This is a genomic window from Duganella sp. P38, from assembly GCF_050859475.1.
Lineage (GTDB): Bacteria > Pseudomonadota > Gammaproteobacteria > Burkholderiales > Burkholderiaceae_D > Rugamonas.
Window position 1 is genome coordinate 2102546 of the sequence record NZ_CP193936.1, and the last position, 55799, is coordinate 2158344.

At 63.2% G+C, this 55799-nt stretch carries 51 protein-coding genes, 3 tRNA genes, 4 pseudogenes and 1 riboswitch (2 of these 59 running past the window's edge); of the genes and pseudogenes, 29 read left to right on the plus strand and 29 right to left on the minus strand.

Annotation, left to right across the window (positions count from 1 at the left end; all coding sequences use genetic code 11):
- Both ACRQ5J_RS09625 and ACRQ5J_RS09630 read left to right on the plus strand, forming a co-directional pair.
- Positions 1–2220, plus strand: the 3' portion of a protein-coding gene (locus tag ACRQ5J_RS09625; protein WP_432382918.1) for an efflux RND transporter permease subunit. Its footprint begins 1017 nt before the window's first position; the window shows 2220 of its 3237 coding nt (coding positions 1018–3237); its start codon lies off the left edge, out of view; its stop codon occupies positions 2218–2220.
- A 193-nt stretch (positions 2221–2413) separates the two neighbouring features.
- Complete coding sequence (locus ACRQ5J_RS09630; protein ID WP_432382920.1) at positions 2414–3835, plus strand: OmpP1/FadL family transporter; 1422 nt, start codon at positions 2414–2416, stop codon at positions 3833–3835.
- 131 nt (positions 3836–3966) lie between these two features.
- On the opposite strand, the gene ACRQ5J_RS09635 is transcribed toward ACRQ5J_RS09630, so the two are convergent.
- Together ACRQ5J_RS09635 and ACRQ5J_RS09640 are read right to left on the minus strand one after the other, a co-directional pair.
- A complete protein-coding gene (locus ACRQ5J_RS09635; protein ID WP_432382921.1) occupies positions 3967–4278 on the minus strand; it encodes a hypothetical protein in 312 nt (103 codons plus the stop codon).
- 62 nt (positions 4279–4340) lie between these two features.
- Positions 4341–5741, minus strand: coding sequence for an L-cystine transporter (locus ACRQ5J_RS09640; protein WP_432382923.1), 1401 nt, complete (start codon positions 5739–5741; stop codon positions 4341–4343).
- Positions 5742–5943: 202 nt separating this feature from the next.
- Between ACRQ5J_RS09640 and ACRQ5J_RS09645 the strand changes: the two genes are divergently transcribed.
- Complete coding sequence (locus tag ACRQ5J_RS09645) at positions 5944–7665, plus strand: methyl-accepting chemotaxis protein (RefSeq protein WP_432382925.1); 1722 nt, start codon at positions 5944–5946, stop codon at positions 7663–7665.
- Here ACRQ5J_RS09645 and ACRQ5J_RS09650 read toward each other — a convergent pair.
- Genes ACRQ5J_RS09650 through ACRQ5J_RS09680 form a run of 7 tightly spaced genes read right to left on the minus strand, consistent with a single transcriptional unit; the run spans position 7662 to position 14937 of the window.
- Positions 7662–8984 carry a sensor histidine kinase gene (locus ACRQ5J_RS09650; protein ID WP_432382926.1) on the minus strand — a complete coding sequence of 441 codons (1323 nt, stop codon included), beginning with the start codon at positions 8982–8984 and terminating at the stop codon, positions 7662–7664. The genes ACRQ5J_RS09645 and ACRQ5J_RS09650 overlap by 4 nt on opposite strands.
- Positions 8981–10573, minus strand: a complete 1593-nt coding sequence (locus ACRQ5J_RS09655; protein WP_432382927.1) for a sigma-54-dependent transcriptional regulator — start codon at positions 10571–10573, stop codon at positions 8981–8983. The genes ACRQ5J_RS09650 and ACRQ5J_RS09655 overlap by 4 nt, the downstream gene beginning before the upstream one ends.
- 3 nt (positions 10574–10576) lie before the next feature.
- Positions 10577–11770 carry an ABC transporter permease gene (locus ACRQ5J_RS09660; RefSeq protein WP_432382929.1) on the minus strand — a complete coding sequence of 398 codons (1194 nt, stop codon included), beginning with the start codon at positions 11768–11770 and terminating at the stop codon, positions 10577–10579.
- Positions 11770–13008, minus strand: coding sequence for an ABC transporter permease (locus tag ACRQ5J_RS09665; protein ID WP_432382931.1), 1239 nt, complete (start codon positions 13006–13008; stop codon positions 11770–11772). Before ACRQ5J_RS09665 ends, ACRQ5J_RS09660 begins: the two co-directional genes overlap by 1 nt.
- A gap of 9 nt (positions 13009–13017) precedes the next feature.
- Positions 13018–13680, minus strand: a complete 663-nt coding sequence (locus tag ACRQ5J_RS09670; protein ID WP_432382933.1) for an ABC transporter ATP-binding protein — start codon at positions 13678–13680, stop codon at positions 13018–13020.
- A 10-nt stretch (positions 13681–13690) separates the two neighbouring features.
- Positions 13691–14275 (minus strand): efflux RND transporter periplasmic adaptor subunit, encoded by a 585-nt coding sequence (locus ACRQ5J_RS09675; protein WP_432382935.1) that lies wholly within the window; start codon positions 14273–14275, stop codon positions 13691–13693.
- Positions 14212–14937 carry a biotin/lipoyl-binding protein gene (locus ACRQ5J_RS09680; protein ID WP_432382936.1) on the minus strand — a complete coding sequence of 242 codons (726 nt, stop codon included), beginning with the start codon at positions 14935–14937 and terminating at the stop codon, positions 14212–14214. The genes ACRQ5J_RS09675 and ACRQ5J_RS09680 overlap by 64 nt, the downstream gene beginning before the upstream one ends.
- 191 nt (positions 14938–15128) lie before the next feature.
- Here ACRQ5J_RS09680 and ACRQ5J_RS09685 point away from each other — a divergent pair, with 191 nt between their 5' ends.
- The 5 genes from ACRQ5J_RS09685 to ACRQ5J_RS09705 all read left to right on the plus strand — a co-directional run bounded on the left by ACRQ5J_RS09685 (position 15129) and on the right by ACRQ5J_RS09705 (position 19963).
- Positions 15129–15917: a transporter gene (locus ACRQ5J_RS09685; RefSeq protein ID WP_432382938.1), complete on the plus strand. Its 789-nt coding sequence runs from the start codon at positions 15129–15131 to the stop codon at positions 15915–15917.
- A gap of 12 nt (positions 15918–15929) precedes the next feature.
- Positions 15930–16418 carry an MCP four helix bundle domain-containing protein gene (locus ACRQ5J_RS09690; RefSeq protein WP_432382940.1) on the plus strand — a complete coding sequence of 163 codons (489 nt, stop codon included), beginning with the start codon at positions 15930–15932 and terminating at the stop codon, positions 16416–16418.
- Positions 16406–17467: a methyl-accepting chemotaxis protein gene (locus ACRQ5J_RS09695; protein ID WP_432382942.1), complete on the plus strand. Its 1062-nt coding sequence runs from the start codon at positions 16406–16408 to the stop codon at positions 17465–17467. Before ACRQ5J_RS09690 ends, ACRQ5J_RS09695 begins: the two co-directional genes overlap by 13 nt.
- A gap of 264 nt (positions 17468–17731) precedes the next feature.
- Positions 17732–18742, plus strand: a complete 1011-nt coding sequence (locus ACRQ5J_RS09700; protein ID WP_432378393.1) for an IS110 family transposase — start codon at positions 17732–17734, stop codon at positions 18740–18742.
- A gap of 81 nt (positions 18743–18823) precedes the next feature.
- Complete coding sequence (locus tag ACRQ5J_RS09705; protein WP_432383616.1) at positions 18824–19963, plus strand: DUF418 domain-containing protein; 1140 nt, start codon at positions 18824–18826, stop codon at positions 19961–19963.
- 17 nt (positions 19964–19980) lie between these two features.
- Here the strand turns inward: ACRQ5J_RS09705 and ACRQ5J_RS09710 are convergent.
- Positions 19981–20588: pseudogene (locus tag ACRQ5J_RS09710) on the minus strand (IMPACT family protein).
- A gap of 110 nt (positions 20589–20698) precedes the next feature.
- Here ACRQ5J_RS09710 and ACRQ5J_RS09715 point away from each other — a divergent pair.
- Positions 20699–22681: a helicase-related protein gene (locus ACRQ5J_RS09715; RefSeq protein WP_432382943.1), complete on the plus strand. Its 1983-nt coding sequence runs from the start codon at positions 20699–20701 to the stop codon at positions 22679–22681.
- A 59-nt stretch (positions 22682–22740) separates the two neighbouring features.
- Here the strand turns inward: ACRQ5J_RS09715 and ACRQ5J_RS09720 are convergent.
- Positions 22741–22816: transfer RNA gene (locus ACRQ5J_RS09720), tRNA-Lys, on the minus strand.
- Between the two features lie 126 nt (positions 22817–22942).
- Between ACRQ5J_RS09720 and ACRQ5J_RS09725 the strand changes: the two genes are divergently transcribed.
- The 4 genes from ACRQ5J_RS09725 to ACRQ5J_RS09740 all read left to right on the plus strand — a co-directional run bounded on the left by ACRQ5J_RS09725 (position 22943) and on the right by ACRQ5J_RS09740 (position 29412).
- Positions 22943–24088 (plus strand): acyltransferase family protein, encoded by a 1146-nt coding sequence (locus ACRQ5J_RS09725; RefSeq protein WP_432382945.1) that lies wholly within the window; start codon positions 22943–22945, stop codon positions 24086–24088.
- Positions 24089–24231: 143 nt separating this feature from the next.
- Complete coding sequence (locus tag ACRQ5J_RS09730) at positions 24232–27003, plus strand: TonB-dependent receptor (protein WP_432382947.1); 2772 nt, start codon at positions 24232–24234, stop codon at positions 27001–27003.
- Between the two features lie 191 nt (positions 27004–27194).
- Positions 27195–27806, plus strand: coding sequence for a PEP-CTERM sorting domain-containing protein (locus ACRQ5J_RS09735; protein WP_432382949.1), 612 nt, complete (start codon positions 27195–27197; stop codon positions 27804–27806).
- Positions 27807–27888: 82 nt separating this feature from the next.
- Positions 27889–29412 (plus strand): EAL domain-containing protein, encoded by a 1524-nt coding sequence (locus ACRQ5J_RS09740; protein WP_432382951.1) that lies wholly within the window; start codon positions 27889–27891, stop codon positions 29410–29412.
- A 15-nt stretch (positions 29413–29427) separates the two neighbouring features.
- Here the strand turns inward: ACRQ5J_RS09740 and ACRQ5J_RS09745 are convergent, their stop codons facing one another.
- The 6 genes from ACRQ5J_RS09745 to ACRQ5J_RS09770 form a co-directional block, all read right to left on the minus strand.
- Positions 29428–31821 carry a TonB-dependent siderophore receptor gene (locus ACRQ5J_RS09745; protein WP_432382953.1) on the minus strand — a complete coding sequence of 798 codons (2394 nt, stop codon included), beginning with the start codon at positions 31819–31821 and terminating at the stop codon, positions 29428–29430.
- Positions 31822–31905: 84 nt separating this feature from the next.
- A complete protein-coding gene (locus ACRQ5J_RS09750) occupies positions 31906–32874 on the minus strand; it encodes a FecR domain-containing protein (protein ID WP_432382955.1) in 969 nt (322 codons plus the stop codon).
- Positions 32875–32877: 3 nt separating this feature from the next.
- A complete protein-coding gene (locus ACRQ5J_RS09755; RefSeq protein WP_432382957.1) occupies positions 32878–33339 on the minus strand; it encodes a sigma-70 family RNA polymerase sigma factor in 462 nt (153 codons plus the stop codon).
- A 197-nt stretch (positions 33340–33536) separates the two neighbouring features.
- On the minus strand, positions 33537–33890 hold the full coding sequence (locus ACRQ5J_RS09760) for a hypothetical protein (RefSeq protein ID WP_432382958.1): 354 nt from the start codon (positions 33888–33890) through the stop codon (positions 33537–33539).
- 647 nt (positions 33891–34537) lie between these two features.
- A complete protein-coding gene (locus ACRQ5J_RS09765) occupies positions 34538–35032 on the minus strand; it encodes a hypothetical protein (protein ID WP_432382959.1) in 495 nt (164 codons plus the stop codon).
- 7 nt (positions 35033–35039) lie between these two features.
- Positions 35040–35747, minus strand: a complete 708-nt coding sequence (locus tag ACRQ5J_RS09770; protein WP_432382960.1) for a hypothetical protein — start codon at positions 35745–35747, stop codon at positions 35040–35042.
- Between the two features lie 405 nt (positions 35748–36152).
- On the opposite strand from ACRQ5J_RS09770, the gene ACRQ5J_RS09775 reads away from it, so the two are divergent.
- Together ACRQ5J_RS09775 and ACRQ5J_RS09780 are read left to right on the plus strand one after the other, a co-directional pair.
- A complete protein-coding gene (locus ACRQ5J_RS09775; protein WP_432382962.1) occupies positions 36153–37226 on the plus strand; it encodes a hypothetical protein in 1074 nt (357 codons plus the stop codon).
- Positions 37127–37711, plus strand: a complete 585-nt coding sequence (locus tag ACRQ5J_RS09780; protein WP_432382963.1) for a P-loop ATPase, Sll1717 family — start codon at positions 37127–37129, stop codon at positions 37709–37711. Before ACRQ5J_RS09775 ends, ACRQ5J_RS09780 begins: the two co-directional genes overlap by 100 nt.
- A gap of 122 nt (positions 37712–37833) precedes the next feature.
- Here the strand turns inward: ACRQ5J_RS09780 and ACRQ5J_RS09785 are convergent.
- The 11 genes and pseudogenes from ACRQ5J_RS09785 to ACRQ5J_RS09835 all read right to left on the minus strand — a co-directional run bounded on the left by ACRQ5J_RS09785 (position 37834) and on the right by ACRQ5J_RS09835 (position 44260).
- Positions 37834–37909: transfer RNA gene (locus tag ACRQ5J_RS09785), tRNA-Lys, on the minus strand.
- A gap of 29 nt (positions 37910–37938) precedes the next feature.
- Positions 37939–38014: transfer RNA gene (locus tag ACRQ5J_RS09790), tRNA-Lys, on the minus strand.
- Positions 38015–38072: 58 nt separating this feature from the next.
- On the minus strand, positions 38073–38828 hold the full coding sequence (gene ybgF / locus ACRQ5J_RS09795) for a tol-pal system protein YbgF (protein ID WP_432382965.1): 756 nt from the start codon (positions 38826–38828) through the stop codon (positions 38073–38075).
- A 110-nt stretch (positions 38829–38938) separates the two neighbouring features.
- The gene (gene pal / locus ACRQ5J_RS09800) at positions 38939–39373 is read right to left on the minus strand and encodes a peptidoglycan-associated lipoprotein Pal (RefSeq protein WP_432382967.1); all 435 of its coding nucleotides are present in this window, start codon (positions 39371–39373) and stop codon (positions 38939–38941) included.
- Positions 39374–39498: 125 nt separating this feature from the next.
- Positions 39499–40764, minus strand: a complete 1266-nt coding sequence (gene tolB / locus ACRQ5J_RS09805) for a Tol-Pal system beta propeller repeat protein TolB (protein ID WP_432382969.1) — start codon at positions 40762–40764, stop codon at positions 39499–39501.
- A gap of 1 nt (position 40765) precedes the next feature.
- Positions 40766–41212, minus strand: a pseudogene (gene tolA, locus ACRQ5J_RS09810) (cell envelope integrity protein TolA); the annotation flags it as partial.
- The gene (locus ACRQ5J_RS09815; RefSeq protein WP_432382971.1) at positions 41104–41685 is read right to left on the minus strand and encodes a hypothetical protein; all 582 of its coding nucleotides are present in this window, start codon (positions 41683–41685) and stop codon (positions 41104–41106) included. The pseudogene tolA and the gene ACRQ5J_RS09815, both read right to left, overlap by 109 nt.
- Positions 41686–41694: 9 nt before the next feature.
- Positions 41695–42132 (minus strand): ExbD/TolR family protein, encoded by a 438-nt coding sequence (locus ACRQ5J_RS09820; protein WP_432382973.1) that lies wholly within the window; start codon positions 42130–42132, stop codon positions 41695–41697.
- A 5-nt stretch (positions 42133–42137) separates the two neighbouring features.
- Positions 42138–42830: a protein TolQ gene (gene tolQ / locus ACRQ5J_RS09825; protein ID WP_432382975.1), complete on the minus strand. Its 693-nt coding sequence runs from the start codon at positions 42828–42830 to the stop codon at positions 42138–42140.
- A 6-nt stretch (positions 42831–42836) separates the two neighbouring features.
- Positions 42837–43259 carry a tol-pal system-associated acyl-CoA thioesterase gene (ybgC, locus tag ACRQ5J_RS09830; RefSeq protein ID WP_432383617.1) on the minus strand — a complete coding sequence of 141 codons (423 nt, stop codon included), beginning with the start codon at positions 43257–43259 and terminating at the stop codon, positions 42837–42839.
- Positions 43260–43513: 254 nt separating this feature from the next.
- Positions 43514–44260, minus strand: a complete 747-nt coding sequence (locus ACRQ5J_RS09835; protein WP_432382977.1) for an SDR family NAD(P)-dependent oxidoreductase — start codon at positions 44258–44260, stop codon at positions 43514–43516.
- Between the two features lie 129 nt (positions 44261–44389).
- Positions 44390–44502, plus strand: a riboswitch (ZMP/ZTP riboswitch).
- 94 nt (positions 44503–44596) lie between these two features.
- Between ACRQ5J_RS09835 and glyA the strand changes: the two are divergent.
- The 11 genes and pseudogenes from glyA to ACRQ5J_RS09890 all read left to right on the plus strand — a co-directional run bounded on the left by glyA (position 44597) and on the right by ACRQ5J_RS09890 (position 53324).
- Positions 44597–45843, plus strand: a pseudogene (glyA, locus tag ACRQ5J_RS09840) (serine hydroxymethyltransferase).
- A gap of 99 nt (positions 45844–45942) precedes the next feature.
- Positions 45943–46397: pseudogene (gene nrdR, locus ACRQ5J_RS09845) on the plus strand (transcriptional regulator NrdR).
- A gap of 93 nt (positions 46398–46490) precedes the next feature.
- Entirely contained in the window at positions 46491–47027 is a 537-nt protein-coding gene (gene pilV / locus ACRQ5J_RS09850; RefSeq protein ID WP_432382979.1) for a type IV pilus modification protein PilV, read from the plus strand.
- On the plus strand, positions 47024–47875 hold the full coding sequence (locus tag ACRQ5J_RS09855; protein ID WP_432382981.1) for a PilW family protein: 852 nt from the start codon (positions 47024–47026) through the stop codon (positions 47873–47875). The genes pilV and ACRQ5J_RS09855 overlap by 4 nt, the downstream gene beginning before the upstream one ends.
- A gap of 30 nt (positions 47876–47905) precedes the next feature.
- Positions 47906–48466, plus strand: coding sequence for a pilus assembly PilX family protein (locus ACRQ5J_RS09860; RefSeq protein WP_432382982.1), 561 nt, complete (start codon positions 47906–47908; stop codon positions 48464–48466).
- Complete coding sequence (locus ACRQ5J_RS09865; RefSeq protein WP_432382984.1) at positions 48463–48621, plus strand: hypothetical protein; 159 nt, start codon at positions 48463–48465, stop codon at positions 48619–48621. The genes ACRQ5J_RS09860 and ACRQ5J_RS09865 overlap by 4 nt, the downstream gene beginning before the upstream one ends.
- Entirely contained in the window at positions 48605–50386 is a 1782-nt protein-coding gene (locus ACRQ5J_RS09870) for a pilus assembly protein (protein WP_432382986.1), read from the plus strand. The genes ACRQ5J_RS09865 and ACRQ5J_RS09870 overlap by 17 nt, the downstream gene beginning before the upstream one ends.
- On the plus strand, positions 50383–50829 hold the full coding sequence (locus ACRQ5J_RS09875; RefSeq protein WP_432382988.1) for a type IV pilin protein: 447 nt from the start codon (positions 50383–50385) through the stop codon (positions 50827–50829). Before ACRQ5J_RS09870 ends, ACRQ5J_RS09875 begins: the two co-directional genes overlap by 4 nt.
- Positions 50826–51542: a GspH/FimT family pseudopilin gene (locus ACRQ5J_RS09880; protein ID WP_432382990.1), complete on the plus strand. Its 717-nt coding sequence runs from the start codon at positions 50826–50828 to the stop codon at positions 51540–51542. Before ACRQ5J_RS09875 ends, ACRQ5J_RS09880 begins: the two co-directional genes overlap by 4 nt.
- 43 nt (positions 51543–51585) lie before the next feature.
- A complete protein-coding gene (gene ribD / locus ACRQ5J_RS09885; protein ID WP_432382992.1) occupies positions 51586–52680 on the plus strand; it encodes a bifunctional diaminohydroxyphosphoribosylaminopyrimidine deaminase/5-amino-6-(5-phosphoribosylamino)uracil reductase RibD in 1095 nt (364 codons plus the stop codon).
- An 8-nt stretch (positions 52681–52688) separates the two neighbouring features.
- The gene (locus ACRQ5J_RS09890; protein ID WP_432382994.1) at positions 52689–53324 is read left to right on the plus strand and encodes a riboflavin synthase; all 636 of its coding nucleotides are present in this window, start codon (positions 52689–52691) and stop codon (positions 53322–53324) included.
- Here ACRQ5J_RS09890 and ACRQ5J_RS09895 read toward each other — a convergent pair whose 3' ends face one another.
- Positions 53325–53708: a c-type cytochrome gene (locus ACRQ5J_RS09895; RefSeq protein ID WP_432382996.1), complete on the minus strand. Its 384-nt coding sequence runs from the start codon at positions 53706–53708 to the stop codon at positions 53325–53327.
- A 161-nt stretch (positions 53709–53869) separates the two neighbouring features.
- Here ACRQ5J_RS09895 and ribBA point away from each other — a divergent pair, with 161 nt between their 5' ends.
- The 3 genes in view from ribBA to nusB are tightly spaced (at most 24 nt apart) and all read left to right on the plus strand, a layout consistent with a single transcriptional unit that may run on beyond the window.
- Positions 53870–54982 carry a bifunctional 3,4-dihydroxy-2-butanone-4-phosphate synthase/GTP cyclohydrolase II gene (ribBA, locus tag ACRQ5J_RS09900; protein WP_432382997.1) on the plus strand — a complete coding sequence of 371 codons (1113 nt, stop codon included), beginning with the start codon at positions 53870–53872 and terminating at the stop codon, positions 54980–54982.
- A gap of 24 nt (positions 54983–55006) precedes the next feature.
- A complete protein-coding gene (gene ribH / locus ACRQ5J_RS09905; RefSeq protein WP_432382999.1) occupies positions 55007–55495 on the plus strand; it encodes a 6,7-dimethyl-8-ribityllumazine synthase in 489 nt (162 codons plus the stop codon).
- A gap of 18 nt (positions 55496–55513) precedes the next feature.
- Positions 55514–55799: the 5' portion of a transcription antitermination factor NusB gene (nusB, locus tag ACRQ5J_RS09910; RefSeq protein WP_432383001.1), read on the plus strand. 185 nt of this gene lie beyond the right edge of the window; 286 of the gene's 471 nt are visible here — the first part of the coding sequence; it begins with the start codon at positions 55514–55516; its stop codon lies off the right edge, out of view.

Sequence of the window (55799 nt, forward strand, 5' to 3'; positions counted from 1 at the left end):
GGCGCCGGCCTGACCATTTTTGTGGTGTACGCCTTCCTGAATTCGTGGCGCTCGACGCTGATTACCGCGCTGTCGCTGCCGACCTCGGTGCTGGCGGCCTTCATCGGCGTCTGGCTGTGCGGCTTCACGCTGAACTTCATGACGCTGCTCGGCCTGTCGTTGGCGATCGGCGTGCTGATCGACGATGCCATCGTGGTGCGGGAAAACATCGTGCGCCATATGCAGCTGGGCGCCGACCGCCGCACCGCCGCGCTGAAAGGCACGGCCGAGATCGGCATGGCGGTGGCCGCCACCACCTTCTCGATCATGGCGGTGTTCATACCGGTGGCCTTCATGCCGGGCATCACCGGCGAGTGGTTCCGTCCGTTCGCGCTGACCGTGACCTGCTCGGTGGCGGTGTCGCTGATCATCTCGTTCACGCTGGACCCGATGCTGTCGGCGTTCTGGGGCGACCCGCCGGATCACCATGACGCGCCGCGCAAGGGCATCGAAAAATATTTCGCCAAGTTCAACCACTGGTTCGACCACCAGGCTAACCGCTACGGCAACGTCATCGAATGGGCGCTGCACCACCGCCGCTCGATGGGCGTGATCGCCGTGGCCACCTTTGTCGGCGCGATCTACCTGCAGGTGGCGCACGGCGGCGCCAGCTTTGTGCCGGCGTCGGACTGGGGCACGATCGCCATCGACGTCCGCACGCCATCGTCAAGCTCGCTGGAATACTCGCGCCGCAAGCTGGAAAACGCCGCGGTGATCGCCCGCACGCTGAAGGAAACCAAGGACACCAACAGCTATGTCAACCTGAGCGGCGGCCGGATTTATGTGGACGTCGGCAAGAAGACCGAGCGCGACCGCGGCGTGGTGGACATCGCCAAGGAGCTGCGCCAGAAACTGGCCGGCCTGGTCGGCGCCGAGTACACGGTGCTGGACGACCTGAGCAACGGGGCCCGCAAGCCGGTGCAGATCGAATTCACCGGCACCGATTCGCGCAAGCTGATGGAAATCACCAACGCCTTCATGGACCGCCTGCGCAAGGTGCCGGGCGCGGTCGACGTCGGCCTGTCGGAAATGGACCCGAAAGACGAGCTGCAGATCGTGCTCAACCGCGGGCTGGCCAACTCGATGGGCATCGCCGCCGGCGACGCCGCCAGCGCGCTGCGCGTGGCCTTTGCCGGCATCGAGGTGGGCGACTGGGTCGACCCGACCGGCGAGTCGCGCGACGTCGCGGTGCGCCTGGCGCCGGAAGACCGTACCAGCGCCGAGAACATCGAGCGCCTGCCGATCGCCGTGGCCGGCACCAACCAGATGGTGCCGCTGGACCAGATCGCCAGCGTGACGATGGGCAAGGGCCCGTCCACCATCAAGCACAAGGATGGCAAGCGCGTGATTTCGGTCAGCGCCAACGTCGAGGGGCGCTCGCCGGGCGAAGTGACCAGCGACGCGATGAAGCTGGTCAAGGATATCGACTTCCCGCCGGGCTACGGCCTGGCGCTGGGCGGCGCCGGCAAGGACATGCAGGAAGTGTTCGGCGCCATGGGCATCGCGCTGGTGGCCGGCGTCGGCCTGATGTATCTGATCCTGGTGATGCAGTTCGGCTCGTTCACGGCGCCGATCGGCGTGATGCTGTCGCTGCCGTTGTCGCTGATCGGCGTGGTGCTGGGCCTGCTGGCCACCAACAGCACCATCAACCTGATGAGTCTGATCGGCGTGATTATGCTGATGGGCCTGGTGGCGAAAAACGCGATCCTGCTGCTGGACGCGGCGCGCAAGCGCCAGGAAGAGGGCTTCAGCCGCGAGGACTCGCTGATGTACGCCGGCCGCATGCGCCTGCGTCCCATCCTGATGACCACCTTCGCGCTGATCGCCGGCATGCTGCCGGTGGCGATAGGCCTGGGCGAGGGCGGCGAGTTCTATCGTCCGATGGCGATTGCCATCATCGGCGGCACGATCACCTCGACCGTGCTGACGCTGCTGATGGTGCCGACCTTCTACGACAGCATCGAGATCAGCAAGGACCGCATGGGCGCCAAGTTCCGCCGCCGCGCCGCGCGCTGGCCGCTGTTCGTGGCAGGGGTGGTGACGCTGGTCGAGGCGATACTGACGCTGCTGCTGATCCGTTTCGTGTTCCGTTCGTTCATGAAGCTGATCTACAAGCTGACCGGCCGCGGCCCGAAAGCGCCGCCCGAGCAGCCGCTGGAAGAGCAACGAAAAATTGCTTAAAAGCACACTCGCTTCATCAAAAGAAAGGGCCTGCGGGCCCTTTCTTGCATTCCGAGAGCAGAGCGGCTGCTCGGTTTCAAGGTTTTAATTAGTATTCGCGCTCTACCTGAATTGTTTTATTTGTGTAGTATGCTGCTGGCCTTCCCGTACCGTTCGGCTATGGGACCCATAAAACCACATAAAGCGAGACTTCATGCAGCCCAAATACCTGTCCCTGATCATTGCCGCCGCGCTCGGCGCGGCATCGTTTGGCGCGCACGCGTCCGGTTACCGTTTCGGTTCGCAAAGCGTGTCTGGCCAAGGCACGGCCGATGCCAACGGCGCCGAAGCGGCCGATGCGTCGACGGTTTTCTACAACCCGGCCGGCCTGTCGCGCCTGGACGGCACGCAGATCAGCGTGGGCGCCACCGTGGTGGTGCCGCACTCGACCTACAACGACACCGGCTCGACCCGCTTCACCGGCACCGCGACCGGCGGCACCGCCGCCAAGGACTACGCGCCGGACGCCGTGACCGCGCCGTCGATCTACATTAGCAAAAAGCTCAATGACCAGTGGGCGGCCGGCTTCGGCCTGTACGTGCCGTATGGCGCCAAGCTGGACTACGGCGACACCTGGAATGGCCGCTATGCGCTGTCCAACATCAAGCTGGAAGCGATCACGCTGAACCCATCGGTGTCGTGGAAGATGAACGAGCACCACGCCTTCGGCTTCGGTATCGACGCCGAATTCATGAAGGCCGAACTGGGCCAGGCGGTGGACGTGCCGGGTTCGGTGGCCGCGCTGTCGAGCGGCGCCGGCGCCGCCCAAGGCGCTGCGCTGATCCGTCAGATCACCGCGCTGGGCGGCAATCCCGCGCTGCTGCGCACCGCGCGCGACGGCCATGGTTCGAACGACGGCAAGGACTGGGGCTGGGGCTTCAACCTGGGCTATATGTTCACGCTCGATGAGAACACCCGTTTCGGCCTGGCTTATCGCTCGTCGATCTCGCACAAGCTGCGCGGCAGCACCGTGTGGGACTTCTCGCAGGTGACCACCGATCCGATCGTCAACAAGGTGCTGCAAACCGCGTCGCGCAAGCAGAACTCCGCCGCGCTGGTGGCGCTGCGCACGCCGGAAACGCTGTCGGCCAACGTTTTCCACCAGTTCAATTCGAAGTGGGCCGGCATGGCGGATGTGACCTTCACCCGCAACAACCGCATGGGCAACCTGGACATCGAGTTCCCGGGCACCACCGAAGGCGCGGAAGTAATCCGTCAGCAGTGGAAAAACACCGTGCGCGTGTCGCTTGGCGCCAACTACGCCTACAACGAAAACCTGACGCTGCGCGGCGGCATCGCCCACGACGAGTCGCCGGTGCGCAGCCCGGAGCTGACCCACTCGGCGCTGCCCGATAGCGACCGCATGCAGTATTCGATCGGCGCCAACTGGAAACTGAGCCCGCGTTCGTCGATCGACCTGGCCTACAGCTTCCTGGATTTCAAGGACGCGCGCATTAACTATACCAACCAGTGCAACCCGCTGGCCACCGCTTGCACCGGCAACGGCGAAACCACGCGTGGGGTGTTCCAGACGCACTTGTCGCTGGTGGGCCTGTCGTATAACTACAAGTTCTGATCGCTTCGCGCCCCGTCATTCCCGCGAAGGCGGGAATCCATGGGGCGCCAGTTATGCGCGGTCAGCATGGGTTCCCGCCTGCGCGGGAACGACGGGGTTGACGTAGCGTTAATGGGCCTACGGGCCCATTTTTATTGGCCGCGCGTCGTGGTGGGCGGTGGCGTTTCCTGTTGCGGCGGCGTGGTGCCAGTGCCGGTGCCGCCGCTAGCTGTGCCTGAGCCGCTCGTGCCCGTGCCGCTGCCCGTGCCCGTGCCGGCGCCGCTGCCCGTGCCGCCGGACGGTGTGGCCGCATCCGGCGACGTGGCGGGGGAGCCGGAGGTGTCCGGCGTGGCGGTGGCGGTCGATTGTGGCTGGTCTGCCGGACGCTTGTTGCAAGCGCCCAGCAGCGCGACTGCCAGCGCCGCGCCCAGCAGCGCTTTCATGGTGTGGGGGAGGATAATCATCATTTTTCCTTTCGTTCAGGGAGAAATGATTAGACTGCGCCGGCGCACCGGCGGTTCCCCCTTCAGGCCGCCTTGCGGTCGCCGTCGATCGGCTGATCGGCGTTGCTGTTGAAGACCGCATGGTCGGTCTCGCCCAGCACCCGGCTGGTGACCGCACCGGCGGTGATCGAGCCGCTGACGTTGAGCGCGGTGCGGCCCATGTCGATCAGCGGTTCGATCGAAATCAGCAGGCCGGCCAGCGCCACCGGCAGGTTCATCGACGACAGCACGATCAGCGCCGCAAACGTGGCGCCGCCGCCGACGCCGGCCACGCCCACCGAACCGATGGTGATGATGGCCAGCAGCGGCGCGATAAAGCCGATCGTGAACGGATCGATGCCGACGGTCGGCGCGATCATCACGGCCAGCATGGCAGGGTAAATGCCGGCGCAGCCGTTCTGGCCGATGGTGGCGCCGAACGAGGCGGCGAAGTTGGCGATGCCTTCCGGCGTGCCCAGGCGCTGCGTCTGCGTTTGCACGCTCATCGGAATGGCGCCGGCGCTGCTGCGCGAGGTAAAGGCAAAGGTCAGCACCGGCAGGATTTTCCTGGTCCAGCGCAGCGGGTTCAGGCCCAGCCCGGCGACGATCAGCAGGTGCACCACGAACATCAGCAACAGCGCGCTGTACGAGGCCAGCACGAAATCGATCAGGTGCAGGATGTCGGTATAGCTGGAGCTCGACACCACCTGCGCCATCAGCGCGAACACGCCGTACGGCGTCAGGCGCAGCACCAGCGTGACGATGCGCATCACGATCGCGTGCGCCACCTGGATGAAGCGCTCGAACGAGGCGAAGATATCCGGTTTCTTGTCATGGATGCCGGTGGCGGCGATGCCGATGAACACCGAGAAGATCACCACCGCGATGGTGGAGGTCTTGCGCCCGCCCGTCATGTCGAGGAAGGGATTGGCCGGGATAAAGCTCAACAGCATGCTCGGCAGCGAGATCGCCTGCGCCGTTTCCACCTTGCCTTGCAGGTAGACGCCGCGCGCGACATCGGCAGCCGAGGCCGTCAGGCCGACCGCGCTCAGGCTGAATACCTTGGACATCAGGATGCCGATCGCGGCCGCGACCAGCGTGGTGAGCATCAGCGTTCCGATAGTTAGCGCACTGATCTTGCCCAACGAGTTGATACCCTTCAGCTTAAGGATGGCGGCAATGATCGACACCATAATCAGCGGCATCACAATCATCTGCAACAGCTTGACGTAGCCGGTGCCGATGATGTCGAGGTACTCGCCGGTGGTCTTGATTTCCGCCGCGCCGGCGCCGTAGATCAGCTGCAACGCCGCGCCCAGCAGCACGCCGACGCCCATGCCGGTGAAGACGCGCACCGAAAACGACGCATGCTTGCGCTGTTGCGCGTACAGCAGGCCGAGCAGAGCCAGCGCCGCCAGCAAGTTGAGGATCACGTTTGTCGCCATTGCTTACCCTTTACTACTTTGTTGTAACCGATCGTGCATTTTATCCGGCCTCATAGACGGTTTAGCGATTATTTGGCTATATGGCTATGCAAAATTCATATATAGACTGTTGTAAGTAGTTATTCTTCGGAAATTTCCTAAAACTACATGAAATTGTAGTTGTACAATTTGTTACATCACATTACGACAAGGAGTACAGCGTATGGCTATCGCGAACATGAAAGTGGGCACCCGGTTGAGCCTGGGTTATGGACTGGTCCTGGCGCTGTTGTTGCTGATTGCCTCGCTCGGCGTCTACAACATGAGCACGATTCATGCCACGCTTGAGCGCATTGTCAATGCGAACACGGTCAAGACCCAGCTGGTCAATAACATGGCCAGATCGGTGCACATCGTTGCCCGCGTGACGCGCAGCGTGGTGCTGCTGAACGACGAAGCCGCGATCCGCACCGAGATGGAAAAAGTGACCAAGGCGCGTAGCGAATACAACGCGGCGGTGGAACAACTGGCCGCCATGCCCGCCACCAGCAAGGGCGTCGAAATCCGCGACCGCATAGCCGGCTACGCGAAGACGGTGCGGCCGCTGAACGACAAGCTGTTCGAGCTGGCGCTGGCCAACCGCGATGCCGAAGCCACCGAGGTGCTGATGAAGCAAGCAGGTCCCGCCACCCAGCAGTGGCAGGACGCGATGGATGAATACGCGGAATTGCAGCGGGCCACCAATGAGGCGGACGCTGTCGAGTCGGCCACCGCCTATGCACGCGCGCGCACCCTGATGCTGGTGCTCAGCGGGCTGGCCATCGTGGTGGGCGCGGTGGCGGCGGTGACCATCGCCCGTGGCCTGCTGCGCCAGCTGGGCGGCGAGCCGGATTACGCGGCCGAAATCGCCGGCCGCATCGCCGACGGCGACCTGACCGTGCGTGTCGATACCAGCAGCACCGATAACCACAGCATGCTGCATGCGATGAAAATGATGCGCGACGCGCTAGCCAAGATCGTGACCGAGGTGCGCAGCGGCACCGAAACCATCGCGTCGGCGTCGACGCAGATCGCCAGCGGCAACCAGGACCTGTCGTCGCGCACCGAGCAGCAGGCCAGCTCGCTGGAGGAGACGGCGTCGTCGATGGAGGAGCTGACCAGCGCGGTGCGCGCCAACAACGATAACGCGCGCCAGGCCAACCAGCTGGCGCGCTCGGCGTCGGAGGTGGCGCAGCAGGGCGGCGCGGTGGTGGCGCAGGTGGTCGACACCATGGGTGCGATCAACGATTCGTCGCGCAAGATCGTCGACATTATTTCGGTCATCGACAGCATCGCCTTCCAGACCAATATCCTGGCGCTGAACGCGGCGGTGGAGGCGGCGCGGGCCGGCGAACAGGGGCGCGGCTTTGCGGTGGTGGCGTCCGAGGTGCGGACGCTGGCGCAGCGCTCGGCTACGGCGGCCAAGGAGATCAAGGAGCTGATCGGCGATTCGGTCGAGAAGGTGGAGATCGGCAGCAAGCTGGTCGAACAGGCCGGGCAGACGATGGACGAAGTGGTGGCCAGCGTGCAGCGCGTGACCGCCATCATGGCCGATATTTCGACCGCAGGCGACGAGCAGAGCGCCGGCATCGAGCAGATCAACCAGGCCGTCAGCGAGATGGATACGGTAACGCAGCAGAATGCCGCGCTGGTCGAGGAGGCCGCCGCCGCGGCCGAAGCGATGCAGAATCAGGCCGCCAACCTGGAACGGGTGGTCAGCGTGTTCCGCCTCGACGGCGCTAGCGCGCCGCGCGTGGCCGCGCCTGTCGTGCGCAGCAAGCCGGCCCCGGCGCGGCTGGTGAAGCCGCAAACGCGCACGGCTCCGGCAGCGGTGGCGGCGCCGGCGCCGAAGACGCAGCTGAACACCGCCAAGGCAGCGGGCGCCGACGAGTGGGAAGAGTTTTAATTAAGCCAGATGTCGAAGCTGGTCGCGCCATTGCCGGTGGCGGCCAGCCGATAGGCGAAGCCGTGCCGGTTCAGCACTTCGCGCACGAATAGCAGGCCGATGCCCTGACCACCTTTCTTGGTGGTGAAGAACGGCGTAAACAACTGCCGCGCCGGCACTTGCCCCAGCAGGTTGCCGCTGTCGATGACCGACAGCCGCACGCTGTCCGCCTCCCGCGCCAGCACAAAGTCGATGCGTTTGTTGTCGCCGTCACCGGCCTCCGCTGCTTCCATCGCGTTCTTTACCACGTTTAATAGCGCCTGTTCCATCAGTTGCCGGTCCATGGCGATGACTGGCGCCGCGTCGCAGCGCTGCCAGCCGATCTCGATGCCACGGCTGCGGCATTGTTCGCGGTACAGGTAGAGGATGTCGTCCATGATGTCGCGCACGGCGCCCGGGCGCAGCTCCGGCGCCGGCATCTTGACTACCCGCGTGAAGCGTTCGATGAATTCGCCGAGGCTGGCGTTGCGGCGCTGTACCGCCTGAATCGCGGTGCTGAAATCCTCGCTGTCGCGTTCGGCCAGCTGCTTGCGGTAGTAGAGCAGCGAACCCAGCACCGAGCCGGTGGCGGCGACGGTGTTGTTGACTTCGTGCGCCAGCACGCGGATCAGTTTTTCGTAGGCGGCTTTTTCGGAGCTTTCCAGTTCCTCGGTCAGCTCGTCGATCAGCAGGAAGTGGCGGGCGAAGCCGCGATCGTAGAACTGGCCGCGCTGGCCGCGATAGCGGCGGCCGTCGGTGTCGGTCAGCAGTTGTGAGGCGCCGGGGGGCAGCGCATCCAGCTGGGCCAGCAGGCCGGCGGCGTCGCGCGCGCACGCGCCCAGTCGCTTGCCGTGCGCGCCGCCGAGGCCGGGCAGCGATTGCGCGCTGGCGTTCAGCAGGCTGATGCGGCCGTCAAAGTCGAACACGATGACGGCGCTGGGCGTCGCTTCCAGCAGGCGATCGAGGAAACCTTGCTGTTCGCCGATTTGCAGGCGTTCCTGATACAGCGCGCCCAGCATGGTGTTGAACAGCTGGACCAGTTCATTGAGTTCGGCGTCGCTGCTGTGTTGCAGGCGGGCCGCGTAGTGCTGGTCTTGCAGCAGGTCGTGGAAGTGGCGGGTGTAGCCCAGCGGCTCCAGCGCGCGGCGGATCAGGCGGATGCCGAGGACCAGACTGAGCAGCAGCGCCGTTTCCAGCGTCAGCATCAGCACCGGCTGGTCGCGCAGCAGCGCCACCGTGATCGCCAGGAACAGCAGGTGCGCGGCGAGCAGATAGGCGTACAGCCGCCGCCGCAAGCTCATCGGCCGCCGCCGTGGCCGCGGTGGTCGCCGTGGCCACCATGGCCACTGTTAAGCGCGCCGCGCGCATCGTCCGGTCGCCCGCTGCGCGCACCGCCGCCATCGTTCAGACGCTCGTTGTGCGCACCGGCCGCATTGTCGAGGCGTGCGCCGGCCGCGCTGCCCATGCGGGAGGCGGGCGCGGCCAGGGCCTGGTTGCCGTCATGGGCGCCTGCCACCGGGGCGCTGCCAAGACCGTGGCGTTCGAGGCGGCGGTACAGCGCCGTGCGGCTCACGCCGAGCGCCTTGGCCACGCGCGAGATGTTGCCCTGGTGCTGATCGAGCGCATGCGCGATCATATGCCGTTCCACCTGCTCCAGCGTCATGCCGTCGACGCCGCGCAGGCCGCCGGCGCCGGCGCCATGTTCATGCTGCTCGACCGCGACAAAATCGGCCTGGCGCAACTCGCTGCGTCCGACCAGCAGCAGGGTGCGCTCCAGCGTCTGCTTCAGCTGGCGGATATTGCCTGGCCACGGCTGCGCGCTCAGCCACTCCAGCGCCTGCGGCGCAATCGTCGTCGCCGGCAAGCCGTAGCTGGCCGCCACCTCGCCGATGATGTGCCGCGCCAGCAGGGGAATATCGCTGCGCCGCTCGCGTAACGGCGGCAGCCGTATCGTAATCAGGTTCAGGCGGTAGAACAAATCCTCGCGGAATTCGCCGCCGGCCACCAGTTCGGCCAGCTCGCGGTTGGTGGCCGACACCACGCGCACATCGGCGCGCTCGGTGCGGCTGGCGCCAACCGGCTGGTAGGTCTGGTCCTGTAGCACGCGCAGCAGCTTGACCTGGTCCGAGCGGTTCAGTTCGCCGATCTCATCGAGGAACAGCGTGCCGCCGTCCGCGCTGGCGACGTGGCCCTTGCGGTCGGCCTTGGCATCGGTGAAGGCGCCGCGCACGTGGCCGAACATCTCGCTCTCGAACAGCGACGGCGTGATCGCGCCCATATTGATTTTGACGATGGCCTTGCCGGCGCGGGCGCTGTTGCGGTGTATGGCGTCGGCGATCAGCTCCTTGCCGCAGCCGCTCTCGCCGAGTATCAGCACCGGCGCGCGGGTATTGGCCACCTGGCCGATGGTGGCCAGCACCTTCAGCAGGCGCGGATGCTCGCCGATGATGCCGCCGAAATCGAACTGCTCATCGAGCGCCTGGCGCGAAGCGCTGCCGGATGGCGCCGGCGCGGCCGTCTCCAGCGTGGCGCGCACCAGTTCGGCCAGCTGCGTGTTGTCCCACGGCTTGGTGAAGAAATTGGCCGCGCCCGCCTGCATGCCGCGCACCGCCAGCGCGATCGAGCCCCAGGCCGTCATCAACAATACCGGCAGCGCCGGTTGGGCGGCGCGGATGTCGGCCAGCAGTTGCAAGCCCTCCTCGCCGCTGGTTTGCAGCGAGAAGTTCATGTCCTGCAGGACCAGGTCCACCGGCTGGCGCGCCAGCAGGGCCAGCGCCTGGGCCGGATCGTCGGCGCACAGCGTCTGGTAGCCGGCCTGCTTCAGCAGCAGGGCCAGCGAGACTTGCACCGCGCTGTCGTCGTCGATAATGAGTATGCGTTGAGTGTCCATGGTTTATTCGTAGTGCAGCGCCTCGGTCGGACTCAGGCGCGCGGCGCGCCAGCCGGGATAGAGCGAACAAAGCAAGGATAGCAGATAGATCACAGTCGCCGATAGCAGCGCCGCACCGATAAACACCATCCAGTTCAGCGCCTCGCCGAACACGCCGGTCAGCGGCAGCTGAACCAGCAGCACCAGCGCCACCATGATGGCGCCGCTGCTGAGCAGGAACTGTTCCGAGATGATCTGGCGGTAAATGGCGCCGGCGTCGGCCCCGAGCGCGCGGCGCAGGCCGATTTCCGGAATGCGCCGCGTGGTGTTCTGCCACAGCACGCCGAACAGGCCGAACGCCACCACCACCAGCAGGAAGGCGGCGATCACCGCCAGAATCACCAGCGGTATCGTCTGTGCTTTCAGCATCGACGCGCGGGCGTCGGCCTGGGGCGTGATGACATAGTTCCAGTCGCCGCGGATCTGCTTCAGGCGCGCGTTGAGCCTGGCCTCAAAGGTGCGCGGCGTGCCCGGCCTGAGCTTCAGCATGATGCTGGGCGCGGCCTCCTTGCCGACGCCCGGCACCCAGCGTTGCAGCATGAAGTACACCGGATCCATCAACTCGCCGTGCGAGCGGAAATGCTCGACCACGCCGACCACGCGGTAGCGCTCGCCATCCCGTTCGCGGGTTTTCTCGACGTAGGTCTGGCCGATCGCCTCTTTGCCGGGGAACCACTTGTCCGCCAGCCGGCGATTGATCACCACCGGCACGGCGTCGGCGCCGTCGTCCATGCTGGAGAAGAAGCGGCCGCGCGCCAGCGTCATGCCCATCGTGGAAAAATAATCGTCGCTGACGCGCAAGCTGTCCAGCGTGAGTTGCTGGCTGCCGTCCGGCAGCCGGTAGTCGCCGGTCCAGCGCGACAGCTCATAGGTGCCGAAGGAGCTGAAGGCCACCGATTCGATTTCCGGCAGGTCTTGCAGGCCGCGTTTCAGATGGTCGAAAATGGCCGCGTCGTTGGGCAGGTCCTGGGCGGCGCGGATGTTGACCGTCCACTGGTTCTGCCAGCGGTGGCCGGTCGGCATCTGGTAGAGCTGCCAGTAGCGCAGGCCGAAAGCGGCAATGGCGAACACCACCAGGAAGGCCAGCAGGATTTCCAGGCTCAGCATCATATTGCGCGACTTGCGCCGCCAGATCAGTTTCAGCAGGTGGCGTAACATCAGGCAGTTCCTTTCAAAGCATGGACCGGCGCCAGGCGCGACATTTTCCAGGCCGGGATCACGCCCGACAGCACGCCGAACACCAGCGTAATCAACAGGCCGTAGCCGAACACCGCCAGATTCAGGTGCACGGTCAGATATGGAATCAGGCCCGAGCCCTCCAGCCACCACAGCACGCCGGCGGCGCAGACCAGGCCGATGGCGCCGCCGATCAGGCACAGCAGCACATTCTCCAGCACCAGCTGCGCCACGAGCTGGCGGCTGGTGGCGCCAAAGGCCTTGCGCACGCCGATTTCGCTGCTGCGCTCCATGATGCGGCCGACGTTCAGGTTGACCAGGTTCAGCGCCGGCAGCGCCATGAACAGCAGCATCAGCGTGACGATGATGGCCAGCAGCGTGCCGACGTCGCCATCCTCGGCCTCGCTGCTGAGCAGCATGCGCGAGAACAGCGACAGTTTCGAGTCGCCCCAGAACTGGAAGATGTTGAACTTGGTCGGGTCTTCATACTGCACGGTCTTGGCGACGGCGATGATTTCCTTCTTCAGCGCCGGCAGGTCGTCCGCGCTGCGCGCCATCAGGATGGCGCCGAACTGGCCGAAGAATTTGTTCTTGTAATCGCTGGACGGCTGGGCGCTGACCGGCGTCCAGATGTCGGCGTAGGCGTTGAGGTGCATCTCGTCGCGCACCACGCCGATGACGGTGAAGGTCTGGCCGTTGGCGCTGAATTTCTGGCCGAGATAGGGCAGGCCGGGGAAGAGCTTGCGCGCGGTGGACTCGTTCAACACCGCCACCATGCGGCCATGGGCCACATCGTCGTCGTTGATGACACGGCCGGAGATCACGGAAAAGTCGAGAATCTTCCAATACTCCGCATCGGTCAGGCGCATCATCTGGTCGCTGACGCGGCCCTCCTGGTAGACCGACACCGATTCCGGGAAGCTGGTCACCGACACCAGCTCGGCGTTCTTCAGCGGCTTGAGGTACTGCTCGACCAGTTTGTAACCGAGCGTGCCGCGCCGGTGCATGGTCTTGTCGGTATTGGTCGAGTCGACCATGACCATTTGCAGGAAGCGCTCGCTCCTGCCTTCGACGCCGGTCGGGTAAAAGGTGTTTTGCAGCAGGGCGGTGACCACCATCAGCACCACCAAGGTCAGCACGATGCACAGCAGATTGATGGCGGTGAACAGTTTGCGGCGCATGAAGACTTTCCATGCGGTCAGCAGATAATTGCGTAGCATGCCGGCTCCTTAAGCGACCAGCTGGCCGTCGAACACGCGCACGATGCGGGTGGCTTGCCGGGCTTCCTGCTCGTTGTGGGTGACCATGACGATGGTGGTGCCCTCGCTGTGCAGCTTGAGCAGGATGTCCATGACTTCCTGGCCCATCTTGCTGTCCAGATTGCCTGTCGGCTCGTCGGCCAGCAGCACCTGCGGCTGGCCGACAATGGCGCGGGCGATGGCGACACGCTGCTGCTGGCCGCCGGACAGCTGGTTCGGGTAGTGGTCCAGGCGCGCGCCAAGGCCGACTTTTTCCAGCGCCTCGCGCGCCAGCCGCTGGCGCTTGCTGGCGGAGATGTCGCGGTACAGCAGCGGCAGCTCGACGTTGTCGATCACGCGCAGGTCGTTAATCAGGTGGAAGCTTTGAAAGATGAAGCCGAAGGTCTGGTTGCGCAGCCTGGCCACGTGCTTGTCCTTGTAGGAGGCGACCGGCGTGCCGGCCACCGCGATGGTGCCGCCGCCCGGTTCGTCGAGCAGGCCGATCAGGTTCAGCAGCGTGCTCTTGCCGCAGCCGCTGGGGCCCATGATGCTGACGAATTCCGACTTTTCCACGTGCAGGTCGATGTCTTTCAGGGCCAGCGTTTCGACCTTGTCGGTCTGGTAGGTTTTGCTGACTTTGTTCAGGCGTATCACGGTGTTCTCCTTATTGCGCGACGCGGACGCTGTCGCGTTCCTTGTAGCGGCTGGTGTCTGAAATGATGAGTTGATCGCCGGCGCGCGCGCCGGACAGGATTTCGACCGACTTGCCATCGCTGGCGCCGATGATGATGCTGGTCTTGCGGGCGAGGCCGTCGCGCACGACGAAAATATCCTGCGGGCCGCGGCCGTTGAAGGCGGGGCCGGCATCGGCCAGCAAGGTGTGCTGCTTTTGTTCGGTGATGATGTTGACCTCGACCCGCAGCTTGTTGCGCAGCATGGCGTGATGCGGCTCGCGCAGCGTGACCAGCAGCTTGATGGTGCCGTTCTGGATTTCCGGCAGCACCGTCTGTACCTCGCCGCGCAGTGTGACATTGCCTTGCTCGACCAGCACCTGCTGCCCGGCGCTGAGCGCGCGCGCGTGGAAGTCGGACAGCGAGGCCTCGACCTTGTAGTTGTTCAGCTCGGAAACCCGGGCCACCAGCTGGCCGGTGCCGACGCTGGCGCCTTCCTCGGCCATCAGCCAGGTCAGCATGCCGGCGAACGGGGCGCGCACCTGGGTTTGCGCCAGCAGCCGCTGCTGTTCCTGCATCTGCTTCTGCAGAATGCTTTTTGCAGGCGCGCGCCCTCGATGCTGCTGCTGGTGACGCGCCTGCTGTCCTCGATCTGTTCATGGTGCTGGCGCAGCTGGATCTCGGCGCGCTTGACGTTGAGTTCGGCGGTCAGCAAGTCCTCAGCGGAGACGCCGCCGGCCTTGCGCAAGGTCTGGTAGCGGCCGAGCTTGACGCGTGCGGCTTCCAGGTCCAGTTGTAACAGCTCGATGGCGCTGGCCAGCTGCTTGCGCTTCTGTTCCATTTCCAGCGTCAGCGCCAGGATGCGGTTTTCCTGCTGCGCCAGCTGCTCCTTGAGTCCATCGATGGCCAGCACGATGCTGCGATTGTCCAGTTCGAGCAGCAGTTCGCCGGCCGGCACCTGCTGGCCCAGCTTGGCGTGGACCCTGGCCACGCGCGTCTGGATCGGGCTGGACACCAGCTCCTCGTGCACCGGAACCACGATGCCGGACGCGTTGATGCTGTTGGCGATATTGCCGACGCGGACGGTGGCGATGCTGACGCTGGCGGCGTCCACGTGCGGGCTGACCGCGCGATTGATGCCCCACGCGGCCAGGCTGATGCTGGCAAGCAGGGCGGCGACTGCCAGCGCGGTCTGGCGGCGGCGACGACGGATGAGGTGAGGGCTGATATCGGTATCCATGCCCAGCTTATTGCAAGCCCCGTGCCATGTGCGCAAGCCTTATAAATCAAGGCATTGCGCCAAGGCTGCGGGCTGGCGGCTGCCCGGCTCCGCGCATCACCGTCCGGAACCGGACATTTGATTGTTGGAAATTCCCAACCACGCGGGTGAAACCAATGTGATAGGGTAAATGTCTTCGCTGCGGAGGAAACATGCCTACCAAGATGATTGCCGCGCAGGCGCTGGCCTTGCCGTTACTGGCCTGCGCCGCCGACGAGCCAGACCAGATCGTGACCGACCGTCCGGACTTCGTGGAATCGAGCAACGTCGTCGGCAAGGGGCGCTTTCAGATCGAAACCAGCTTTGCCGCCGACCGCAACAAGGCCGGCGGCGTCCGCGAGCGCAGCTACGCGACGCCAACGCTGCTGCGCTTCGGCATCAGCGACACGCTGGAAGCGCGCATCGAAACCGACGGCCGCCTGCGCAGCGTGGTCGATGACCCGGTCGCGGGCCGGCAAGCCGTCAACGGCTACGCCGACGTCGCGCTCGGCGTGAAATGGCATATGGCCGATGCCGAAGGCGCGCGGCCGTCGATGGGCTTGCTGGCCCACGTCGACCTCGACTCCGGTTCCAGCGCCTTCCGCGCGCCGGGCAAGGGCGGCTCGCTGCGGCTGGCGGCGGAATGGGAACTCAGCGACGATGTCGGCCTCGGCATCATGCCCGGCATCGCCTGGCAGCGCGACGACAGCGGCGCGCGCTACACCAGCGGCATCTTCGGCATCGTCGTCGGCAAGGAATGGGGCGAGCGCTTCCGCACCTTCATCGAATACTCGGCGCCGCACATCGCGCGCGGCCGGCATGGCGGCGTGGTCACCACCGTCGACATCGGCGCCGCCTACTTGCTGACCAACACCGTGCAGATCGACACCGCGCTGTCGCGCGGGCTGAACCGGAACACGCCGGACTGGAGCTGGACCGCCGGGCTATCCATCAAATTCTGAACGGGAGCCGTCATGCGATTGACGATCAAGCAGCGCTTGTTACTGATTAACCTGGCGACGCTGGTATTCGTCACCGTGATCGGGCTGGTCGGCTATCGCGCCGTGCACGTGCTGGACGCATCGATGGACGCGATCAGCGCCAACAGCAACGCCATCAAGGATCAGCTGCAAGCCGACCAGGCGCACGACGCGCTGCGCGCCGACGTGCTGGCCGCGCGCCTGGCGGCCGAGCGCAGCGATCCGGCCGAGATCAAGGAAGTGCGGCAGGATACCGCCGAACACATCGCGCTGTTTCGCAAGCTGCTCAAGGAAATGGACGCGGCCCACACCAATGCCGAAGTGCGCGCGGCGATGGAGAAAGTGCGGCCGGATGTCGAGCGCTACCTGAAAAGCGCCGCGGAAATGGTCGAGCTGTCGCTGACCAGGCCGGCGGCGGCGCAGGCGGCGTTCCCGGCGTTTATGGACAGTTTCCGCGTGCTGGAAAAAGCATGGCCGCGCTGAGCGAGGTCATCGAGCAGGACAGCGACGACACCAAGGCGGTCGGCGACGTGGCGGTCGAGCGCTCGCGGCTGCAAATCATCGGCGTCGGCGTGCTGGCGGTACTGGTGTCGCTGGTAGCGGGGCAGGTGATCTCGCGTTCCATCCTGCAACCTCTGGACGAATCGGTGCAGTTTGCGGCGCGCGTGGCGCACGGTGATTTATCGTCGGACGTGACGCTGGCTGCTGGCGATCGCAGCGAAACGGGCCAGCTCAAGCGCGCGCTGCGCGACATGAACGGCAGCCTGCACGGCATCGTCACGCAGGTGCGCGGCGGCACGGACGCGATTGCGCTGGCCTCGGGCGAAATCGCCGCCGGCAATATGGACTTATCGGCGCGCACCGAATCGCAGGCCAGTTCGCTGGAAGAAACAGCCTCTTCTATGGAGCAGATGACCTCGGCGGTGCGGCAGAACGCCAGCCACGCTGGCGAAGCCAAGCGCCTGGCCTCGACTGCGGCCGAGGTCGCCATCCGTGGCGGCGGCGTCATGGCGCAGGTGGTGACAACGATGGGCGGCATCAGCGCCTCGTCGCAAAAAATTGTCGACATCATCGCGGTTATCGAAGGCATCGCCTTCCAGACCAACATCCTGGCCCTGAACGCGGCGGTGGAAGCGGCGCGCGCGGGCGAGCAGGGGCGGGGCTTCGCGGTAGTGGCGTCGGAGGTGCGCGGGCTGGCGCACCGTTCGGACGCCGCAGCCAAGGAAGTGCGGCAACTGATCGAAGCGTCGGCGGCGCAGGTAGGCGAGGGCAGCGCGCTGGTGGCGCAGGCGGGCGGCACGATGGAAGAAATCGTCGGCAGCATCGAGCGCGTCACAGCCATCGTAGCCGACATCGCGGCAGCCAGCCGCGAGCAAGAAACCGGCATTGACCAGGTCAACCAGGCGATCGCCGCCATCGACAGCGCCACGCAGCAAAACGCCGCGCTGGTCGAACAAGCCGCCGCCGCCGCTGGCGCCCTGCAAGAGCAAGCCGCCAAACTCGCCGAAGCCGTCAAAATCTTCCGCCTCTAATCCGGGGTCAGGTCTGACAAACGCACACGGGCTCAACTGCGATGCAGTTGAGCCCGTGTGCGTTTGTCAGACCTCGTATATTGAGCATACCGCCCCATCATCGGATAAAGTGACGGAGGTGGTCAGGCAGGGTGATGCCGATCAGAATTTGGGCCATTGAGCCCGTGGGTCAGATTGGTGCCCCTGCCTGTTTCATTTTAAAAGTCCGAACGGTATCTTGGGTCATCGCCTCGCGCGTAAGCCCGCATACGAGAGAGGTCAAAAATGGATAGCTCAACAGCAATCGTGGGGATCGATGTCGGCAAGAAAAAGCTCGACGTGGCCCTGCTAGTGAACGGCAAGATCAAGAGCAAGGTCATAGATAACTCTGCCGCAGGCCATCAGGTGCTCTTGGAATGGCTGGACAAGACCAAGTTACCCAAGGCGGCATTACGGGTCTGCATGGAAGCGACCGGTGTGTATTTCGAGGAGGTGGCGACCACGCTTTATGATGCCGGGCTTGCCGTGAGCGTAGTCAATCCGGGCTGCATCAAGGGCTTTGGCCAGAGCGAGAACCTGCGCAATAAAACCGACAAGGCGGACGCAGCATTGATCGCACGTTACTGCGCGGCGATGGCGCCGGCAACGTGGGCGCCCGCTCCGCTGGAGCAACGTCAGTTGCGTGCGTGGTCGCAGCGGATACTGGCTCTGAAGGATATGCGCCAGCAGGAACGCAACCGGCTGGAAAGCTATGAGGCCAGCGGCATGGGCGAGGTGGCTGAGCACGCGCGCTTGCTCATTGCCTGGTTTGACACCGAGATCAAGCAACTGGAAGACGACGTGGATGACCACATCGACCGCCATCCCGGCCTCAAGCACGACGCGCAGCTCATCACCAGTATTCCAGGCATTGGTAACACCACCGCAGCTCGCATCTTGGGCCAGTTGGGCGACATTCGGCGCTTCGGCAACGCGAAGGCCTTGGCGGCATTTCTCGGCGTGACGCCACGCCAGCGCAGCTCAGGAACCTCGCTTCGGGGGCGCACCACCATCAGCCGCAAGGGCAGCACCTCAATGCGCGCCGCGCTTTATATGCCCGGCATGGTGGCAAGCCGCCACAACCCGCTACTACACCAGTTTGCCCAGCGCCTGGCGAATAATGGCATGGCGAAAAAAGCCGTGATCGGCGCCGTGATGCATAAGCTCGTGCATCTCATCTACGGTGTCATTCGTACCGGCAAGCCCTTTGACGCCAATTACCTTTCAAAAGGGCTTGCTATTCAAGACGGTATCTGACCCCGGATGGGATAAACTTGGCATTCTGTTCACTTTGGGTGGGGACGTATGCCTATAACTACAAGTAATTCCCGGTTGGAGGTGATCGATGCGCTGCGCGGCTTTGCTATCGTGTCGATCATGTTGTTACATAACATAGAACATTTCGATTTCTATTTTTCGCCGGCCGGACTGCCCGCTTGGCTGAAGACGGTCGATAAGGTGATCTGGGATGGCCTGTTCTTTTTGTTTGGCGGCAAGTCTTATGCGATTTTTGCTTTGCTCTTCGGCATGACTTTCTATATCCAGTACCGCAACCGCGAGGTCCGCGGGGAGGATTTTCGCCCCCGCTTTGCGTGGCGCTTGGTGTTGCTGCTGGCTTTCGGTTTGCTGAATTCGATGTTTTATCACGGCGATATTCTGAGTATTTATGCGGTGCTGAGCTTTGCGTTGATTCCGGTGGCAAGATTGAGTAATCGCTGGGTTTTGGCGATTGCGCTCATTTTATTGGCGCAGCCTTTTGCGTGGTTGGAGGTGATTCAGGCTTTGCCCAATCCGAGTGCGAAATTGCCCGATCCGGCGTCGTGGGCGTATTTTGGCCGCGCCAATGATTATTTTGCCCACGGCTCGGCTTTGCAGGTGTGGAGCGGGAATCTGACGAACGGTAAAACTGGCGTTATTCTTTGGAGCTGGGAGAATGGCCGCCTGTTCCAGATTCCTGCTTTATTTATGTTAGGGATGCTGGCTGGACGTAAAGGCGTGTTCAGCGATGCTTTATTCTGGCGCAAGGTATTGCCTGTCGCCGCGCTGGTATTTGTCCCGTTGTATGCGCTGAAAACCTGGCCGGAATTCTGGGCCGTCGGCGATGCTTTAAGCCGTCCCTTGCTGGTGATTATTACTTCCTGGGCCAATGTGGCGCTAATGGTGGTATTGGTGGCTGTTTTTGTGCAGCTGTTTTATAGCCGTAGCTGGCTGGCGTTTTTTTCACCGCTGGGACGCATGAGTTTAACCAGCTATGTCGTCCAATCGATTATCGGTACGTCGATTTATTATGGCTTTGGACTTGGCATGTATCAGTACACGGGCGCCAGTTTTGCGCTGGCTATCGGGATCGTGCTGGCGCTGTTGCAGCGGCAATTCAGCGTGTGGTGGCTGGCCCGACATTCGCAGGGACCGCTTGAAACAGTGTGGCATCGTCTTACCTGGATCGGCAGTACGTCGCCAGCGTATGCTAAAAATTAGCGCGAATGCACCAGGATTCAGCTTGCGGCGGGTTCGTCGTCCGGTGTGATCCATTCGATGCGGCCGTGGCCCGCTTCATTGAGGCGGGTTATCAGCGCGGCGGCGGCATTGTCGGGCAGCTTGAATTCGAATTGCACGCTGTTTGAATGCTGGACATTATTCAGGCTGGCGCCGGCTAATTCAATTTCCCAGCGTACCAGTCCTTCCATGGCATAAGGCGCATTGCAGATCAGGAATCGCTGTTTGATAATGGCGATTTTATCGGTCTTTAATAATGCCTGCGCCACGCTGTCGGTATATGCGCGCACCAGGCCGCCAGCGCCCAGTTTCACGCCGCCGAAATATCGGACCACGGTGGCTAATACTCCCTCCAGATCCTGATGGCGTAATACGTCGAGCATTGGCCGGCCGGCGGTGCCACTCGGTTCGCCATCGTCCACCGCCGCCGATTGGCCGCCGGCTAATAATGCCCAGCATACGTGGGCCGCGCCCGGATGTTGTTCCCATAATTCAGCCACGACTTTCTGCGCGCTGGCGCGATCCGTCATCGGCTGGACGCAGGCGATAAATCGGCTTTTTTAATCAGTAATTCATGATGAACAGCCGAGTTTATTGTGTGTGGCATGGGAGTGTCGCTGGCGGTGAAGCGGCGTATGGTGCCAGAAATCGGCAGCCGGCGCCATGTCGCCAGGGCGGACGGTATAATCTTGGCCGAGTTCACCGATCCGATATGCCATGACCAATTCCTCCCCCGCGCCCCACTTGTCCGCTGCCGATGGCGATGCGGGAGACGATGATGAGCTGATGCAGGCGCTGGGCTTGGCGGCCCGCGGCATCCTGCTGGCGAAGGCCGAGGGCAGGGTGTTTTTGCGCGTGACCGGCGCGGTGGCTTATGGCGGCCGCCGCGTTCCTTATGATCTGGTGCCGGCCCAGGGCGTGCTGGCCAAGGCGTCCAAGTGGCGCAAGATGGATGGCGAGACCCGGTCCGCCCTGCTGCGCGAGCGCGCCAGCGAGCAGGTGGTCGCCGAGCTGCACGGCCACGTCGAGGATTTTGTCCAGGAATTGTCCGACGCCTGCGACGATTGTGATATGGACGCCGACAGTTTTTTGCATTCGCTGAGCGATATGCAAGTGTCCGAGCCGGCCGGCATGGTGTTCGACCGCATCCGCATGCGGCTGGAACACGCGGTCGAACGCGAGATGGAGGCGCAGCACGCCGAGCGCACGCGCCAGAGCATCAACCTGGCCGAGTATCCGGCCTCGTTCGAGGTGGCGCGCCGCATCAAGCGCAAGTTCATCGCCGTGCTGGGGCCGACCAATTCCGGCAAGACCCACCAGGCGATCGAGGCCTTGGCCAAGGCGCCGAGCGGCGTTTATCTGGCGCCGCTGCGCCTGCTGGCGCTGGAAAACTATGAACGCCTGCAGGAGATGGAGCAGCACGGCAAGCCGCTGAAGGTGAGCCTGGTGACGGGCGAGGAGCGCCGCCTGGCGCCCGGCGCCACCCACGTCGCCAGCACGGTGGAGATGCTCGATACGCAAACCCCGGTCGAAGTGGCCGTCATCGACGAGATCCAGATGCTGGCCGACCGCGACCGGGGCGCCGCCTGGACCGCCGCCGTCTGCGGCGCGCCGGCGCGCATCGTCTATCTGGTGGGCGCGCCGGAAGCGCGCCGCGCCATCGAGGTGCTGGCCGCGCGGCTGGAATGCGAGCTGGAGGTGCATATCCTCAAGCGCAAGGGGCCGCTGTCGGTCGAGCCGGCCGCCGTGCGCAAGCTGAGCAATCTGCGCCGGGGCGATGCGGTGATCTGTTTCTCGCGCCGCGAGGTGTTGATGTGGCGCGATATGGTGACGGAGATGGGCCTGTCGGTGGCCACCGTCTATGGCAACCTGTCGCCGGAGGTGCGGCGCGCGCAGGCGCAGCGGTTCCGCGAGGGCGCGGCCGACGTGGTGGTGGGCACCGATGCCATTGCCATGGGCCTGAACATGCCGATCGCGCGCGTGGTGATGACCACCACCGTCAAGTACAACGGTTACGAAGAGGAAGAGATTCCGGCCGCGCTGGCACGCCAGATCGCCGGCCGGGCGGGGCGCTTCGGCGTGCACGAGGAGGGCCTGGTGGCCGGCTACGACAACGAGACGCACAACGTGATGCGCGCGCTGCTGCGCGAGAAGCCGGTGCCGATCAAGACCACCGGCTTCGCGGTGGCGCCGACGCTGGAGCATCTGCACCGCATCGCCGCCGTTACGCACGAACACGCGCTGGCCAAGCTGCTCAAGCGCTTCGTCCACAACATCGACGTGCCGGACGGCTTCTTCTATCCGCGCATCACCGAGGACCAGTTCGAGCGCGCGGCGTGGCTCGACACGCTGGACCTGTCGGTGGCGGAGAAGTTCGCGCTGTCGCTGGTGCCGATCTCGTCCAAGGTGCCGTCGCTGCAGCACGCGTGGGAGAGCTGGGCCAAGTCGCTGGCGCACAAGAAGGTGACGCAGCTGAAGGCCGGCGAGCGGCCGCTGCATTACATGAACCTGCAAGAGGTGGAAGACGCCTGCCGCCTGTATTCGGCCTACGCGTGGCTGGCCTACCGCCAGCCGGAATATTTTCCGGACACCGAGCTGGCGCAGCGCCTGTCGCGCGAGGCGTCGGAACGGGTCGATGCGATCCTGCAGGACCAGAACTCGGCGGCGCGCAAGCGCCAGCCGCGCAAATTCCGCCGTTGATGAGGGCGCGCCCAAAACAAAAACGCCAACCGGTGAAGGTTGGCGTTTGCGCTGAATCTTGGTAGGCCGTGCGGGATTCGAACCTGCGACCAACGGATTAAAAGTCCGCTGCTCTACCAGCTGAGCTAACGACCCAAGGGCCAGAATTATATTCGGTGGCGCCGCAAAGTTCAAGGGGCAATCACGTAAAAACACCATCGCGTGCGCCACGGATCAGGCAACCTCAGCTATCATATCGCCCTGCTGTTAAAAGGATTATGGATGAAAGTAGTCGCAGGTACTGTGGCGGGCGCCTCGAAAACGCTTCCGGCGCAGTTCGGTTTAATCAATTTGTTGAAGGCGGGCGCGGCGCAACTGATTGTGCTGCACCATCTGGCGTTCTATGGCCCCATGGCCGATCACGCGCGGGTGATTTTCCCGGCGCTGTTCGACTGGCTGGCCGATAGCGCGCGCATCGCCGTGCAGGTCTTCCTCGTGATCGGCGGCTTCCTTGCCGCCAAGTCGCTGGCGCCGTCCGGCCAGGCCGGCTGCGCGACGCCGCTGCGCGCCATCTGGCGCCGCTACGCCAAGCTGGCGCCGCCGTTCGTGGCCGCCACCCTGGTCGCCGTGCTGGCCTCGCTGTGGGCCGCCGAGTGGATGACCCACGATTCGATTTCCGCGCCCGCCACGCTGAGCCAGCTGGGCGCACACGTGCTGCTGCTGCACGGCGTGCTGGGCTACGCGTCGGTGTCGGCCGGCGCCTGGTATGTGGCCATCGATTTCCAGCTGTACGCGCTGCTGGTCGTGCTGCTGTGGCTGGTGGGCCGCGTGTCCGGCAACCGCCAGCAGCAGTGGCTGATGCCGCTGGTGGTGGCGGCCGGCATCACGCTGTCGCTGCTGCACTTCAATCTGGACGCGGACTGGGACAACTGGGCCCTGTACTTCTTCGGCAGCTACGGCCTGGGCCTGATGGCGTGGTGGGCCAGCGACCCGCGCCGCAAGCCCGGCATGGCAGTCATGCTGATGATGATGGCCTTGCTGCCGGCCGTGCTCGGCCTGCTGCTGGAATTCCGCAGCCGCATCGCGCTGGCGGCGGTGACCGCCTGCGTGCTGTTCCTGTGGGGCCGCGGCAAGATCGCTTCCGACAGCCGCGCCTGGGTGGCGATCAATGGCATGGGCAAGATTTCGTACTCGGTGTTCCTGATCCACTTCCCGGTGTGCCTGCTGGTGAACGCGGCCTTCACGCGCTTCGCGCCGGCCGAGCCGGAGTGGCAGGGCGTCGGCCTGCTGGCGGCATGGAGCGGCAGCCTGCTGGCCGGCGCGCTGTTCCACCGCTGGGTGGAGGCGCCGTTGAGCCGGCTGATGCAGTTTGTTGCAGAACAGCTGGCCGTGCGCGATGTGCACATGCCGCGGCCTTTGCCGCGATAAGCAGGGAGGTCTGCGTAGTTATACCATTTTGGAATGGCTTTTTGTAAAGAAATAATAGATTGGCATGGTTGGTCCGGGCGTAAGATCAAAACCGGTTGGAAACGATGTTCAAAAAGTCCTTACAAAAAACCGGAGACTACATCATGGCTATACCTCGCAAGACCTTGCTTGCCGTACTCATTGCCGACCTGCTGATTGCCGTCAGCGCCCAGGCGCAAACCCAGACCACCGACAAAGCCACTGACGCCGACGCCGGACCGACCGTGGTCGTCAGCGGCATCCGCGCCTCGCTGAGTTCCTCGCTGAACACCAAGCGCATGCAGGAAGGCGTGGTGGATGCGGTGTCGGCGGAAGACGCCGGCAAATTCCCCGACACCAATATCGCCGAGTCGCTGCAACGCGTGACCGGCGTGCAGATCCAGCGCAACGGCGGCGAGGGCCGCTATATCTCGGTGCGCGGCCTGGGGCCGGAATTCAACAACGTGCTGGTCAACGGCCGCACGCTGACCAGCGATACCGGCGGCCGCGAGTTCTCGTTCGACCTGCTGTCGTCGGACCTGATTTCCAAGGCGCTGGTGTACAAGACCTCGCAACCGTTCCTGCCCGAGGGCGGCATCGGCTCGACGGTCGATATCCAGACTGCGCGCCCGCTGTCCGGCAAGACCGGCCACAGCACGGTGATCAATGCCTCCGGCTCCTACGACAACAACTCGGAAAAGAAAACGCCGAACATCAGCGGCATGTACTCGTTCGCCAACGACGAGCGCAACTTCGGCGTCAACGCCTCGCTGTCGTACACCGACCGCGCGTCCAGGCAGAACAAGGCCGTCACCGACGCCTGGAATTACCGCGACGTTTCGGTCATCAACGGCGACCTGAATTCCCGTGGGCTGACGATGGCCGACGTCACCACCAGAAAGCTGTACATCCCGCAAAGCTACGGCTTCCAGCAGGAAGAGGAAAGCCGCAAGCGCCTGGTCGGCAACCTGACCGTGCAGTACAACCCGTCGCCGACGTGGAAGCTGACCGCCGACGCGCTGTATTCGCACCTCGACCAGCGCAACGACATCATCGCCGTCAGCGACTGGATCAACCCGCAGGTGCTGGGCGCGCAGATCAATGGCAGCGACCAGATCACCGGCCTGCTGCGCCCCGGTTCGACCTTCTACGCCAACAACCCTGCGCTGTCGGGCAACGGCAACCTGCTGGGCGAAGTCAACTCCAATGACATGATCGTCAAGGGCGGCGACCGCAAGTCGATCACGCGCGCCTTCGGCCTGAATTCGAAATGGGCGCTGGGGCCGGAATGGAAGCTGGAGGGCGACGTCAACACCTCGCGCACCAGCTCCGGCTCGCCGGACATGTGGGTGGTGGCCGGCATGGTGCCGAAGAATGGCGATGTGCTGACCTTCAACGGCACGCCGTCGATCGTGTTCGGCGACGGCATCGCGGACCCGACGGCGGTGCGCGCGCACGCGGTGTCGAACGGCGACGTGCAGCGCTCGGACAAGATTTCCGAAGGCCGGCTGAGTCTGGCGTGGAACCACGAGATGGGCTACTTCAAGGGCCTGGAAACGGGCGCCAGCTATTCGCAGCGCGAGGTCCGGCGCACGCAATGGAGCAGCGATTCGTGGAACGCCTACAGCGGCTACCACCTGGGCTTGCCATCGTCGCTGTTCACCGTGACGCCGCTGGAGAACTTCCTCGGCGGCGGCGCCCAGGTGCCCGGCGCCTACCTGCGCTTCGATCCGTATGCCTACATGAATTATTTGAACCAGCGCTCGACGCTGGCGTTCTCCAACGACCCGGCGCGCTACCTCGATACCACGCTGTTCCCGGACGGCCCGATGGCCATCGACTACACCAAGCCCTCGATGTCGGGCGTGAAGGAAAAAGTCTCCAGCATTTTCCTCGACAGCAAATGGGAAGGCGAGCGCTGGTCGGCCAACGCCGGCGTGCGCATGGTGCATGTGCAGTCGCGCTCGATCGGCACCAGCCGCGTGCTGCAAACCGCCACCAAGAGCCCGAACGACACCACCTACATCCTGGTCTATGGCCCGATGAGCACCGAGACCGTCAGCAACAGCTACAACAGCGTGCTGCCGTCGGCCAACCTGAAGTTCGACCTGACGCCGGACATGATGCTGCGCCTGGCCGCCTCCAAGACCGAGACGCGCCCGACGCTGAGCCAGATGGGCGTCGACAACTGGTACGGCGGCCGCTACGGCGACGTGCAGACCGGCGGCGGCAATCCCTACCTGAAGCCGATGAAGTCCAACAACCTGGACCTGTCGTGGGAATGGTATCTGTCCAAGACCAACTATGTCAGCGCGGCGGTGTTCCAGAAGAAGGTGCGCGATTTCCTGGAGACGCGCCTGGTCGATACTTCGCTGCCGCAATACCCAGGCGAAGTGGTGCATGACACCCGCATCCGCAACGGCCAGAAGGGCAAGATCAAGGGCGTCGAGATCGCCGGCCAGTACGCCTTCGACAACTCAGTGTCGTGGCTGCAAGGCTTTGGCGTGTCGGCCAACTACACTTATGTGGACGCGACCGCCAGCCGCGAGGTTGACAGCGGCACGCCGAACTGCGGCTATCCCGGCTTGTCGCCGCAGTCGTACAACGGCTCGGTGTTCTATGAGAACAGCAAGTTCCAGGCGCGGGTGAGCTACAACTGGCGCAATCATTTCTCGATCGATTGCGGCGGCGGCAGCACCCAGCCGCGCAACCGCGCCGCCTACGGCCAGACCGACGCCAGCATGCGCTACAACATCACGCCGACGGTGGCGCTCTATCTCGACGCGATCAACCTGAGCAACTCGCGCACGCATGAATATGCGCTGAACGAGAGCCAGTTCCTGACGCTGGAAGACGTAGGCCGCCGCATCAACGTGGGTCTGCGCGCGGCGTTCTGAACGGTACAACAGCGCCGGCCCGCCGGCGTTGTTGTATTGATGGCAATGGTTGATAAACTTCTTGCATTTCAATATGCTCGGGTGTTATATTAATTTCATCGTGGAAATTTAATTTTTCACGCAGAAATTCCCAGCCATTTGCCCCGGAGGACTTTGCGATGAAAACCTTTTTTCAATCTGTTTTACTCGGCTTGACCCTTGTGGGCGCAGCGGCGCACGCGGCGCCGACTCCTGGCCCGGGCTTATCCAGCGCCAACGACGTCACGCTGAACAGTGTTGCAGCGTCCCAGTACGCGCTGGTTCAACATGCCGAAATCAATCCCATCCAGTCGACCGACGGTTTTGCCTCGGCGTTCGCCGCACTCTCCGGCACGGCGGCAAATGCATGGGTGCAGGCAGCCACGGTCGAACAAAACGGCCTGGCCGACAAGCTGGCCAATGACTACCTGACCTTCACCTTCGCCAAAACCACTGGCACCAACGGCACCTGGTCGATCACCAATACCAACACGCAGAACGCCACGCTGGACCTGGTGCTGTCGTTCCACGCCGGGAATAATGTCGGCAGCTTCCTGTTCAACAACCAGGCCGTCGGCGCCGGCCAGACGCTGATGGGCGACTGGAAAATCCAGTGGCTGAACAACGCCGGCAGCGCCGACAGCGTGCCGGACTTTTCCAACCTGGCCTTCTACACGGGGCCGGTGCAGTTCACCACCGCCGTACCCGAGCCGGCCACCTACGGCATGCTGCTGGGCGGGCTGGGCCTGATCGGCCTGATCGCCCGCCGTCGCCGCCAGGCCTGATCCAACGCCAGCTTTTGCTGGCGTTTTTTTCATCCGCGCTGGTATGCTCTGGATAAATATTGTCCAGAACAAAGGGATGCCAGTGCCGAACAGGAAACGTCGCACCAATGTGTTTGCGCTGGCGCTGGCCAGCGCGGCAGGCAGCGCGGTATCGCTATTGCTTTGCCAGCTGCTGTGGGCGGAAAGCGGCAGGAGCCGGATTCAATCGTTCTCGGACACCTTGCTGCGCCATTCCGAATCCGTGGCCGGCAACATCTCCGACGCGGTGGCCGACCTCGACCGCAGCGAGCAGGCCGATTGTTCGGCGGCCGACCTGGCCGACATGAAGCGGGTGATGTTCGAATACCGCTTCATCAAGGACGCCGGCCGCTTTGGCGATGGCAAGATCGCCTGTTCCGCCGTGTGGGGCGAGGTCGCCACGCCGTTCGACCTGGCCGCGCACACGATGGTCACGCGCAACCAGCTGATGCTGTGGGTGCGCACGCCCAGCTACTCGCTGCCGGGGCGCGCCTTCGACATGACCGGCACGCGCCGCTCGTTTGTGGTGACGTCGCCCACCGCGTTCGCGCCGTTTGAAAATGGCGGGCCGGAGCTGGCGGCGCTGGTCACGTCCCACGATGGCAAGGTTATCATGCGCCGCTTTGGCCGGATCGAAGCGGGCGCCGACACGCTGGCGCGCCGCCAGGTCCGCACCTGCTCGCAACGCTACGATATATGCGTGACCGGGCAGATCGACAGCAATATCTTTACCGCCGCCCACAACGGCGTACTGATCCTGACCGCCGGCCTGGGCGCCATGCTGGGCGCGTTGTTGTGGGCGGCGCTGGCCAGCTTCTTCCGTCGTAACCGGACGCTGGCGGCGAAGCTGGAAGCGGCCATCGAGGCGGACGAGATTACCTTGCTTTACCAGCCGATCGTGCAGGCGTCCAGCGGGCAGCTGATGGGTTTCGAGGCGCTGGCGCGCTGGCATGACAAGGGGCTGGGCGAGATCCGCCCGGATATCTTCATCGGCAAGGCGGCGGAAATCGGCATGGCGGCGATGCTGAACCGGTCCATCATCTGCCGCGCCTTGCGCGAGTGCGCGGCGCGGCTCGGGCGCGAACCGCATCTGTACCTGAGCATCAACCTGGCCATCGACGCCTTGCTCGACCAGGCGGTGGTCGAGCTGCTGGTGGCGGAGACGCGCAAGCACGGCATCGCGCCCGGCCAGATCGCGCTTGAAATCCTGGAAGGCACGACCACCGAAATCTCGCGCATGCAAGCCGGCGTGCAGGAGGTGCGGCGGCTCGGCTTCCAGGTGTTCATCGACGACTTCGGCACCGGCTATTCCGGCCTGGCCTACCTCGGCCGGCTGGATGTGGACAAGATCAAAATTGACCGCATCTTCACGCAGGCGGCCGGCACCGGGTCGGCCGCCGCCATGATCCTGCTGAAGATCTTCGAGGTGGCCAAGGACATCGACACCGGCGTGGTGTTCGAAGGCGTGGAAACGCCGGAGCAGATGCGCGCCATCCTCGACTTCTGCCCGGACGCGCTGGCGCAGGGCTGGCTGTACAGCAAGGCCGTGCCGGTCGGGGCGATCGCTTCGTCGTACGCCCTGCGGTAAGCCAGCCGGCGTCGTTTAAAACGCGGCGCGCACGGTCAGCAGCGCGCTGCGCGGCGTGCCGTACATATTGTGGAAGGTGCGCCCGCCTATCGATTGCAGATAGCTGCGGTCGCCCAGGTTATCGACGGTGAGCTGCGCGCTCCACTGCGGATTGATCTGGTAGCCGATGCTGGCCGAGACGATCGCATAGCCGCCCTGGTGCGAGCCGCCATCGACAAACAACTCGCTTTGCGCCTGCACCCCGAGGCCCGCCTTCCAGCCGGCCAGCGCGCCGCCGAAGGTGTAATGGCTCCACAGCTTGGCCATGTGCCTTGGCGTGGTGTCGGTGGCGAAGCGCAGGCCGGCGTTGGCATCGTCGCGCAGGTATTTCGCTTGCAGGTAGGTGTAGCTGCCGGTGATGTCCAGGCCCGGCAGCGGCTTGCCGACCACTTCCGCTTCCCATCCCTGGCTCTGCACCAGGCCGGCGGCCTTGCTGCACGTGCCGTCGAAGGAATCGGCGCAGATGTGGGTGGGATCGGTGTCCACCATGCTGCGGTTGGTTTCGCGGATGCGGAATACGGCCAGCGTGGCGCTCAGGCGCTTGTCGAGGAACTCGCCCTTGAGGCCGCTTTCGACCTGCCAGCCGACGCGCGGGTCGAGGAATTTGCCGGTGTAATCGCGCACGGTTTGCGGCGCGAAAGTGTCGGCGTAGCTGGCGTACCAGGTCAGCTGCGGCGACACGTCCCACACCAGCCCGCCGTAGGGCGTGAACTCGCTGCGCACGCGCGCATCCACGGTCCAGTTGCCGGCGGTGGCGCCGAGGCTGCGGTTCTTCTGCGTGAAATCGGTCCAGCGGCCGCCCAGCACCAGCGTCAGCGGATCGGCCAGCTTGATGCGGGTCACGCCGTACAGGCCGGACTCCTTGATGTAGTCGTTGCTGGTGCTGGCGCTGCGGCCCGGGATCAGGCTACCGAAGTCGTGCACGTGCAGCGCATCCCAGTCCATCACCGACACGTAGTTGACATTGCCCTTGTAGTCATTGGTGACGCGGTTGTAGCCCAGCGTCACGGTGTGCGTGCGGCCCAGCAGCGTGAGCGGGCCGGCGACGCTGACGTCGAGGCCGTCGAAATCGTTGTCGGTCTGCACCCGCCCCAGCGACAGGTTGACGCGGCCGGTGGCGCGGTCGATGCCTTGCCACGCATAGGCGGCGTAGCCGGTGTAATCGACCGACTTGCGCGACAGCGCGGCGCGCGCTTTCCAGCCGTTGTCGAACTGGTGTTCGAGATCGACCGCCACTTCATCGAGCTGGTTGGTGGCCGGCTTGTCGGCGCCGACGAAGGCCGTGCGGCCGGGCAGGCGGCCGTCGTCGAAGGTCGGCAGGCCGAAAAAGTTGATGCGCGACGAATCCAGATGCGTTAGCGCCAGGCCGACCTTGGTGCGTGGCGTCAGGTCGTACTCCAGCGTGCCGTAGGCCACCTCGTTGCGCATGTGCCCGACTTGCTGGAATGTGTCCTTGTCCTGATAGGCCAGCACGGCGCGGCCGCGCAGGCTGCCGTCGGCGTTCAGCGGCGCGGTGGCGTCCAGCTCGGCACGGTAGTTGTTCCAGCGGCCGGCCGAGGCGGCCAGCTCGACGCCGGCCACGTCCTTTGGCCGCTTGCGCACGTAGTTGATCGAACCGGCCGGACTGCCGCTGCCTTGCAGCAGGCCCGACGGGCCGCGCAGGATTTCGATGCGGTCGTACAGCGCCACGTCATTGTGCAGATAAGTCAGCGAATTGGCCTGCGGCACGCCGTCGAACTGCGCGCCCAGCGAATAGCCGCGCACGGTGATGCGCTCGGTGCCGGCGTAGCTGTCGGCGCGCACGCCGGCGGCCGTTTGCACTGCCTCGGCGATGGTGCCCAGGTTTTGGTCGCGGATCTGGTCGCTGGTGACGACGGAAACCGATTGCGGAATCTCGCGCGGCGCCAGCGTCATCTTGCCGATGCTGACGGCGTGCGCCACATAAGTCCCGCTACCTTCGGTGACGGCGCTGCGCTCGGCCTTGACGGTCACCGGCGCCAGCGTCGTGTCGGCACCCTGGCTGGCGACCAGCGCGTAGCCGCGACTGCCGGTCGGAACGGCGCGGTAGCCGCTGCCTTGCAACAGCAGCTCAAAGCCGGCATCCACCGTGTGCCTGCCCTGCAATCCCTTGGTCTGCTTGCCTTGCAGCGTGGCCGACGAGAACACCAGCGTAACGCGCGATTCTGCGGCGAATTCGGCCAGCGCGTCGCCCAGCGCGCCGGGCGGGATGCTGTATTGCTGAACAGCCTGTTGTTCCTGTGCGTGGGCGTGTTGCGGCGTCAAGGTCAGCGCGGCGGCGCCGATCAGCATCACGCTGAAGGCAAGGGTAGTCAGGCGCATGGTCGGTGCGCGGTGGTGCGTGTGTTTCATGTGGTAAGCCGATCCTGAAGTCAAAGGGAATGGGGTGTGCAGGCACGCTGTCATTCCCTATGCCGGACGAGGCAAGAAAAGTGATCACTTATTTTGGAATTTTTTGCGCGGCGCGACCACGGTCCAGTAATGATGCGGCTGGTTGATCTGGATCGGCAGGCTCTGCGCCAGCGTGCGCAGGCTGGCATCGACATCATCGAGCGGCAGCGCGCCGGAGACGCGCAGGTCGGCGATGGCGGCGTCGCAGCGCAGGAAGCCGCTGCGTTGGCGGTCCAGCTCGGCCACCACGTCGGCCAGGCGCATATTGCGCGCCACCAGCATGCCGCTGGCCCACAGCCGCGCGTTCGGATCGGCGGCGCCGGTATCGAGGATGGCCTGCTCGTCGAAGCTGGCCTGCTGGCCGCTGTGTAGCAAATGCTTGATGCGGCCGGTGGTCGTGATCTCGACCGCGTGCTCGAAGACGGCGATGCGGGTGCGGTCGTCGTGCAGGCGCGCACTGAAGCGCGTACCCAGCGCCCGCGCCGTGCCGTGCTTTGTGTGCACCAGGAATGGCCGCGCGGGCCGGACCGGGTCGGCATGCGTGCTGACCAGGATTTCGCCGGCGCGCAGCGTGATACGTCGCTCGCTGGAGGAGAAGGCCAGATCGACTGCGCTGTTGCCGTTCAGGACAATCTGCGTGCCGTCATCCAATGCCAGCGTGCGGCGTTCGCCCTTGGCGGTGGCGATATCGGCGCTCCACTGCGGCCACGGCAACTGTCGCCAGGCCAGCCAACCGGCGGGTATGGCCAGCAGCACCGCGCCCAGCGCACGAACGGCGCCGCGCCTGCCACGCTGATCCAATCCCTGCAAGGCTTGCCGGCCAATGCCGTTGGAAACGCGTTCGAAGCTGCCGCGCATCACCTCGGCGCGCGCCCAGGCGGCCTGGTGCTCCGGGCTGCTGCTGCGCCAGCGCTCGAAGTCCTGCTTATCCTTGTCGCTTGGTTCGCTGAAGTGCAGTGTAATGACCCAGTCTGCGGCCTGTTCCAGCAGGGCGGGGGAAATGGCGGCGGACATCGGCTATTGGGTTTTCATGCAAGCCAGCAGCGCGCGCTGGATGTGGCGGCGCACGGTGATCACCGGCTTGCCGGACTGTTCAGCGATCTGCGCCAGCGTCAGGCCATCCAGCTGCGCCATCAGGAACAGGCGACGGGTCAATGGTGGCAGCGAGGCCAGCATCGTCTCGACCGCCATCAGCGCCTCGATCAGCAGCAACCGTGTTTCCGGCGACGGCTGCTGCGGCTCCGGCAAATGCGCGACAGCTTCCAGATAAGCGCGCTCGACATCGCGGCGGCGCCAGTGATCGACCAGCAAGCCCTTGGCGATATGCGTCAGCAACGCCCGCGACTCGCGCGGCGCCTCCGCATGACGGCTGGTGAGAACGCGGATGAAGGTGTCTTGCGTGAGGTCGGCGGCGTCGCCGCTGTCATCGAGACGGCGCTGCAGCCACGCGTGCAGCCAGCTGCGATGCGTGCAATACATCTCTGCCACATCGGGCGCGGAGGAGGGGGCGACGGCCAACATCGGACAATATGCGAATAAGAATTATTCTCATTATTAACCAGGTTGGGATGTTTTGGCAACTTGGTGGCCGTCGCGCGTTGTATTAAAGTCCTCCCTCAGCGTCCTTTGGTTCACGGGTCAGCGCCGCAGATAGGGCCGGATTCGAAGACGCGTTGTTAAGCACTGCGCTTTCCCGGCAGACTTGAGTTGTCGTGGGATTTTGCTCGCAACGGCTTGTCCTCAACACGGAAGTGCCTGAAGAACTTGAAGGCTCGACTGACGCCGCTCGGATCGGACAAAAAAGGGAAGGCAAACTCTTGTTCGCTGAGGAGCACCATGCGCCAGACAATACCGCCGAAGAAGCGAAACGAAAGTGTGTCCGGCGGATGTAGGGCCAGTTCTGCAAAAGTACCCGTGTAATACATCACGCAAAGCACTGCCGCATCGACCTGCGTCATGTTGTCGTCAAACATATAAATTCTCAGCGGCAAGGCTACCGTATCGCCTTCTTCACCAATGACATTCCACATTTTACGGCCGCTTCTAGTGTCGCTCCTGTCACAATTAGACCCGTTGCTGATCCATCTAGCAGCAGTTCTGAAGATGCGAGTTCGGTATCCGTGTAGGGAGATGAAATCCGTGCTGCGAACTCTGAAGTCGAAAGTAGTCTCACGGGTTTGCCTTACCAAATAAAGCCGACGCCGAAAGCGGCGAGAACGCCCCCGGCAAACGGACCTATTGTGACACGCCAGGACCGCACGCCAAACCTGCGAGCGCGCCAGCCGCTACCGCCGATGCCAGCGGCGTTCGTGAGAAGGTCCCGCTTAAATGCCGCAGAATTTGTTGAAGTCGGCATTTTTTCCGTATAACTTCTGGGCTTTTCGGCGATCAAGGCAATCAGGCTACGGCCTTCTGCTTTCCTGCGCTGGACCCAAGCGCGCGCTACCGGCGTGGTACGCGAGCGGATTAATTTCATAACGACGGCTACCTCGCTGCGAAGACGATCTGACATGGCCTTGATCGCGGCGCAAGATATTATGGGAGAAAGCATTAGGTGTGTGCTATTGATGCTGACGTTCCATGGTCTCCGTATGCGCCTCGCCTTTATGGCGAGGTGGGCTGGAGCCCTACCGCCGCGAGTAAGGCAATGGGTGATTGTGTGTTTCGCCCTTATCCGCTAAGCGCTTCCCAGGGCGACAGTCTGCGATATTTGCGGCAGCGGGTTGCTGTCCAGCTGAAACATGCGGAAAAACTTTAGCGGCCGACTCACCCCTATCGGATCGGAAATGAGTGGGAGGGCAAATATCTTCTCAGGAAACAGCTTGAGTACCCAGGTTTTCTCGGCAAAAAAACAAAAACGAACCGTGTTCTTCTGCGTCAAATCCAGATTCGAAAAAATACCTGTAGAGTACATGAAGTACATGCGCGCCCAGTCTACGATACTAAGCGCTGCATCCAGTAGATAAATGTTCAGCGTATCTTCAAATGGCACATCATCGGTCAGGAACAGCAGGGTATAGTCGTGCCATCGTAATGCCGCTTCAAACACTGCACCATCGATGATTATCCCGGTCGGCACGCTGGCAATTAAGATTTCGCTCTTCGGTATCGTGTCTGATGCGGAAGGCGTGATCACTCTGGTAGAGTAATCTGCGGCATGTGTCAATTTCATAAACGCGCTACCAAATAAAACTCGTGCCAAACGCTGCCAGTGCGCCGCCTACAAACGCCCCTACGGTAACGCAAACCGGAGCAGCTGGACCGCAGGCTAAACCGGCCACCGCGCCGCCTGCTATGCCGCCAGCGACACCTGCGCCGTTGATGGCCAGTTCTTTCTGAAATGCTGTGAATTTATTAGAAGCAGTGGCCACATTGTAGATGGACAAGGCTAGCGCAACAAACAGTAGCCCGCGGCCTGCATAAGTAAGCCTCAGCATCGCTCGCGTGACAACTGCATTCGATTTGCCAGCCGATGTCACTATGCTCGCATATATCGCATTTTGTTTGGCGTTCGATAGGCGTGAGAAAACAACGTGATCACCGTGCAGCTCTACAGTCTTGAGAGCGATCAGTTGGTTCAGGGAATACCCCTTCTGTTTCATGTGTTCGGCGAAAGCACGTCCAACAGGTGTGCTGCGCGCCCGGATGATTCCCATGATCAGATTTCGGGCTTCCTGCGCCTCACGCGCCGCAGCGGCCCAAGTGATCCTGCGAGCAATCGCATCAGCGCGCAATTTCTCGGACATGTTTTTGATCTGCTGGGTATAAAGCGAACGTGCCCTGGTGTCTATCGTGAGATGCGCTCCCGCGCTGGAAATCTGGGATTCCAGCAACTTCATCGTGCGCTCAAACAGTAGTTTGTCTTCGTTGGTTTTGTCAGGCTCCATCTCTTTGTCCTTAGGCGTGAGTATCGGCCGAGAATATGCCGCGCCCGGTCAAGTTGCTTTGCGCGATCGCAACGCCCATCACTAACTTGGAGACGCGGAGTTCGAATCCGTGGATCGCGTGTGAGCCCGGGCGGGTGCATTCCGATGGGCAAGGCCGGGCCTGGCTTATTGCTTGAGATAATTCATTGGGGGAAATACCTGAGCCGCGTCCGGTCTATTTCCGGTCGATCCGGTAGCGGCTGACCTTGGGATGTGGGAAACTGTCCGAGCTGCGGGTGATAAGGGATTGGACTAGGTGAGATGGATGCATATAAAGAGAGGCAGTGACATTGTGCGATACTTCCATCTGAGCAACGTGATATTCTTAGCATCTAACAAACTGCTAACCTTCCTGTGAGGAGAACGATGTTAACTGCCGACCAAACCGAAAAAATCAGGAAATATTGGAGTGGCAATCCTAACGTTATCGGTGCAGCTGATGCCGAAAAGGACTCCAATCTATGGCCGGAATGGGAAACTTCGATTTTCCTTGAGAGAAGTCCACTGAGGACCATTCACCTTGGACACTCGCAACTGCTGATTGGGCGAAAGGGATCCGGCAAGTCGGCAGCAAGAATCGCTGCTGAGCGCGCGTCTGGGGTGGTTCAAGGTGATGATGGCAAACCTAACCATATCGTTCTCTCCGCATCTGCGGAGAGACTTGTCGATTCGGCAATCAACGATTTTGATATCCGGAAGAAATTCGGATCTGCTGCGGTTTCTGTCTGGTACAAGATATTTGCGTACGAAATCCTCAAAGGTATAGCGAAGAAGCTTGGGGGGCAGCCTCTCGTTGACCAAGCTGAAGTGGAAATTCGGCGGTGGGCTGTCGCTGAAGGCTTTGCGGTTGAAGATTTTGGCGAGCGGCTGATATCTGGGATGCGAAGACTGTTCCCTCAGGTCAAGGATCGCACTATTGACCCAGCTCAAAAGGTCCGTTTGCATGACGACCATGTAGAAAAGCTTTTGCGGACGAGTAACTGTAGCCTAATCATTGATGATTTTGATAATACGGCCAATCAGGGTGGGGCGGAGCGACTTGGTGTGCAAAATGTTCAGGCGGCGATTGAAGCCGCTGATATGCTGAGTTCTCGACGTGATGGGCCGAATATTTCTCTCTTGATACGTGAAGACCTTTGGCTGCGTTGTCGAATCGGCTGGCATTACCTCGATAAAGTCTCGCTTCCAACCTGGCTTCGCTGGGAGGCGACAGATCTGAAGGATTTTGCTCATCGCAGGTTAGCAGGGGCCTGTAGTATTGCGCTGGGCGAGGTGCCGGGATCGCGAATGCGGGAATCTTTTGACACGTTGTGGACGATTTTTTCCCGGCGTCCGTTTTATTGGATAACTCTGCGGAGTCGCAAGGGTTCACCTACGTTCTGCGGAGAACGATGTATACCCCACGTGACATTCAGACATTTTTACAATACGCCTTGTTAGGAAGTAAGGCGTTGCCACTTGGCCTGGAGGACATTAAGCGGGCGGAAGAAAAGTTCTCTGGTGAGCGGATGCAGTATCTCTTAAATGAGTTTGATTCCATGTGCGGTGATCTGTCGCAATGCCTTCATTCATTCGCTGGGCATAGTCTTGAGTGGACAACGTCTGATTTGCGGAAGCATCTCAATGGCCAAATTGGATCGGGTGGCGTGAGGCCAACGACGGCTGCATGTGCTGACCCCAGTTCGCCAACTGACATGATGCGATTCTTATTCCGAATTGGTTTCTTGGAGGTTCGTATTCCACTTGATCCCAATAACAGAGGCGGGAAATACGAGGTCAGAGATGGGCTGAGGCATCCAGACCATTGGACTGGGGCCAGGGTAGACGATTCCGTAAAATGGGCAGTGAGGAGTACGTTCTATCAGGCCCTACAGTCTTACCGAGCTGACAGGGTTGGGACAGGCATTAATTGGACCGGCTTGTAGCGTCAGATGTGATCCAAGGGGAGGATTCGGGGCTTGCTTGCGCAAGTCTCCGTAGTGACCAGAGAGCGACCAGAAACAAAAAAGCCCACGAACCGAAATTCGTGGGCTTCCTTGATTATTCTTGGTAGGCCGTGCGGGATTCGAACCTGCGACCAACGGATTAAAAGTCCGCTGCTCTACCAGCTGAGCTAACGACCCAAAGGTGTGAAACCTTGGCACTTTCGGAATGGTAGGCCGTGCGGGATTCGAACCTGCGACCAACGGATTAAAAGTCCGCTGCTCTACCAGCTGAGCTAACGACCCCCGAAAGAAGCGAGATTATAGGGGATCTCCTGCCCAGCTGTCAAATACCCGGAGGTAATTATTTGCCGCCGAGGCGCTGCTTGGCCGTCTCCGCCGCCGTCGAGTCCGGATATTGCTTGATCAGGTCTTGCAGCGTTTTCCTGGCCGCCTTGTCTTTCAGCTCGGTCTGGCAGCTGGCGATGTTGAGCATGGCGTCCGGCGCTTTCGGGCTGTCCGCGTAATTTTTCAGCACCACTTGCTGGGCGGCGATGGCGGCCTTACAGTCGCGCTGGGCGAAGTAGGAGTTGCCCAGCCAGTATTGGGCGTTGGCCGCGTAGCTGGAGCCCGGATAGCGCTGGACGAATTCCTGCAGCGCCACGCCGGCCGCCTTGTAGTCGCCGGCGGTGAACAGTTTGTAGGCCGCTTCATAGCTGCGCTGCTCGTTCGGGTCGACCTGGGCGGTTTTGCCGTCGATGGTGACTTCGCGCGGCTCCAGCTTGCGCAGGCGCGTGTCGAGGTCGACGTAGAAGTCTTTCTGGCGCTTTTGCGCGTTGGCCAGTTCGTTGGCCAGCACTTCGATCTGGCCGCGCAGCTGGTTCACTTGCTGCAGCGTGGCGTCGTTCTGGTTGATCAGGTCCAGCGTGCTGGCCTTGTCGGCTTTGTTGTCGATACGTGCTTGCAGGTCGGCGCGCATGGCTTCGACCTTGGAGCGCAGGTCGAGCAGGGCTTTGCGGGCTTCGTCGTCGTCGAATAGGCCGGCATGGGCTTGCAGCGGCAGCCAGATCGTCGCGGCCAGCAGGGCGGCGCTCAGGCCGGATTTGGAGAGTTTCTTCATGTCGGACACTTTCACACAAATCTAAAAGGAAAACGGGGCGGGGCGCGGAGTGAAATCCGCGCGCCGCCCCGTATTATGCCTGTGACCCGGCAAAAAGGTAGTGCTTTTGATTATTTGTAAACGATGTCAGCACGGCGGTTTTGTGCCCATGCTTCTTCGTTGGCGCCGGTGGCTTTTGGTTTTTCCTTGCCCAGCGAAACGGCTTCGATCTGCGATTCCGGCACGCCCAGCGTGGTCATCGCCTTGCGCACGGCTTCCGCGCGCTTCTGGCCCAGCGCCAGGTTGTACTCGGCGCCGCCGCGTTCGTCGGTGTTACCCTGGATCAGGATCTGGCGGTTTTTGTTTTTGACCAGGTAGGCCGAGTGGTTTTCCACCACTGGCTTGCCGTCGGCGCGCACGGCGTAGCTGTCGAAGTCGAAGTAGACGCTACGGTTGGCCAGCACGCCTTTTGGATCGTCCAGCGGGTCCAGCGATTTGGTTTCCACTGGCGCCACGGTGCGGGTGTCAGGCTGGGCCTGGGCCGATTTGTCGACTGGACGCTCCACCACTGGCGCCGGCTTTTTTCGTCGATCGGGGTCGACGAGCAGGCGGACAGGATGGCGGCGGTGGTGACGATAAAAGCTAAGCTGCTGAGTTTACGCATATTGATTCTCCTAGTAGTGAAACGCAATTACTGCATGAACGGACCCCAGGTGGGCTCCTTGATGTTGCCCGCCTGAGTGGTCAGGCGTTGCTTAACACGTCCGTCAACCGAAACCACGGCCAGCGATTTGCGGCTGCCCGCCTGGGTGGCGTACATGATGTATTTGCCGTTGGGGGCAAAACTTGGCGATTCGTCGCTGGTGGTGTCGGACAGGCGCTGCTCCTGGCCGCTGGCCAGGTCCAGTACGTAGAGCTGGAAGTTGCCGTCGCGGCGCGAGATGTAGGCCAGCGTTTTGCCGTCCGGCGAGACGCGCGGGCTGATGTTGTAGCTGCCGCCGAAGGTGACGCGCTTGGCGTCGCCGCCGTCGGCGTTCATGCGGTAGATTTGCGGGCCGCCGCTGCGGTCGCTGGTGAAGTAGATGCTTTGGCCGTCGGCCGACCATTGCGGCTCGGTGTCGATGCCGCTGCTGTTGGAGACGCGGCGCAGGTTGCTGCCGTCGACGTTGACGGTGTAGACCTGGGTGTTGCCGGTCTTCGACAGGGCGATCGCCAGCTTGTTGCCGCTTGGCGCCCACGACGGCGCCGAGTTGCTGCCTTTTTCATTGGCCACCACGGTGCGCGCGCGCGTCACCAGGTTTTGCACATAGACCACCGGCTTTTTCTGTTCGAACGAGACGTAGGCAACCTTGGTGCCGTCCGGCGACCACGACGGCGAGATGATCGGCTCGTTCGAGCGCAGCGCCAGCTGTTCGCTTTCGCCGTCGGCGTCGGCCACCATCAACTGGTAGTTGCGGCCGTCCTGCTTGACGTAGGAGATGCGGGTCGAGAACGCGCCGCGGATGCCGGTCAGCTTGAAGAACACGTCGTCGGCGATCTGGTGCGCCGACAGCCGCGTGAACTGGGCCGTGACCGATTTGTCCAGGTTGGAGATCTTGGCCTGCTTGACGGTGTCGAGCAGCTTGTAGCGCACGTCGTAGCGGCCGTCGGCCAGCGCGTCGACGGTGCCGACCACCAGCGCGTCGGCGCCCTTGGCTTTCCAGCCGCTGTAGTCGATGTTGTTGACGTCGTTGATGACGCCGGCGTCGATGATCTTGAAGGCGCCACTGCGTTCCAGGTCGGCCTTGATGATTTCCGAGATTTTCTGCGGCGACACGCCTTCGTTGGCGAAGCCGGCCACGGCGACCGGGATCTGGTTGCTGCCGACGCCGGAAATCTCGATCCGCATCTGGGCCTGCGCGCTGCCCATGGTGGCGGCGATGACCAGGCCGGTGTAGAGCATATTCAGTTTTTTCATATCAGTGCATATCCTTCAGCTTGAAGTCGAGGGTAATTTCGCGCTCTACCGTACCATCTTTTTTCTTCGGGAGTGGTGACGATTTGGCAATCGCGTTTTCAATCGCATTGTCGTAAGCGGTCGAGCCGCTGCCTTTGCTCTTGCGCACGCCGATGATTTCGCCGGTCGGCAGCTGCGTGATCACGTAGCTGGCCGTCAGGCTGTCATCGTCCGAGCCGTAGACCAGATTGCTCTTGATCTTGGCGCGGATGGCGGCGGCGTAACCGCCGTCGACGCGGCCGCCGGTCGATTGCGCGGCGGTGCCGGTCGTGCCCTTGGCGGCCGAGCCAGTGATGCGGCTCATCTCGGCGGCAAAGGCCTTGTCCTTGGCGGCTTTCTCGGCTTTTTCCTTGGCCAGCTTTTCAGCTGCGGCTTTTTTCTTCTCTTTCTCGGCCAGCGCTTTTTCCTTGGCTTCTTCCTCGGCCTTTTCTTTTTCCTCTTTGGCTTTCTGTTCGGCTTTTTCTTGGCTTCCAGCTTGGCCAGCTTCTCGTCCGCCTCTTTCTTCAGGCGCGCCTGTTCCAGCTTCTCAGCTTTTTCTTCTTCCAGCTTTTTCTTCTTGATGCGCTGGAGGGCGATTTCCGGATCTTCCTTCGGCTCTGGCGGCGCCTCGACCTTTGGCGGCGGTGGCGGCGTCTTGACCACTTCCGGCTCGGGCTCCGGTTCCGGGGCGGGCTCGGGCGTGGGCGCCGGCGGCGCCGCTTCCTGCACCTTCATGTCCCAGATTTCGGCCTGGACCTCGACCGGGTCGTTGTTTTGCCAGCTGACGCCGATCCACAGGAACAGCAGCAACACGGCGTGCATGGCCACGGCCAGCAGGCCGGAGCGCAAGCCATTGTGTTGTCGCGGCACCTTGTACGGACCGCCGGCGGTTGCGGGTTTCATGTTCTGCATTTACTTGGTCGACAGGCCCACGCGGGTGATGCCCAGCTTTTTCGCTTCCGAAATCAGTTGGATGACGTCGTCATACTTGCTGTCCTTGTCGCCGGCGATCAGCACCGGGTAGTCCGGATGCTGCTCGTGGATGGCGCGCAGCTTGCGCACCAGCGCGTCGCGGTTGGGCGCGGTTTCCGGCGCGTCCTCGTCCTTGCCCTTGATGCCGATCGACAGCGCGCCGTTCGGCTTGAGCACGATCTGCACGAAGTCGCTCGGCGGCTTGGTGGATTTTTCCGCGCGCGGCAGGTCGACCACGCTCGGGTCGTTGGCCGACGGCATGACCATGAAGATGATCAGCAGCACCAGCATCACGTCGATGTAAGGCACCACGTTGATCTCGGACTTGAGCTTGCGGCCGCGGCCGCCGCGCATGCTGCTGGAGAAGGAAGAGGCCATAGTGATTAACGCGATTGACGTTGCAGGATGTTGGAGAACTCTTCAACAAAGCTCTCGAAGCGGATCGCCAGGCGGTCGACGTCGTACGAAAAACGGTTGTAGGCAACGAAGGCCGGGATCGCCGCGAACAGGCCGATGGCGGTGGCGATCAGCGCTTCCGCGATGCCGGGCGCGACCGCCGCCAGCGTTGCCTGCTGCACGTTGGCCAGGCCGCGGAAGGCGTTCATGATGCCCCACACGGTGCCCAGCAGGCCGATGTACGGCGACACCGAACCGACCGAGGCCAGGAAGGCCAGGTGCGATTCCAGCGCGTCCATTTCGCGCTGGAAGGCGGCGCGCATGGCGCGGCGGGCGCTGTCGAGCACGGCGCCGAGGTCCATGGTTTCGCGGCTGGCGGTGTAGGCCGCCTTCGATTTGATGAACTCGCCCATGCCGGCTTCGAAGATGCGCGCCAGCGGGCCGCTGTTGGCGCGGTCCTTGCCGGCGTTCTGGTACAGCGCGTGCAGGTTGCCGCCGGCCCAGAAGGTCTTTTCAAACTCCACCGTCAGGCGGCGCGCCGACTTGATCGCGAACAGCTTGCTGAAGATATAGGTCCAGCTGGTCAGCGAAATGATGAACAGCAGCGCCATGATCAATTGCACGATCAGGTGCGCATTGGTGATGAGGGACAGGAAAGAAAGGTCTTGGGTGACGTTCATTGTTTATCAGTCGGTTTGGGTGGTGGTACTGGTGGTGCGCATTTTGTCGGCAACGACCGCCGGCACGGCGCGCGGACGCAGGGCGGAATCGACGCAGCCCACTTTGACACGGGCCGTGTTGAGCAACTGTTCGCCGCACCACGCTTCCTGATGGAAAACGATGGAGGCGCGGCCCAGCTTTTCGATGCTAACCGTTAATTTTAATTCATCGTCCAGCTTCGCTGGCGCATGATACTCCGCGCTGACGCTTTTGACGACGAACAGGGTGTCGTGCTGCTCCAGCAGCGTGTGCTGGTTGACATCGAGCGCGCGCAGCCACTCGGTGCGGGCGCGCTCGAAGAATTTGAGATAGTTTGCGTAATAGACGATACCGCCGGCGTCGGTGTCTTCGTAGTAGACCCGGACGTTCCAGATGAAATCTGCTGGCATGTTATTTTGACTGCTTAAATGATTGAGCAACATTCTACGCGATATTGTTGTTTTGGTTGAACTTTATCAACTGGCGCGCAATGGTGCCGAACGATAGTAAAGCGGCTTCCTTGCCGGTTGCCAAGGATTGTAACAATGCCTTACGAAATTATTTCGTGCCCAGCCTCACTAACGTCGTTCCCGCGCAGGCGGGAACCCATAGAGCGCCGACCGGCAAGCGAAGCATGGGTTCCCGCCTGCGCGGGAACGACGGGTCAGGTGCTGCGTTTGATGTTGAGGGCGCCGTAGCCCTGGCAAGTCGGCATCATGTCAATGCGGTTGATGTTGACATGCGGCGGCAGCGTGGCGATCCAGTACGCCGTGTTGGCGATATCCTCGGCGGTCAGCGGCGTGGTGCCCTCGTAGACCTTGGCAGCGGCAGCATCATCCTTCAGGCGCACGTTGGAGAACTCGGTGCCGCCGCACAGCCCCGGCGCCAGGTTGGTGGTGCGCACGCCGGTGCCGACCAGGTCGGCGCGCAGGTTCTGCGTGAACTGGTTGACGAAAGCCTTGGTGGCGCCGTAGACGTTGCCGCCCGGGTAGGGCGTGGAACCGGCGATCGAGCCGATGTTGATGATGGTGCCGCTGCCGCGCTGCACCATGTCGGGCAGAATCGCGCGGGTCATCGCCACCAGCCCGCTGATGTTGGTGGCGATCATCGTGTCCCAGTCTTCCAGCGACGAGGTGTGGGCGGGCGTAACGCCCAGCGCCAGGCCGGCGTTATTAATTAGCACGTCGATGGCGCGCCACTCGGCCGGCAGGCCGTCCAGCGCGGCCTGGATCGAGGCCTTGTCGGTGACGTCCAGCACGATCGGGCGGACCGCGTCGCCCAGTTCGGCGGCCAGCGCCTGCAGACGGTCTTCGCGGCGGCCGCTGATCAGGACCTTGTGGCCGTTGTTGGCAAAGAGGCGGGCCATCGCGGCGCCGAAGCCGGCGCTGGCGCCGGTGATGAAGACGATCATGGTCTGTCCTTGTATCGGTGAAAAGATGGACAAAATTGTAGCCGCAAACGCCGCCAGCGGTTGTCTTGCCTTTACTGCAACTCATTTTCTTGCTCAAATCTGGCGCATCCAATACAATCTGGCTTCCATTACGTCTCACGTAACTGGCGAAAAGCTGGAACCAGCCTTGCGGCCGGTCGGCGAAAGGTGGGCATCCACCGGGAAACGTGAGATTTCAACAGCCGTTCGCCTGGGCAGCCCTCGATGGAAAGCACGAAGAGGCTGCCGGTCCGCTATGGCTTCTCTCTTTCGATCCAACTGCCAGTAACAAGTTACTCATTCGATTGGAGTTTTTTCATGTTCGCAAAAGACCACACCCTCGCCAGCGTTGACCCGGAGCTGTTCGGCGCCATTCAAAACGAAAACACCCGCCAGCACGACCACATCGAGCTGATCGCATCGGAAAACTACACCTCGCCGGCCGTGATGGAAGCGCAAGGCTCGCAGCTGACCAATAAATACGCCGAAGGCTATCCAGGCAAGCGCTACTACGGTGGCTGCGAATATGTCGACGTCGTCGAGCAACTGGCGATCGACCGCGTTAAAAACTGTTCGGCGCCGAAGCCGCCAACGTCCAGCCTAACTCGGGTTCGCAAGCCAACCAGGGTGTGTTCTTCGCCGTGCTGAAACCGGGCGACACCATCATGGGCATGTCGCTGGCCGAAGGCGGCCACCTGACCCACGGCATGCCGCTGAATATGTCCGGCAAATGGTTCAACGTCGTTTCCTACGGCCTGACCGCTGAAGAGGACATCGACTACGCCGCCATGGAAGCGCTGGCCAAGGAACACAAGCCTAAGCTGATCATCGCCGGCGCCTCGGCGTTCTCGAAAAAGATCGACTTCGAGCGCTTTGCCGCCGTCGCCAAAGCGGTGGGTGCGTACTTCATGGTCGACATGGCCCACTACGCCGGCCTGATCGCCGCCGGCCTGTATCCTAACCCGGTGCCGCACGCCGACTTCGTCACCTCGACCACGCACAAATCGCTGCGCGGCCCGCGCGGCGGCATCATCCTGATGAAGGCCGAGCACGAGAAAGCCATCAACTCGGCGATCTTCCCTGGCATCCAGGGCGGCCCGCTGATGCATGTGATCGCCGGCAAGGCCGTGGCCTTCCAGGAAGCGCTGCAGCCGTCGTTCAAAGAGTATCAGCAGCAAGTGGTGAAGAACGCCGACGTGCTGGCCAAAACGCTGATCAAGCGCGGCCTGCGCATCGTGTCGGGCGGCACCGAGTCGCACGTGATGCTGGTGGACCTGCGTCCGAAGAACCTGACCGGCAAGGAAGCCGAGGCGATCCTGGGTTCGGCCCACATCACCACCAACAAGAACGGCATTCCGAATGATCCGCAGAAGCCATTCGTGACCTCGGGCATTCGCCTGGGTTCGCCAGCGATGACCACCCGCGGCTTCAAGGAAGCGGAAGCGGAACAAGTCGGCAACCTGATCGCGGACGTGCTGGATAACCCGCACGACGCCGCTACCATCGAGCGCGTGAAGGCGGCGGTGAAGGTGCTGGCTGACAAGTTCCCTGTCTACGCCAAGTAATATAACCACGCGTCGTGCCCGCGCAGGCGGGGATCCATACTGAGCATGCGTTCTATGGGTTCCCGCCTGCGCGGGAACGACGGCAACTAAAGCGCCACTATGAAATGTCCGTTCTGCCAGCATGAAGAAACCCAGGTTCTCGATACGCGCGTATCCGAGGAGGGGATTCCATTCGCCGGCGCCGGCGCTGCGGCAAGTGCGACAAGCGCTTTACCACCTACGAGCGGATCGAACTGGTGATGCCGTACGTGGTCAAAAAGAACGGCAGCCGTACCGAATACGCTACCGCCAAGCTGCGCGGCAGCCTGGAACTGGCCCTGCGCAAGCGTCCTGTCGCCGCGCCTGCGGTCGATGCGGCCATTGCGTCGATCGAGGAGAAGCTGCTGACCAGCGGCAAGCGCGAAGTCGACACCGGCTACATCGGCGAGCTGGTGATGCAGGAGCTGAAGCGCCTTGACACCGTGGCCTATATCCGCTTCGCCTCCGTCTACAAAAACTTCGAAGACCTGGCCGAGTTCCAGGACGCGATTGCCGAGGTTGGCAAGAAAAGCTAGCGCACTGCTGGCGCACGTTTGATACACATCATATTCTCTGCAATAGCCGCTGCTAATTTCTAAGGCAGTCTCCCCGACTTGCGGAGGTGTGCCATGCGCGCACGCGGCTTTACCCTGCTGGAAATTCTGATCGCGGTGCTGGTGCTGTCTGTCGGCATCATCGGCGGCGTGGGCCTGCAGCTGGGGGCGCTGCGGGCGCGGCATCAATCGCTGTTGCTGTCGCACGCGACGCAGCTGGCCGCCTCGCTTGCCGAGCGCATGCGCGCCAATCCGTCGCAGTCCGCCACTTATCTCACCTTGAATTACGATGCGCTGGCCGAGCCGTCGCCGGCGGCGCCGTCCTCGTTATGCGACGGCAGCGCTTGCGACGCGGCGCAACTGGCGCAGGCGGACATCTACGACGCCAAGGTGCTGGCGCGGCAGCACCTGCCCGCCGGCCGTGTGCTGATTTGCCGCGACGCCGGCTTGTGGAGCGGCGGCAAGCTGAGTTGGGACTGCTCGGGCGGCGTGGCCACACCGCTGGTGGTGAAGGTCGGCTGGCGCGGCAAGCATCCGGACGGCACGCCGCAAACTGATGCGGCCGGCGGCTATCCGCCCGGCGTGGCCATGGCCGTGGGAGCCTGGCCATGAAGCCCGCTGCCTGCGGCGGCTGGGGCGTGGTGGAATTCCTGATCGCCATCGCGCTCGGCTTGCTGATTACTTTGCTGGGCAGCGGCCTGTTGGTGGCGTCCAGCAGCAACTACCGCAATCACAGCGACAACGCCTGGCTGGCCGATGGCGGGCGCTACGCCTTGTCGGTCATCGGGCAGGCGGTGCGGCACGGGGCTTACGTCAACTGGGACAGCGAGGTGGCGGCTGAAGAGCCGGAGACGGCGTCTGTGGCAGGACTCGATGCGGCCAGTATCAGCCGCAATGCCGAAGGCATCAGCGATCCCTTGCCGCCGGTGGCGCATGGCAGCGACGTGCTGGCCTTGCGCTTTGCCGGCGCGGATGACGGCGCCACCATTAATTGCGCTGGCTTCGCCGTGCCGGCCGGCGTGCGCGGCTGGAGCATCTTCTACGTGGCCGCCGATGCTGGCGGCGAGCCTGAGCTGCGCTGCAAGTATCGCGGCGCCGCGGGCTGGGGCGCGGATGCGGTGGTGCGCGGCGTCGAGTCGTTCCAGGTGCTGTATGGCGTCGATACCGATGTGCCGCCAGATGGCGTCCCCAACACCTATGTGAACGCTACAGCGGTGACTGCGGCCGATGCGTGGAAACGCGTGTGCAGCGTCAAGCTGGCGTTGCTGTTGCGCGGCGCGTTCAATTCGCGCGCGGATACGGTGCCGGGCCGCTTCGATCTGTTTGGGCCGGCGTATGCCGATGCGCATCCGGAGGATGTGGGCGTGCGGGTGGCGGAGGCGAGCCTGCCGGCGGCCGAGAAGTTGCGCGCGCGGCGTGTGTTCAGCTTGACGGTGGCGTTGCGCAATCGGGATGGGTGAATCATGGGCCGGCAACGAGGGATTGCGCTATTGGTCAGCCTGATGCTGCTGCTCATGGTGATGCTGCTGGGGGTGTCGGCGGCGCAGTTGGCGCTGCAAGGGGAGAAGGCTGCGCGTGGCGAGCGCGATAGGGATGTCGCGTTCGTCGCGGCGGAAGGGGGCTTGATGGATGCGGAGCGCGACATTGAGGACAGCGGCGATTCGGCGCGGCGCGTGGCGTTCGAGGGCGGCGATGGGTTTGCCGATGGCTGTGCGGGTGGCGGCGTTGGCTTGCGCAAGCGGGCTGCGGCCGGCGAGGCGCCGGTCTGGCAGGCGGTGGATTTGTCCGGCGCGACCGATGGTGGTGCTTGTACCGCAACCCATGGGACTTACACCGGAGCGCTGCTGCCCGCTGGTGAAGGATTCCTGCCGTTCAAGAAACCGCGTTATCTGGTTGAGAGGATGGCGTGCCATCAGCCTGGCGATGATGCTTCAGCAGATGCGGCGCCGAAGTATTGTTATCGTGTGACCGCGATCGGCTTCGGCGCGCGGCAGGAGACGGAGGCGGTTTTGCAGAGTGTGTTCCGCAAGCCGGAAAAGGAGGCACCATGAACGGTTTGATGGAATGCGTAGGGCGGCTGCTGGTCACGCTGCCCACTCTTGTGCCGGCTGGCGCCCTGGCGGCAGACGCGCCCGAGCCAGCGCCCGGATCGGCGCCGCAGCAGACGGTGGTCATCGACAGTTCTGCCGGTGGCTGCGGCCTGTGACGCTGGGACTGCGAATGGACCGGCGCTGCTGGCGCGCACGCCCGCCGCAGTTGAGCTTTACCAGGCGAGCGCGAGTGTTGGCCACTGGGGCGGCCATTTTTCGCGCTACATGGTGTCCGGTGGCGGCGTCACGGCGTCGACGTTGGCTTGGGACGCTGGCGCCATTCTGACCGGCACGTCCGCCAGGCCGCCGACGCCTGCGCCGGCGCAGCGCAAGATTTACACGGCCATCGTCCAGCCCGGCGGCGCGCTGGAAATGGTGCCGTTTGCCTGGCCAGCGCTGTCGCCGTCACAGCAGGCCATGCTCAACCTGGAAGACAACTTCGGTGAGCAGCGACTGGCCTATCTGCGCGGCGAGCGCACGCGCGAAGGCGCACCATTCCGCAAACGCAGCAGCATCCTGGGCGACGCGATCCACAGCACACCGCTGTACGCCGCATTGGATGCCAGGCGGGCGGTCGTCTATCTCGGCGCCAACGACGGTATGCTGCACGCCTTCGACGCCGGCACCGGCATCGAATTATTCGCCTACGTTCCGGACGCACTGATAGCGCATCTGCATCACCTGACCAATCCCGCCTACCGACATCGCGCCTATGTGGATGGCCCCGCCATTTTGGGCGGCAGCAAGAAGAACATTCTCATCTCGGCCATGGGCGGCGGCGCGAAAGGCGTGTTTGCGCTGGATGTGTCCGATCCATACAGCGGTCCCGGTGCGCTATGGGAATTCACCGGCAGCCACGATCCTTTGATGGGCAATGTCATCACCGTCCCGCAGACCGCCCAAGTGCGCGTGAGCAAAGAGATGGTGCGCCGCTTCGCCATCATCGCCAACGGCCTGAATGCCGACGGCGGCGCGCTCTTCCTGCTGGCGCTCGACAAACCAGCCGGCGACGCCTGGCAGCTCGACAGCAACTACCACCGCATCAAGCTCAAGGAGGACGGACTGAGCGCGCCGGTCCTGCTTAATGGCAGTGATGGCCTTCTGCGCTACGCCTATGCGGGCGATCTGCAAGGCAATGTGTGGCGCTTCGATTTCACGGCCGCCGCGCCATGGATGCCCACCAGGTTTTTCACCGCCCGCGACGCCGGCGGCACGCCTCAGCCGATCACCGAGCAGCCATTGCTCGCATATGCCCAAGGTGGCGGCTACATGATTCTGTTCGGCACGGGGCGACTGATTGACATCGCCGACCGCACCAGCAGCGCGCAGCAATCCTACTACGCGCTCATCGACAATCTGCAAGACACCATCAGCGGCCGCGGTCAACTGACGCAGCGCTTCCTCGACGGTGGCGACATGCCGATGGAGCCTGGCAGCAAAGGCTGGTTCATCGATTTCAGCGAGCCAACCGAGCGCAGCATCCAAGCCGGCGTGCTGGCCGACGGCGCGGTGCTGTTCAACACCGTGCTGCCGGGCGCGGACATGTGCGGCCAGACGCGCAGCCGCAGCTATGTCCTGAGCACACTGACCGGCCTGCCCAACGATGGCCGCTTTACCGCGCTGCTGCCTGACAATGGCGCGATCGTTGGCGCCATGTTGCCCGGCTATGCGCCGACGCCGTGGTTGTTGCCGCAGTCGGTCAGCCTTGGGCCGCGCGACGCGCAGGGCAGGATCAGGCAGGAAAAGCACGCAGTTGTGGTGCAAGCCGGCGGACAGGGGCAGGTGGTCGCCACCGGCAGCATGAAGGCGACGCTTGCCGCCGGCAGGCTCAGTTGGCGAGAAATCGCCAACTGGCGCGAACTGCACGAGGCCGCAAAATGAAACGCGCTGGATTCAGCCTGGTCGAGCTGGCCGTGGTGCTGATTATCCTGGCGCTGGCGGCAACGCAAGCGATGCCGGCTTACCAGCAGCACGTGATCCGCACTCGCCGCAACGAGGGACAAGCGGCCCTGATGCGGCTGATGATGCAGCAGGAGCGCTTTCACACGCAATATAACCGCTACATCGCCTTCTCCGCCAATGCGATTGAGCCGGAAGCGCAGCATTTCCGCTGGTGGAGCGGCGCCAATCCGAAGTCCAGCGCGTACGAGGTGGAGGGCAAGGCGTGCGAGGATGAGCCGATAGCATTGTGTATTCAGATCGTCGCCAAGCCGGGTACGGAACTGGTGGACAAGCGCTTCCGCGATGAGAGTTGCGGCACGCTCACGCTGACCAGTACCGGCCTGCGCCTGGCCGCCGGCCCGGCGACAGGGTGCTGGCCATGAACCCGCGCCCGATTATCGCCACACCGCCAGCCGCCGCGGCGCGGCCAGCCACCGGCGCGCCGCTCGCAGGCGCTCCTGCTACGCCGGCCGCAGCATCACGCGCGCAGCGCGCCGGATTCACCGCCGTGCCGGGCAGGGCGCTTGCGGGGCGGACCGGGGCGGCCATTGCGCTGGTCGCTGGACTCACGCTGATCGAACTGCTGGTTGTGGTGGTGCTCGCATTGGTATTGCTGGGGGCCGCCGCGCCATCTTTCACTGACGCTTTGCAGCGCATGCGGTTGCAGGCGGCGGTCAACGATCTGCAAGCCGGCATTGACCTGACGCGGTCGCAAGCCATTGCCCGCGGCGGCAAAGTGCTGATGGCGCCACTGGAAGCAAGCGGCGTCAACTGGCAAAGTGGCTGGGCCATCTTTATCGACCATAACGGCAACCGTCGGCCAGACGCCGGCGAACCGCTGCTGTATCGCCATGACCCGCTGCGCAACGACATCAGCATCACTTCCAAATTCACCTCCGGCAACGCGCCAAGCTATATCGCCTACAACGCCGCCGGCCGCACGTGCAGCGCCGCCAGCAGCCTGACCGCGCGCTGGGGCGCGCTGTCGCTCAAACAAGGCGAGCACGCGCGCAAGATCATCATCAATATGCTGGGCCGTGTGCGCGTCTGCGATCCCGGCCCCGACGGCGAGGGTTGCTCCGGCGCAGCCGAGTGAACTAAGCTTTATAATGGCGCGAAATTAATTCGGCAGGAATATTGTGGAAATCAGCAACGATCTGGAAGGCATGGCACTGGCGCTGGAATGGGCGGCCAAGGGCTTGTACACCACGGCGCCAAACCCGCACATCGGCTGCGTGATCGTGCGCGATGGCGTGGTCATCGGCGCTGGCGTCACCCAACAGGCCGGCAGCGACCACGCCGAAATCCAGGCGCTGAAGGACGCGCAGGCACGCGGCCACGACGTGCGCGGCGCCACTGCCTACGTTACGCTGGAGCCGTGCAACCACCACGGCCGCACGCCGCCGTGCTCGGACGCGCTCGTGCGCGCCGGCCTCGGCCGCGTGGTCGCCGCGATGGAAGATCCGAATCCGCTGGTGGCGGGGCAGGGCCTGGCCAAGCTGGCCGCCAACGGCATCGACACCAGCGTCGGCCTGTTGGCCGGGCAAGCTTATGAATTGAATATCGGCTTCTTTTCGCGCATGACGCGCGGCCTGCCATGGGTGCGCATGAAGACCGCTGCCAGCCTGGACGGCATGACCGCGCTGCACAACGGCGTCAGCCAGTGGATCACCGGGCCGGCGGCGCGCGCCGACGGCCATCACTGGCGCGCACGCGCGTGCGCCATCCTGACCGGCATCGGCACCGTCAAGGCCGACGACCCGCAACTGAACGTGCGCGCCGTCGAGACGCCGCGCCAGCCGCGCCGCATCGTGGTCGACAGCAAGCTTGAAATTGACCTGTCCGCCAAGATATTGGCGGGAGGCGGCACCTGGATCGCCGCCGCCGTTGCCGATCCGGACAAGGAAGCGGCGCTGGCCGCCGCCGGCCACGAGGTCCTGATGCTGCCGAACGCTTCCGGCAAGGTGGACTTGCCGGAGCTGATGCGCGAGCTGGGCCGCCGCCAGATCAACGAGTTGCACGTCGAGGCCGGAGGCAAGCTGAACGGCTCGCTGATCCGCGCGGGCTGCGTCGACGAACTGCTGGTCTACCTGGCGCCGGCGCTGATCGGCGACGCGCAAGGCATGTTTGCGCTGCCTGCGTTGAGCGACCTGAAGGACAAGAAACTGTTGAAATTTCACGAGGTAAAGCAGATCGGCGACGATCTGCGGCTCCTTGCCCGATTTACTCATTAGGAAAAATTATGTTTACTGGTATCGTCGCCGCTGTCGGCAAAATTGAATCGGTGAAGCCGCTCGAAGGCGGCTCGTTTGCGGGCGTGCGCCTGGACATCAATGCCGGCGGCCTGCCGCTGGCCGACGTCAACCTCGGCGACTCGATCGCCATCAACGGCGCCTGCATGACAGTGATCGACAAGGACGCCAGCAATTTCCGCGTCGACGTCTCGCGCGAGAGCCTGAACAAGACCGTCGGCCTCGACACGCTGACCGAGGTCAACCTGGAAAAGGCGCTGACGCTGAACGAGCGCCTCGGCGGCCACCTGGTGTCCGGCCACGTGGACGGCCTGGGCGTGGTGCGCAAGTTCGAGCCGGTGGGCGAGTCGTGGGAGCTGGTGGTCGAGGCGCCGCACGAGCTGGCCAAATTCCTGGCGTACAAGGGCTCGATCGTGGTCAACGGCGTGTCGCTGACGGTCAACCGCGTCACCGACATCGGCGCCGGCGCCGACCTGGTGTGCCAGTTCTCTATCAACTTGATTCCGCACACGATCGCCGTTACCACGCTGAAGCATCTGGCCGTGGGCGCCAAGGTCAACCTGGAAATCGACCTGATCGCCCGCTACGTCGAGCGCATGGTGTCGGTCGGCGCGGCCGCCAAGTAATCAGCGGCCGGGCGGCGGCGACAGGCTGCGCAGGTAGGCGATCAGCGCAGCGCGCTCGGCCTTGCTGCGCACGCGGTAGTCCATGTTCTGGCCGGGGATGAATTGTTCAGGATCGCTCAGCCAGCGGTCGAGCGCCTCGGCGTCCCATTGCACATCGGCCTTGCGCAGCGCGCGCGAGTAGTCGTAGCCCTTGATGCTGCCGGCGCGGCGGCCGAACACGCCGCGATGGCGCGGGCCGGTCTCTTCGGTGTCGAGCGCGTGGCATTCCGTGCAACGTTGCTGCCAGATGCGCTGTCCCTGGGCGATTTGCCGGCTGACTTGCGCTTGCGCCGTCCCCGCCAGGAACAGGATGGCCAACGCTGCCGCAGCTGCCTGAGCGAACATGGAACTCCCCGAAGGATGAGATTGTTTGCAAGATTATCACGCGGCAGCGTTAAAAATCTGTCGTTTGGCGGATAAAAGCGGCGTTTTGCGGTGGGGATGGCGTAAATCCTTTAAAATAGCGGGTTAATGAAATACGCTTGCTCTGTCTTGAAGGATTAAAAATGTCAATTTCCAGCACCGAAGAAATCGTCGCCGAATTGCGCGCTGGCCGCATGGTGATCCTGGTCGATGAAGAAGACCGGGAAAACGAAGGCGATCTGGTGCTCGCGGCCGACTTCGTCACGCCGGAAGCCATCAACTTCATGGTCAAATACGCGCGCGGCCTGGTGTGCCTGACGCTGACCGAGGAACGCTGCAACCAGCTTGAGCTGTCGATGATGTCGTCGAAAAACGGCACCGCCTTCGGCACCAACTTCACCGTCTCGATCGAGGCGGCCGAGGGCGTGACCACCGGCATCTCGGCGGCCGACCGCGCCAAGACCATTCAGGTGGCCGTGGCCAAGGACGCGCAGCCGTCGGACATCGTCCAGCCGGGCCACATCTTCCCGCTGAAGGCGCAAAAGGGCGGCGTGCTGATGCGCGCGGGCCACACCGAGGCCGGCTGCGACCTGACCGCCATGGCCGGCCTGACGCCGGCGTCGGTGATCTGCGAGATCATGAAGGACGACGGCACCATGGCGCGCCTGCCGGACCTGCTGGAGTTCGCCAAGGAACACAATCTGAAGATCGGCACCATCGCCGACCTGATCCACTATCGCAGCCGGCACGAGTCGCTGGTGGAGAAGGCCGGCGAGCGTACGCTGAAGACCGCCCATGGCGACTTCCGCATGATCGCCTACCGCGACAAGCCGAGCGGTTCGGCCCACCTGGCGCTGGTGCACGGCGAAATCCAGAAAGGCAAGGAAACGCTGGTGCGCGTGCACCAGCCGGTATCGATCCTGGACGTGCTGGAATCGGAAGCGACCACCCACTCGTGGAACCTGTCGTCGTCGATGGCCGCCATCAAGGCCGCCGACAGTGGCGTCATCGTGCTGCTGAACTGCGAGGAAACCGCCGAGCAGTTCTTCACCCAGTTCGAGGCGCTGTGCAATCCGGTCGACGCCAAGCCGAAGGGCCGCGCCGCCAGCATGGACCTGCGCAGCTACGGTATCGGCGCGCAGATCCTGCGTGAAGTCGGCGTATGCAAGATGCAGCTGCTGGCCAGCCCGCGCAAGATGCCGTCGATGACCGGCTTCAATCTGGAAGTGACCGGCTACGTCGCCAAACCTAACTAATTAACCAACATATAAGAGGCCATCATGACCGTAGGAAGCTACGAAACCAATCTGAACGGCGAAGACCTGCGCATTGGCGTGGTACAAGCCCGTTTTAACGAAGATGTCTGCCACGGCCTGCTGTCGGCCTGCCTGGCCGAGCTCAAGCACCTGGGCGTGGCGGACGAGGACATCCTGCACGTGACCGTGCCGGGCGCGCTGGAAGTGCCGCTGGTGCTGCAAAAAATGGCCGAGTCGCAGCAGTTCGACGCGCTGATCGCGCTGGGCGCGGTGATACGCGGCGAGACTTACCACTTCGAGCTGGTGTCGAACGAGTCGGGCGCGGGCATCACCCGTATCGGCCTGGACTACGGCATCCCGATCGCCAACGCCATCCTGACCACCGAGAACGACGAGCAGGCCGAAGTGCGCATGGCCGTCAAAGGCGCCGACGCCGCGCGCGTGGCCGTCGAGATGGCCAACCTGACCATCGCCCTGGAAGAGCTGAACCAGGATCAGGGCGACGACGAGTAAACACAAGAAGGTAATAAGATGACTGATAAGACTACCCACGCCAACCCGAGCAAGAACCGCACGCCGCGCCACCGCGCGCGCGAGTTCGCGCTGCAGGGCTTGTACCAGTGGCTGCTGAACAATGAGTCCGCGTCGACGGTGGTGAACCATATCCGCGGCGCCCACGGTTTCGACAAGGCCGACGCCGAGCACTTCACGGTGCTGCTGAATGGCGCCATCGGTTCGTCGGTCGAGCTGCGCGAGATGTTCGCGCCGCTGGTCGATCGCGGCATCAACGAACTGTCGCCGATCGAGCACGCAGTGC

Bases quoted from the DNA above. Each gene is read 5' to 3' on its own strand.
- tolB (WP_432382969.1), bottom strand. From the start codon at position 40,764: ATGAAAAAACTGAATATGCTCTACACCGGCCTGGTCATCGCCGCCACC.
- ACRQ5J_RS09630 (WP_432382920.1), top strand. From the start codon at position 2,414: ATGCAGCCCAAATACCTGTCCCTGATCATTGCCGCCGCGCTCGGCGCG.
- pilV (WP_432382979.1), top strand. From the start codon at position 46,491: ATGCGCGCACGCGGCTTTACCCTGCTGGAAATTCTGATCGCGGTGCTG.
- ACRQ5J_RS09645 (WP_432382925.1), top strand. From the start codon at position 5,944: ATGGCTATCGCGAACATGAAAGTGGGCACCCGGTTGAGCCTGGGTTAT.
- ACRQ5J_RS09695 (WP_432382942.1), top strand. From the start codon at position 16,406: ATGGCCGCGCTGAGCGAGGTCATCGAGCAGGACAGCGACGACACCAAG.
- ACRQ5J_RS09745 (WP_432382953.1), bottom strand. From the start codon at position 31,821: ATGAAACACACGCACCACCGCGCACCGACCATGCGCCTGACTACCCTT.
- ACRQ5J_RS09835 (WP_432382977.1), bottom strand. From the start codon at position 44,260: ATGATCGTCTTCATCACCGGCGCCAGCGCCGGCTTCGGCGCCGCGATG.
- ACRQ5J_RS09755 (WP_432382957.1), bottom strand. From the start codon at position 33,339: ATGTATTGCACGCATCGCAGCTGGCTGCACGCGTGGCTGCAGCGCCGT.
- ACRQ5J_RS09650 (WP_432382926.1), bottom strand. From the start codon at position 8,984: ATGAGCTTGCGGCGGCGGCTGTACGCCTATCTGCTCGCCGCGCACCTG.
- ACRQ5J_RS09730 (WP_432382947.1), top strand. From the start codon at position 24,232: ATGGCTATACCTCGCAAGACCTTGCTTGCCGTACTCATTGCCGACCTG.
- ACRQ5J_RS09820 (WP_432382973.1), bottom strand. From the start codon at position 42,132: ATGGCCTCTTCCTTCTCCAGCAGCATGCGCGGCGGCCGCGGCCGCAAG.
- ACRQ5J_RS09770 (WP_432382960.1), bottom strand. From the start codon at position 35,747: ATGGAGCCTGACAAAACCAACGAAGACAAACTACTGTTTGAGCGCACG.
- ACRQ5J_RS09655 (WP_432382927.1), bottom strand. From the start codon at position 10,573: ATGGACACTCAACGCATACTCATTATCGACGACGACAGCGCGGTGCAA.
- ACRQ5J_RS09855 (WP_432382981.1), top strand. From the start codon at position 47,024: ATGAAGCCCGCTGCCTGCGGCGGCTGGGGCGTGGTGGAATTCCTGATC.
- ACRQ5J_RS09685 (WP_432382938.1), top strand. From the start codon at position 15,129: ATGCCTACCAAGATGATTGCCGCGCAGGCGCTGGCCTTGCCGTTACTG.
- ACRQ5J_RS09865 (WP_432382984.1), top strand. From the start codon at position 48,463: ATGAACGGTTTGATGGAATGCGTAGGGCGGCTGCTGGTCACGCTGCCC.
- ACRQ5J_RS09675 (WP_432382935.1), bottom strand. From the start codon at position 14,275: ATGCAGGAACAGCAGCGGCTGCTGGCGCAAACCCAGGTGCGCGCCCCG.
- ACRQ5J_RS09690 (WP_432382940.1), top strand. From the start codon at position 15,930: ATGCGATTGACGATCAAGCAGCGCTTGTTACTGATTAACCTGGCGACG.
- ACRQ5J_RS09715 (WP_432382943.1), top strand. From the start codon at position 20,699: ATGACCAATTCCTCCCCCGCGCCCCACTTGTCCGCTGCCGATGGCGAT.
- ACRQ5J_RS09750 (WP_432382955.1), bottom strand. From the start codon at position 32,874: ATGTCCGCCGCCATTTCCCCCGCCCTGCTGGAACAGGCCGCAGACTGG.
- ACRQ5J_RS09895 (WP_432382996.1), bottom strand. From the start codon at position 53,708: ATGTTCGCTCAGGCAGCTGCGGCAGCGTTGGCCATCCTGTTCCTGGCG.
- ACRQ5J_RS09775 (WP_432382962.1), top strand. From the start codon at position 36,153: ATGTTAACTGCCGACCAAACCGAAAAAATCAGGAAATATTGGAGTGGC.
- ACRQ5J_RS09700 (WP_432378393.1), top strand. From the start codon at position 17,732: ATGGATAGCTCAACAGCAATCGTGGGGATCGATGTCGGCAAGAAAAAG.
- ribBA (WP_432382997.1), top strand. From the start codon at position 53,870: ATGTCAATTTCCAGCACCGAAGAAATCGTCGCCGAATTGCGCGCTGGC.
- ACRQ5J_RS09875 (WP_432382988.1), top strand. From the start codon at position 50,383: ATGAAACGCGCTGGATTCAGCCTGGTCGAGCTGGCCGTGGTGCTGATT.
- ACRQ5J_RS09660 (WP_432382929.1), bottom strand. From the start codon at position 11,770: ATGTTACGCCACCTGCTGAAACTGATCTGGCGGCGCAAGTCGCGCAAT.
- ACRQ5J_RS09760 (WP_432382958.1), bottom strand. From the start codon at position 33,890: ATGTGGAATGTCATTGGTGAAGAAGGCGATACGGTAGCCTTGCCGCTG.
- ribH (WP_432382999.1), top strand. From the start codon at position 55,007: ATGACCGTAGGAAGCTACGAAACCAATCTGAACGGCGAAGACCTGCGC.
- ACRQ5J_RS09640 (WP_432382923.1), bottom strand. From the start codon at position 5,741: ATGGCGACAAACGTGATCCTCAACTTGCTGGCGGCGCTGGCTCTGCTC.
- ACRQ5J_RS09815 (WP_432382971.1), bottom strand. From the start codon at position 41,685: ATGAAACCCGCAACCGCCGGCGGTCCGTACAAGGTGCCGCGACAACAC.
- ACRQ5J_RS09680 (WP_432382936.1), bottom strand. From the start codon at position 14,937: ATGGATACCGATATCAGCCCTCACCTCATCCGTCGTCGCCGCCGCCAG.
- ACRQ5J_RS09725 (WP_432382945.1), top strand. From the start codon at position 22,943: ATGAAAGTAGTCGCAGGTACTGTGGCGGGCGCCTCGAAAACGCTTCCG.
- ACRQ5J_RS09665 (WP_432382931.1), bottom strand. From the start codon at position 13,008: ATGCTACGCAATTATCTGCTGACCGCATGGAAAGTCTTCATGCGCCGC.
- ACRQ5J_RS09880 (WP_432382990.1), top strand. From the start codon at position 50,826: ATGAACCCGCGCCCGATTATCGCCACACCGCCAGCCGCCGCGGCGCGG.
- ybgF (WP_432382965.1), bottom strand. From the start codon at position 38,828: ATGAAGAAACTCTCCAAATCCGGCCTGAGCGCCGCCCTGCTGGCCGCG.
- ybgC (WP_432383617.1), bottom strand. From the start codon at position 43,259: ATGCCAGCAGATTTCATCTGGAACGTCCGGGTCTACTACGAAGACACC.
- ACRQ5J_RS09890 (WP_432382994.1), top strand. From the start codon at position 52,689: ATGTTTACTGGTATCGTCGCCGCTGTCGGCAAAATTGAATCGGTGAAG.
- tolQ (WP_432382975.1), bottom strand. From the start codon at position 42,830: ATGAACGTCACCCAAGACCTTTCTTTCCTGTCCCTCATCACCAATGCG.
- ACRQ5J_RS09765 (WP_432382959.1), bottom strand. From the start codon at position 35,032: ATGAAATTGACACATGCCGCAGATTACTCTACCAGAGTGATCACGCCT.
- ACRQ5J_RS09635 (WP_432382921.1), bottom strand. From the start codon at position 4,278: ATGATTATCCTCCCCCACACCATGAAAGCGCTGCTGGGCGCGGCGCTG.